A 42,686-nucleotide genomic window follows, 5' to 3' on the forward strand; every position below is an offset into this window, starting at 1 on the left:
GCCGACGAGTTCCGCGCCCACCAGCTCCCGATCCGGGCCGTCGACGAGGATTTCGAGGAGGCGCCCGCCTTCGACGAGGTCACCGAGGCGGAGGGCGACCTCAAGCGCCGGATCGACGAGGCCGGGACGATCAACGCGGTCACCGACCTGATGCTGGATGGCGCCACCCAGACGATCCTCGCCGCGATGCCGCCCGGCACCCGCGACGAGGTCCGCGATTACGCCAAGGCACGCCTCGTGGCGCTCGGCTGGCCGAAGCGCCCCGGCCGCCGCAGCGCCGCCTGATCCGTATCCCTTCACCCAAGGAGACCGCCATGCATCGCGCGACGCGCCGCCGCACCATGAAGGCCCGCGGACACAGCCACCAGAGCTGGAGCATTGAGACCCTGTCGTACAGCCCGTCCCGGATCGTTCGGCTGGGCGACGAGAAGGTCGCAATCCTGTTCCCGCCGGTGGAGCCCGGCGCCGCCTGGCAGCTCTACCCGCATCCCGACACGTTCCCCGGCCTGAACTTCGAGGGCCTGCCGGCGCCGCTCCGCCCGGAATTCCTGGCCTTCGCGGATCTTCCGGAAGTCGAGCGCTTCCTGGGGATCGGGGACGAGGAGCCCGCCGCCCTGGCGGCGTGACCGGTCGGGTCAGCAGCGCGGCGGCGCCCCGTGAAGTTCGGCGGCCTCCCGCGTGAAGGCGCCGTCCGGTCCGTGCAGAATTAAGGGTGGCTGCAAACGCAGCGGGGCGCGGCTTCCCTTGACGGCGCTGATCAGGATCCGGATCGCCGGCGCCTCGGCGCGGGGATGGACCGGACGGATCGCCAGATCGCCATACCGGCCGCGAAGGGTTTGCAGGCATTCGGCGAGAGCGTCGGCCCGATGGATCAGCCCAAGCCGCCCGCCGGGTCGCAGGATCGCCGTGCAGGTGCGGATCCAAACGTCCAGCGTCTCACTGGAGGCCTCACCGGCGAAACTATGCGCCGTAGCCCGGCCAGGATGCGGTGAAACCCGGTGATGGCCGACCGTGAAGAACGGGGGGTTCGTCAACACCACGTCGAAACTATCCGGCAGCAGACCGGCTGCGCGGCGTTCTGTCGCGGGGGCGAGCACGTTGGCTTCGATCACGCGGGCATCGATCCCGTTCAGCGCGGCGTTCGTCCGAGCCTGTGCAGCAAGATCGGGATCGCGCTCGACCAGGGTCGGTCGAAGGCCGGGCACCATCGCGGCGCAGCCGAGCCCGACGGCTCCGGTTGCGGCTCCGACATCGCACAGTCGATCCTCGGGGGCCGGGATAAGGAGGCGCGCCAGCAGCACCGCGTCGGTCCCCGCCCGGTGTGCCCCGCGCGCGGGCTGATGCAACCGCAGGCGCCCGCCCAGGAAGGCGTCCGGCGCTTCCGTCACGGCTGGCGCAGCTCGTGGGCGAGGCCGGCATCCTTGAGCAGGCGTCGCGCCTGGGCCTCGTGGTCGCGCGGCACCAGCAGCCGCTGCCCGAACATGCCGATCGACCCCTCCATCAGGCTCATCTGGCTGTCGGCCACGAGGACCGGGATCTCGGCCGCTTCGAGGATCGTGCGGGCGAACCCAATCAGGACGACATCGTTGGCCCGGATCAGCTCGACCATCAGAGTCCCCCAAGGGCCGGCGGTTTCGCCGCGTCGGCACTGCGCTCCCGGCGACCCATATCGCAGGGGAGCCGATGTTGCGGCGCCGCGAGGCCCGTGCGAAGGGATCGCCCTCCGCCCGGGGCGGAACCGGTCTGGAGGTCACGCATCTTGGGTATGGCCCTCTCCATCGAGAACCCGAAGCCTGAGATCGAGGCGGGGTTGAACGACCTCGTCGCGCTGGTGGCCGACGGCATGGCGCGGGTCAACACCACGATCCTGTCGCGGACGGGCTCCGAGGTGACGATGATCCCGGAGGTGGCGAACCACCTGATCGCCTCCGGCGGCAAGCGCCTGCGCCCGATCCTGACCCTCGCCTGCGCCAAGCTCTGCGGCTACGCGGGCAACACGGACGGCGACGTGAAGCTCGCCGCCAGCGTCGAGTTCATGCACACCGCCACGCTCCTGCACGACGACGTTGTGGACGAGAGCGACATGCGCCGTGGCCGGGTCGCCGCCCGGATCAAGTGGGGCAACGAGGCCTCGGTGCTGGTGGGCGACTTCCTGCTCGGCCAGGCCTTCCGGATGATGGTGGAGGTCGGCTCCCTGAAGGCGCTCGACATCCTCTCGGCCGCCGCCACGGTGATCGCCGAGGGCGAGGTGATGCAGCTCACCAACGCCAAGAATCTGGAAACCGATGAGGCCGCCTACCTCGCGGTGATCCGCGGCAAGACCGCCGAGTTGTTCGCGGCCGCCTGCGAAGTCGGGCCCGTCCTTGCAGCACGCCCCGAGGCCGAGCAGGCGGCGGCGCGCGCCTACGGCATGAGCCTCGGCATCGCCTTCCAGTTGATCGACGACGTGCTCGATTACGGCGGCACCTCGGCCGAACTCGGCAAGAACGTCGGCGACGATTTTCGCGAGGGCAAGATCACGCTGCCGATCGTGCTGGCCTATCGCCGGGGCAGCGAGGGCGAGCGCGGCTTCTGGCGGCGGACCCTTCAGCAGGGCGAGATTCGCGACGGCGATCTGGAGACGGCCCTCGACCTGCTGCAGCGCCACGGCGCCCTGGAGGAGACGGTGGCGCGTGCCCACCAGTACGGCGCCGAGGCCCGGGCGGCCCTCGATATCTTCCCGGACGGTCCGGTGAAGGCGGCGCTCAACGGGGCCATCGAGTTCTGCGTGGCGCGGGCGCGCTGAGGCGGCGCGTCATAGCGTTTCCGATCGATTGATCGGGTCTGCCGGCTTGGCGAAAGACAGTATGCGGCGCAATCGCTGCCCTGGCAGAACGACCAAAAAGGTCGGCCGGACGGACATGCCCTGCGTCAACGCGCCGCGGATGCGAGCGCCTCGGTCAGCGCGGGTGCCAATCCGCGCAGCTCCTCCAGATGCGCTGCCGTCAAGGTTCGCAGCAGCGCCTCGGCGCGGGGGGTGAGCGCAAGCTCACTCCGGCGCCGGTCCTCGGCAGCCCGTGTCTTGCTCAAGAGCCCGGCCTCGACCATGCGGGCGACCAGTTCGGCGGCGCTGTGGGGCGCGATGAGCAATTGCTCCGCCAGCAAGCCAACGGTGGCCGGGTTGCGCCCAACATGCCCGGCAAGGGTGAGCAGGGCCTGATGCTGCTGCGGCGGCAGCCCAGCCCGGCCCGCGGCCGCCTCGCTGAAGGCCAGGAAGCGCCGGAGGCGGAACCGGAAATCCGCCAGAGCCGCATATTGCTCCGATGACAATGTCTCGGCGCCCAATGCATCGGCGTCCATAGCAATACCCCAGCTTCCAGGGCCCCCGTATCCTAACGCACCCCTGCGCGTCCCATGCCGCACGACGCTCGTCCGTTCCGCCCACCCGTAGATCCGCGCCTAGATACATCGTATTACGATATATATGACGGGGTGACGGAAGAGGAGGCCTTGATGGAGGGCGGGCTGGAGATCGAGCGTGGCGGGCGCGGGCCGCATCGTCGGGCGCTGGGCGATTTCAGCGCCGATCGGCGCGTGGTGATCCTGGCCGGGATGGCGATCGTCACCGGCACGGCAGCGAGCGGCACCGCCTGGATCCTGCTCACGCTGATCGGCCTCGTCACCAATGTCGCGTGGTACGGCCGCTTCGACACGGCCCTGACCTCCCTCGCCGACGCCGCTCCGGGCCCGTGGATAGTGGCGATCCCGGTGATCGGCGCCCTGATCGTCGGCGCCATGGCGCGTTACGGCTCCGAGAAGATCCGCGGGCACGGCATCCCGGAGGCCATGGAGGCGATCCTGATCGGCGGCAGCCGGATGTCGCCCAAGGTCGCGGTGCTCAAGCCGCTCTCGTCCGCGGTTGCCATCGGCACCGGCGGACCGTTCGGCGCCGAGGGGCCGATCATCGTCACGGGGGGCGCAGTCGGCTCGCTGTTCGCCCAGTTCTTCCACCTCAGCGCCGCCGAGCGGAAGACGCTGCTGGTGGCAGGCGCCGCCGCCGGCATGACGGCGATCTTCGGGACGCCGGTGGCGGCCGTGCTGCTGGCGGTCGAGGTGCTGCTGTTCGAGTGGCGCCCGCGCAGCCTCGTCCCGGTCACGGTCGGGGCGGTGACGGCGGCCTGCTGGCGGCCGGCCTTGTTCGGGGCGGGCCCGCTGTTTCCCTTCGCCGACAACCCGGCGCTGCCCTGGTGGGGCCTGCCGGCCTGCGCAGTTCTGGGCCTCGCCTCCGGCTTGATCTCGGGCGTTCTGACCCGGGCGCTGTATGCTCTGGAGGACGGGTTCGGCAAGATCCCGCTGCACTGGATGTGGTGGCCGGCGCTCGGCGCCGTCGTGGTGGGTTTCGGTGGCCTCGTCGAGCCCCGGGCACTCGGCGTCGGCTACGATGTCATCCACGACCTGCTGTCCGGGCATATGCTGGCCGGCGCGGTCGTGACGATCCTGGTGGTCAAGGCAGTGATCTGGCTCGCCGCCCTGTCGTCGGGCACCTCCGGGGGCGTGCTCGCGCCCCTGCTGATCCTGGGCGGGGCGGTGGGATGGCTGATCGGCCTCCTGTTGCCGGGGGCGCACGGATTCTGGGCGCTGATCGGCATGGCCGCGATGCTCGGTGGCACGCTGCCGGCACCGCTGACCGGCGTGGTCTTCGCGGTCGAGGTGACGGGCGACGTCGCCGCCCTGGGGCCGCTGCTTGCCGCGACCGTGGCGGCCTACGCGGTGACCGTTTTGCTCCTCAAGCGGTCGATCCTCACGGAGAAGATCGCCCGGCGCGGCCAGCACATCACCCGGGAATACGGGATCGATCCCTACGATCTCACCCGGGTCGAGGCAGTGATGACCCGCTCCGTCGCGACCCTCGACGCCAATCTTTCAATACCGGAAGCGCTGGCCGCCATCGAGGCGGGCGTGCATCATGCCTACCCCGTCGTCGACGCGGTAGGCCGGCCGGTAGGTCTGGTGTCGCGCAGCGATGCGCTGCGCTGGACTCTGCAGGAGCAGGACACCGACCCTGTGGCGGAGACACTCGGCGAGCGCGTTTCCGATGCCGACCTCGCGATCGTCCATCCGGGCGACGTCATTTCGCACGCGCTCGACGTGATGCTCTCGGCCGGGCAGGGCCGCCTGCCGGTCACCGACCCACAAAGCGGACGCTTGGTCGGCTTACTGACCCGCAAGGACCTGCTGCAGGTGCGCGCGACCGTGGTGCGGGCCGAAGCCGAGCGCCGCGCGTTCTTCCGGAGACGCCGGGGTGAGCACCGCACGGGATCAGGAGCATGAGTTTGGAGATTCGGATCCCCGGGCGGACGATCGGCCTGGATCGACTCAAGCCAGGCGCCTGCTATCTCGCGACCGGTGCCGATGGGCCGGACCTCGCCCTCATCGTCATCCGGGCGGGACGGCGGGAGGCGCTGCTGCTCAACCGACGCAGCGGCAACGGCGATCTGCCCATCCTGTCCGGTCTCGCCACCGGCATCGATGTCCTCGAATTGCAGGGCGCCGTCCTGGCGCCCTGCGGCGCGATCGGCGACATCGCTTTCGGCCCGGCAGACAGCGTTCCCGCGGCACTCCATCTCGGAGACGGCAGCGCCTATCTGTGCGGCCGCGACGCGTCCGGGGGCTTGGCAACCTTTGATGTCGTCAGCGGTGTCGCGAGCGTGATCGATCCCGGGGACTTGCCGCATGCAAAGCGCTGGCGCGTGATCGTGCCGGATGCAGGCGGCGTCGTCACAGTCTACGCGGCGGAGCCGGCCTGAACCCGGCGGGGCTCAGCGCAGGAAGGTCGGCGCCACCCACCAATCCGGATGGGCAGCGCGCAGGCTCGCGGCCGCCCGCACCGCCCCGCGCCGATCGGCGAACAGCGCGAACACCGTCGCGCCGGAGCCCGACATCCGCGCGAGCCGACAGCCTTGGTTGCGCAGGGCCGCCAGAACGGTCCCGATCACCGGCGCCACCGTGAGGGCCGGCGGCTCCAGATCGTTGCGCGCCGGACCGATGGCCGCCACGAGGGCGTCGTCACCGAGCCCCTGGCCGATCACGGGATGCTCCGCCCCAGGCAGGCTCTGCCCGACGGCGAGGCCCAGCGCCTTGAACACCGGCGCCGTCGGCACCGGGACGCCGGGATTGATCAGCACCGCAGGCAGCAGTGCGAGATCGAGCGGCGCACCGATCTGCTCGCCGACGCCGCGCATCATCCGGGCCCGCGGATCCAGGCAGACCGGCACGTCGGCCCCCGTCTCCCGCGCCGCCGCGACGACGGCCGCGTCGTCGCGCGACAGTCCGTTGAGACGCGCAAGCAGGCGCAACGCCGCGGCGGCGTCGGACGAGCCCCCGCCAATTCCGGCCGCCACCGGGAGGCGCTTGGTCAGGTGGAAGGCGCCCGTGCGAAGACCCGGCACGCGTGCCGCAAGGTGGCGCGCCGCGCGCAGGACGAGGTTGTCGCCGGTGGGACCGGCCGGCCCGGCGGTCGGACCCGAAACGGTCAGCCCGAGGGGCGCGGTGGGATCGAGGGTCAGTCGGTCGGCGGTGCCCGCGAAGGCCACAAGGCTCTCCAACGCGTGGTAGCCGTCATCCGCCCGCCGCCCGAGGATGTGGAGCGTCAGGTTGACCTTGGCGGGGGCGCGGTCTGCAAGCAGGGGCACGGGATCTCGAATGGGTCGCTGCGGAATGGAGCGACGCTCTACAGCTTGGAAGCCGAGAACAACAGCTCAGCCGAGATCCCCATGCGGCCGGTACGGCAGTGCATCGCCTGGGCGAATCTCCGTCAGGTCCTCGGCGAGTTCGACCAGCCCGTCGCTCGCCGACAGGCCGGTGAGCGCCCCCCCCGGCACGAGAATGGCCTCGGGCATTCCGGCCTCGCCGGGGCGCAGGCACACCCGCAGGTACTCCCGCCGGCCGGCGCGTTTCTGCAGGGCGAAGCCGCTGCGCACGGTGAGCGCCGGCGTCGCATCCTCCGTCCCGGAAAGATGCAGGACCATGGGCTTGAGCACCGCAAGCGCGGTCACGTAGGCGGCGGCCGGGTTGCCCGGCAGCCCGATGAATGGCGTGCCCGCCACCGTTCCGAGCGCGACCGGACGGCCCGGCTTGATCGCGAGGCGCCAGAGCGTGAGCGATCCGGAGGCCTCAACGGCGGCACGGACGTGATCCTCCTCCCCGACAGAGACGCCCCCCGAGGTCAGGATCAGGTCGTGCTCGGCAGCGGCCGCCGCGAGGCGGTCGCGCACCTGCCCGGGCACATCACGCAGGATGCCGAGATCGTGGGGGTCGGCGCCGAGCCGCCGCAGCAGCGCGGCGAGCATCGGCCGGTTGGCATCGTGGATGCCGGCGGGTGGCAAGGGCTCGCCCGACGGCGTCAGCTCGTCGCCTGTGGAGAACAGCGCGACCCGCAGAGGTACACGCAGGCGCAGATCGGGGCGCCCGAGCGCGGCGGCGAGCGCCAGATGCCGCGGCCCGAGCCGGGTCCCGGCGGGGATCGCACGGGTGCCGCGTGCGATGTCCTCGCCGGCTCGACGCCGATTGGCGCCCGGCGCGAGCTCCGCGGGCAGGCGCACGATCTGGCCGTCGAGTTGAACGTCCTCCTGCATGGCCACGGTATCGGTGCCCGGGGGCATCGGTGCCCCGGTGAAGATCCGCACCGCGCGGCCCATTCCGGTTTCGGCCGGCGCATGGCCAGCCGGCACCCGACCGCCGAGGGGCAGGCTGTCCGCTCCAGGGGCAAGATCGGCGGCCCGGAAGGCGTAGCCGTCCACTGCGGCGTTGTCGAAGGGCGGCAGGTCGAGGGGCGCGATCAGATCCTCGGCGAGAATCCGACCGTCTGCGCCCGCCAGCGGCACGGTCTCGATGCCGGCGAGCACCGGAAGGCGCGCCCGGATCAGCGCCACCGCATCGGCGACCCGCAGGGGTGCGGGCGGCGTCTCGAAGCAATCGGAACTCAGGCGACCCATGATGGCACGGGATCAGGCTGGGGCAGGCGGGTCGGCACGGGGCGGCCTCGCGGGCGGTGGTAGGCCGGCTTGCGACATCGGGATCGCGCGATCAAGCCCCGAGCGACGGCGCGAATCATCGCTCGCACGGGTCCGATCCGCTACGACCCGGTTCGCCATGCCCGAGCCCGCTCTGCCAACCGCCCAGGAACTTCCCTGCCAGCGCCACCTGTTCGAGGTGCCGGAGGCGGTCAGCTACCTCGATGCGGCGGCGTGGTCGCCGCTGCCGCTTTGCGTGCGCGCCGCCGGCGAGACCGGCCTCCTGACCAAGAGCCGACCCTGGGACCATCCGCGTGAGGCAATTCCCGCTCAGGTCGAGCGAGCTCGGGCCGCGGCGGCCCGGCTGATCGGAGCCGAATCGGACGATGTCGCGATCGTCGGCGCAGTCAGCCAAGCCATGGCAATAGCCGCGCGCAACCTCGCGCCGATCCCCGGCGGCCGCCTGCTGCGGGTGGCCGACGAATTTCCGTCCCTGCGCTTCGCCTTCGACCGGCTGGCTGCCGCACAGGGGCTCACCGTGGAGGAGGTCGTGCGTCCCCCGGATGGCAACTGGACCGCCGCGCTGCTCGCCGCAATCGCGCGCCCGGGCGCACCGCCGCTCGCGCTCGCCACTCTGACCCCGCTGCACTGGACCGACGGAAGCCTGATCGACCTCGACCGCCTCGCGCCCGCAGTCCACGCGACCGGTGCGGCCCTGGTGATCGATGCGACGCAGGCGGTCGGTGCCATCCCGGTGGATGTGGCCCGCTGGCGGCCCGATTTCCTGGCGTTCCCGACCTACAAATGGGCGCTGGGACCCTACGGCCTCGCCTTCCTGTACGCGGCGCCGCACCGGCAGGACGGCACGGCGCTCGACGAGCATGTCGGCAACCGCCCGGCGGCTGTTGGCGCGCGGCGCTACGATCGAGGCGAGCTCAACGATCCCGTGGCGCTCCCGATGGCCTCAGCCGGGCTGGAGCTGATCGCCAGCTGGGGCGTGCCGGTCGTCGCCGCTCGCCTGCGCGGGCTGACGGACCGGCTTGCGGATGCGCTCGATGTGCTCGGTCTCGAGATTGCACCGCGAAACCTGCGGGCGCCCCACATTCTTGGATTGCGGCGGCCAGGTGGGCTGCCTGCCGGATTTATCGAAGGCCTGCGCCGCGACGGGGTCTTCGCGAGCGTACGCGCCGGGGCTCTGCGGCTGAGCCCCCATGTCTGGGTCAACGACGACGACCTCGCCCGGTGCGTCGCGGCGATCCGGAACGGCCTCGGCGGCGCAGCGTAGCGCGACGGTCAGGCCGCGATCTCCGCCGCGGGGGCCTGCCCGGCCGCGTCCGCTCGCTTGCCGAAGCGTCGGCGCCACGCGTGCTGCGCCCGGTCCACGAGCTGCGCCGCCGTGCCCTGCGGCGTGCGCGCGCCCGTCATCGAGGCCAGGGTCAGGACCTCGGTGCCGAACCGGCTCTTGAAGCCCTCGTCACCGCAGAGGAAATCCACCGTGTGCAGCCCGCGATCAATCGACCACATGATGTAGTCCATCATCAGCACCATGCCGGGCGAGGCGCGCTCGACCTCCGGATCGTAGGTGGTGACGAAGGCCATCATCGCGCCGGCCTGGACGAAGTTGATCGACACGGCCACAACGGCGCCGCCGCATTCCAGCACGAAGGCGTGCAGCAAGCCTGCCTCGGCGAGTACCTGGACCATGGCGGGCAACGCTTCGGACCCCGCGTCGTAGAAGGCAGTGGAGGCGAGGCCGTGGCGCTCGAGCCAAGCCCGCTTGAAGGTGGTCAGCCGGTCGAGCACCGGCCCGAGGGGCTCGTCCGGTCCGAGCAGGCGGAAAACGAGGGGGCCGCGTTCGCGCAAGGCTTTCTGGCCGCGCCGGTAGTTCTGCCGGGTCTTTTTCGACTGCGCGTCGAACCACGCCTGTCCGGTGGTCCACGAGCCGCGCACCCGCCAATTCGCCTCGTCGCGGTGGTTCAGGTGCAGCCGAACCCCGCCACCCTCCGGCTGGAGCAGCGTCCGAGCCACCGCGTCCGGCAGGAGCCGGTTGAGATAGGCGAGATCGAAACCGCCGGCCCGCCCGGCGTAAAGCCACATCCGCCGGACGAGGTCACGGTCGGTCCGGTCGGCGAGCAGTGCATCGCCGAAATCCGAGCAGTCCTTGGCGGCCCATTCGAGCACGCGGAACCCCATCCGGCGCACGGTAGCGAGCGGCAGCACGCCGACGAGATCGTCGCCCCGCCACGCCAACACGACGGCGAGCGCCCGGCGCTCCCGGTCGGGTGCGCTCGCCCACCACGCGGAAACCCAGGCGTGGCTCTGGAAGACCAGCGCGCCGCTCGCCTTCCACAGCGCCGTCCAGGCGGGCCCGACCTCCGCCAGCCGCCCGGCGGTGCGGATGGTCTCGAAACGCTCGGTCGCCATGCTCAGGCCCCCGACCGCGGCTGGGCCGGCACGCCGCGCAGGCGTCGCACCTGTCGCGCGATCCGCCGGCCCATCTTCTTCAACGGCAGCACGTAGAGCCCCGACAGGGACTGGTAATCGGCGACGTCCCGGTCGACGAGGCCGAACTTGAAATCCTCATTGGGCTTCGGGATGCAGAGGGTACCGAACACCCGGTCCCAGAACGAGAACAGCAGGCCGAAATTCTTGTCGTAATGCTCCGGCGCCGTGGAGTGGTGGAGCTGGTGCCAGTGCGGGCACAGGATGATCGTGTTGAGCCGCCCGAACGAAATCTTGAAATGGGTGTGACGCACGAAGTCCATCATCAGGATGTTGCGCATGATGTAGACGTTGATGCCGAACACAGTCAGCTCGACCGGGTTCAGCGCCAGCAGGCTCCAGATCCCGAAACAGATCCCGGGGATCACGCCGTCCCAGGCGCGGTTCATCAGCTCGTCCAGGGGATGGACGCGGTCCTTGGTGATCCCGACCATCACCTCGGCCGAGTGGTGGACCTTATGGAGCTCCCACAGGAACGGGTAGCGGTGCTGGGCCGTGTGGTAGAGGTAGTAGGACAGATCGTAGGCCAGCAGCATCGTGGCGGTGAATACCACCACGGTAACCGGACCGGGCTCGCCGAGGATCGGCTGATCGATCCCGAACAGCGCGCCCAGCACCCGGTTGGTGGCGTAGCCGACCGCGACCACGAAGGTCACGCCTGCCGGGATCAGCAGGAACGGCATGATTGCCTTGCGGGTGACGTAGAACAGCAGGTCCGCCCGAGCGGAGGGATGGGTCATCACCTCCCGCGGTAGCGCAAATTCGAAGAACTCGGCGAACGAGTACTTTTCGGCCGTGCGCAGATAGGCGATCAGGGCGCAGATCAGCGCCGTCGCGAACAGCAGGCCAGCGGCGAGTAGGTTCTCACCCGAGAGCTTCGCGGCGATCCGCTGAATGAAATCGGCGACATCCATGTCTACGCGTTTCCTTCGGCCGATCGAGCCCGATCCATCAGCGCACCGTTCGGAGACTGTCGGTTCGAGGTCAGTGTCGGTGGCTCGCTCCACACAGAGTGCGTAGCCTTTGGACTATTTTGCCTGACAGACCGTCTGTCGGACATTGGTTTTAAATGCGGATCGGTACCTTGAACGCCATGCGACGCGATCTCCGATCCTGTTCCGCCCCTGATGCCTTCACGCATCCCGGCTTAGCCGCCCGGGACAACCGGACGTCCTCGCCTCCCCGCTCGCCGCAGGGTCGCCTGCACCGCGGCGTCGATGCCCTCGGCCGCGGACGCTTCCGAGAACAGCGCCTCGTAGCGCGCCCGTGCCGCTTGTCCGAAGCCGCGCCAAGCCGCCGGATCGCCGATCATGCCGGCGAGTGCCTGCGTGATCGGTTCGGGGCCGCCGGGCGGAACGATCCACCCCGTCCGCCCGTCTTCGACGACCTCCGGGAGCCCGCCGACCGCCGTCACCAGCGGCGGAACGCCGTACGCCATGGCCTCGATCGCCACCCGGCCGAGGGATTCCGGGCGCTGCGACGGCATGGTCACCACGTCGGCCCAACGGTAGAGGGCGTCCGGATCGGCCACGAACGGTTCGCGGGTGACCTGCTTCGACAGGCCGGCTGCCGCGATCCGCTCCACCACGCCGCGTTCGCGCGCCGCGTCCTCGAAGGCGCTTCCGACGATGCGCAGTTCGATCCGCCGCCGCAGCGCCTCGGGCAGCGCGGCCACGGCTTCGATCAGAACGTCCTGTCCCTTGATCGGGCTGATGCGCCCCAGCATCAGTACCCGCAGCGGGCGGCTGCCGTCATACCCGCCCCGGCTCATCGCGGCCGGTGCGGCGATGCCGTTGTAGACCACCTGGGCGCCGACCCCCGCCGACAGCGGGTAGGCCCGGGCGGTAGCGTGCGAGTTGAACACCACGTCGGCCCCGCTCCAGCGGATCAGCCCGCGCAGGACCTTCAACACGGCGCCTTCCGGGATCTCGTGGATGTGGACGATGCTCCGCCCGGGAAGAAGCCGCGCGGCGAGCAGGTAATCAGCCACCACGGTCGTGTTGATATAGACGAGGTCGCTGCCGCGAATCCGCCAGAGCGCGCGAAGAACTGCGATCGGCAGGGTAAACGGGGCGACGATGCAGCGCCGCGCCAAATTCTTGCGCCGCAGGATCCACAGCGGCTCGATCACGACGCGGCTGGCGAAGGGTTCCAAGGCCGGCACGAGCGGCCCATGGCGCGGCAGGATCACGTCGATCCGAGCGGACGGATGGGCGGCACGGAGGGTGCGGACCGTCTCGATGAAGCAGCGGTCCGATCCGTAGAGCTCGAAACCCTGATGCACGCAGGTAATCGTCAGCGCGGGCGCGCCTCGCGCTCCGGCGGCTACCGGAACACCTTGCTCGTCTGCCAGTACGGCGGCGACGGTATGCAATATCGAATCCTCTACCGTTGGATTAACTGTCAATGGACTGGAAAACCGAAGGTTGATATTTCATTGGGTCGCTTGGCGGGCATGTCCTCTTATAATATAAACGCCGTCCTTGGAAGGAAGGACAATGCCGAACCGCGTACCCGCAGTGCTTATTTTAGGAACGCGTGGGATCCCGGCTGCACATGGCGGGTTCGAAACTTTTGCTGAGCGGCTCGCCCGTTACCTCGCAGTTCGTGGCTGGTGCGTCGGCGTCTATTGCCAGCGGGAGGTCGAGCGGGTCGGCACGCGGATCTCGTCGCGGGTCTGGAACGGGATCGAGCTGATCACCGTGGAGGTCGGCCTGAAGGGCCCGGCCGCGACCCTGGCCTTCGACGCGTTCTGCGCCTGGGATGCGGCCCGGCGCGGCGGCGTCTGCCTCGTGCTCGGCTACAACGGCGCGGCCTTCCTGCCCTATCTGCGCGCCTGCGGCGGGCGGATCCTGACCAACATGGACGGGATCGAATGGCGCCGCCCGAAATGGTCGCGGCCCATCCGGGCGTACTTCTACGTCAGCGAGTGGATCGCCGCGTGGTCCTCGCACCAGCTCGTCGCCGACCATCCGGCCATCGCCGACCACTTGGCCACGCGGCGCCCGCGCCGGGCCATCACGACGATCCCCTACGGGGGCGACCCGCCGCCCGACGAGATCACGCCACCGCCGCTCGGGCTGGAGGCCGGGCGCTATCTCGTGTCGATCGCCCGCATCGAACCCGACAACAACATCCTGACGATCGTCGAAGCGTTCTCGCGCCGACCCCGGGGTGTCCGCCTCGTGGTGCTCGGGACCATGAGCGTGCACAACCGCTATCATCGCGCCGTCGAGGAGGCCGCCTCCCCGGAGGTGCTGTTTCCCGGCGCCATCTACGAGCCCGATCAGGTCCAGGCCCTGCGGGTCCATGCGTTGGCCTACCTTCACGGTCACACGGTTGGCGGCACCAACCCATCGCTGGTCGAGGCCCTGTGGGCGGGCAACGCGGTGATCGCCCACGCCAACCCGTTCAATCGAGGAACCGCCGGCGAGGCGCAGTTCTACTTCGAAGGCGTCGACTCCTGTGCCGTCGCGATCGAGCGGGTTCTCGCTGAACCGGAGGCGGTCGCGCGTGCCCGCGCGGCGGCCCGGCGGCGTGCCGAGGATTTCCGATGGGGCGACGTGCTGGCCGCCTATGAGGACGAGGTGCGGCGGGTCGGAGGTTATCCCCCGGCGGAGCGCGTCAAGGTGCCGTTCGCCGAGCCGATCGGTGCCACGGCCGGCGCGAGCGGATGAGGGCCAGTCGCCGGAGGCTGCTCGCGGGCGGCCTCGCCGCATTGGGTGCGCAGGCGGTGCCGGCCCGAAGCGCCGTCACGCCGATCCCGCTGCGCCGGGGCATCGCGCTCTGGCCCTGGTTCTCGCTTACCACGGAATATCCGGCCCCGCGCAGCGACTACGCTTGGCCGCCGTTCCAGGCGGATCGCCCTGTCCCGACCCAGGCCGACCTGATGCGGCTAGCCGCCCTCGGCTTCGATTTCGCGCGGCTGCCGCTCGATCCCGGCCCGTTCGTGGCCTTCACGGGAACCCGCCGGGCCGAACTCCTCGGCAGCCTGTCGGCGGCGATGGATGCGGTGTTGGCGGCCGGCCTGCGCGTCGTTCTGAACGTTCAGGCGAATGCAGCGACCCATCACTACACGCCGGAGGCCTTCTACGGCACAGATCGGGCGCCGCTGTTTCCGGCCTACCGGGATCTCGTCGCCGAACTGGCCCGCCTGTGTGACCGCAAGGGGGTCGACCGGGTGGCGCTGGAGCCGGTCAACGAGCCGCCGCAGGCCTGCGGTGCCGTCGCGTGGAATCGCATTCAGGAGAGACTTCTGACCACGGCGCGGGCGGCGGCGCCAGCGCTCACCCTGGTGGCGACGGGCTCATGCGGCAGCCTCGTCGCCGGCCTGACGGCCCTCGACCCGGCGCCGCTCGCGCGATTTGCACCCCTGCTCTACACCTTCCACTTCTACGAGCCGTATCTGTTCTCGCATCAGGGGGCGACCTGGCTCACCGAGGAGCCGTTCTATCGCTGGCTCAACGCCGTGCCATGGCCGGGAACACGCGCGCGCATGCCAGAGACGCTGAAGGCGGTATCGGCCCGCATGGAGGCCGACCGGTCGGTTGCGCAGCCCGAGAAGGTTCGCGACCTTGCGGTGATCGAAGCGAAGCTGCGCGAGTACGGCGATGCCGAGCCTGGCCCCGCCTTCCTCGCCGCCGCCATGGAGCCAGTTGCGACCTGGGCCGACCTCTACGGGATCCCGCGCCGGAACGTGCTGATGGGCGAGTTCGGAGCCCTGCGCACCGACGCCCGCTACACCGCCGCGCGGCCCCTCGACCGGGCCGCCTATCTCCGCGACGTGCGGCTGACGGCGGAGCGGGCGGGATTTGGGTGGTCGTTCTGGAACCTGTTCGACGGGCTCGGTCTGATGGATGATGCGCACGCGGTCGATCCCGCCCTGGTGCCTGCTTTGGACCTCAAGGCCGTCCCGTAGGACGTTCTCCCATGAGCGCCGACAGCCCTCCGCCATGACGGGCGAAGCTGAGCGATGCAGAGCGGCGCTCGACCGGGAGGCGTGAATTCGCCCAGGATGCCTACGCTCACGGTAAACGACGGAATTCCAGAAAGCCTTGGACCGGCACTCCAACCCTCCACCTCAGCCTGAGGTGACGGAGCGCAGCGCAGGCCTCGAAGGATCCCTCCAGAAGTCGCTGTGATCCCTGGAGCCCTCCTTCGAGGCCCGCTGACGCGGTCACCTCAGGATGAGGTAGAGGGGGAGGCAATCGAGCGCTGTCGTATCCCGCGGCCTAGGTCACCGCCCAAAGCAGCGTTTCATCGCCACGGAACACCACCACCGCCGTGTCCTCCACCGCGACCGCCTCGGCGATGCGGTTTTCCCGCCGTTCCAGCGTCACCGTTGCCGCGTTCGGCTCCAGCCCGTGGAAGCGGGCGCCGTTGAGCGACGCGAAGGCCTCGAACCGATCGAGCGCCCCTTCCTCGTCGAACACCTGCACGTAGGTCTGGAGCGCGGAAGGCCCGCAGAACACCCCCGCGCAGCCGCAGGACGCCTCTTTGGCACCGCGGACATGCGGGGCCGTGTCGGTGCCGAGATAGAAGCAGGCCTCGCCCGAGGTCGCGGCTTTGCGCAGCGCGAGTCGGTGTCGCTCGCGCTTGGCCACCGGCAAGCAGTACAGGTGGGGGCGCAGCCCCCCCTGGAAGATGTGCGTCCGGTTGATCACGAGATGGTGCGGCGTGATCGTGGCTGCGCACCGGCTCCGGTGCTCCCGGACCACGTCGAGGATCTCGGCCGTGGTGGCGTGCTCCACCGTCACCTTGAGGCCCTGTTGGCGGGCGAGGAGCGGGATCAGGCTGCCCTCCATGAAGGCGGCCTCGCGATCGAAGATGTCGATTTCCGGGTCGGTCGCCTCGCCGTGGATCAACAGCGGCATGCCGATCCGCTCCATGCGCTCCAGCACGGGCGCGATCCCGAGAAGGTCGGTGACGCCCGCGTGAGAGTTGGTGGTCGCGCCCGCCGGGTAGAGCTTGGCGGCGACCCAGACCTTGTCCTTGAAGCCGCGCTCGATCTCGTCCGGATCGGTGTAGTCCCGCAGGTAGCAGGTCATCAACGGCGTGAAGTCCATGCCGGCCGGCAGGGCCGCCAGGATGCGCTCGCGGTAGCCTCGCGCGGCTGCGACCGTGGTCACCGGCGGCACGAGGTTCGGCATGATGATGCCCCGGGCGAACTGCGCCGCCGTGTAGGGCAGCACCGCCTTCAGCATCGCGCCGTCGCGCAGGTGAATGTGCCAGTCATCCGGGCGGCGGATCGTGATCCGCTCGACGGTCTTCGCGTCCTGGCGCTCGGCGGGGAACAGGTCGGCGACACTCATCGCGGGCCTTTCAGGACTGACCGAAGGCGGAGATACCGCCATGGGCGGCGGACCACGCGGCCGGCGCGTTGAGGAAGCTCTCGACCTCGTCCAGCGTCTTCGGGTCGAAGGTGCCCATCTCCTTGGCGACGGCCAGCACGTCCCGCCACGTGGTGAGATAGTGGAGCTTGATGCCGATCTCCTGCATCAGCGCTGCGCTGTCGGGGAAGATGTCGTAGTAGAACAGCACGAAGCAGTGATCGACCTGGGCGCCCGAATCGCGCAGGGCCTTGCAGAAATTGACCTTGCTGCGCCCGTCGGTGGCGAGGTCCTCGACCAGCAGGGTGCGGGCGCCCTCGACGATCTCGCCCTCGATCTGCGCGTTGCGGCCAAAACCCTTGGGCTTCTTTCGGATGTACTGCATCGGCAGCATCATCCGGTCGGCGATCCAGGCCGCGAACGGGATGCCGGCGGTCTCGCCGCCCGCGATATGGGTGAGCTTCTCGTAGCCGATCTCGCGCACGATCGTGGCGGTGGCGAAGTCCATCAGCGTCGAGCGCAGGCGCGGGAACGAGATGATCTTCCGGCTGTCGGTGTAGACCGGGCTCGCCCAGCCGGAGGTGAACTTGAACGGCTCGTCCTTATAGAAGAGGACCGCGCCGATCTCGAGGAACATCTTGGCCGCCTCGCGGGCGATGACGTCCCGGTCGAGGGGCAGGAAGGGGCTGGTCATGCGGCGTGCGCGCTCCGCTTGGGTGCTCTCCGGGGCTTGAAGACCAGTCCGGTCGGAGAGAACGCGTTGAATTGGGCCTGACCGCCCTCCTCCGCCCTGTCTCGGCCAGCGTCAACCCTGCGCCGCGCGCTATCCGCGCTTCACGCAGTCCTGCCAGTGCGCAGATGCGCGATGTGCCGGATGGCGAGCGCGTAGCCGTGCGTCCCGAACCCCGCCAGCACCGCCGTGGCGGCGAGCGAGATGTAGGAATGATGGCGAAAAGCCTCGCGCCGGTGGACGTTCGAGATGTGGCACTCGATCACCGGCACTTCACAGGCGTTGAGTGCGTCGAGGATCGCCACGGAGGTGTGGGTGTAGGCCCCGGCGTTGATCACGATGCCGGCCGAGCCAACCCGGAATTCATGGATCGCGTCGATCAGCGCGTGCTCGGCATTGCTCTGGCGGCACTCGACCGTGAGCCCGAAGCCGGCAGCCGTCTCGCGGCACAGGGCTTCGACATCGGCCAGTGTTTCGTGACCGTAGATCTCCGGCTGGCGCTTGCCGAGCAGGTTCAGGTTGGGCCCGTTCAGGACCAGGATCGTGTCGTTCATCGTCTGCCTCGCCGCCTGAGAGGTGCGGCAAGCGCCGGCAAGACACAAGGCCAGGCTGTCATCCGACGCGAGATGTCCCGCATACGGACCCGGTGCGCGCGTCGGTCGGTTCAGATCCTTGCCCTGCGGCGCTATCCCGGACGGCGCGAGGGGACGGGACAGGGAGGACAGACGGATGGCAGCATCCCGGAGCGACGCGCCCGTGGTGATCGCAGTGGCGATCACAGGCTCGGTGCCGCGCAAGAAAGACAACCCGGCCGTTCCGGTCACCGTACCCGAGCAGATCGAATCGACCCACCAGGCCTTCGAGGCCGGCGCCACCCTGTGCCACATCCATGTGCGCAACGACGACGAATCCCCCTCTTCCGATCCGGAAAAATTCGCCGCCGTGCAGGAAGGGCTGCGCAAGCACTGCCCGGGGATGATCGTGCAGTTCTCCACGGGCGGGCGCGGCCGCGATCCGGCCGCGCGTGGCCTGTCGCTCAAGCACCGGCCCGACATGGCCTCCCTGTCCACCGGCTCGGTCAATTTCCCGACGATCGTCTACGAGAATTCCGCGAGCCTCGTGACCGATCTCGCCGGCCAGATGAAGCAGTACGGCGTGAGGCCCGAGATCGAGATCTTCGACCTCTCGCACCTGCATGGCGCCAAGCGGCTGGTGGAGGCGGGCCTGATCGACGCGCGCCCGCACGTGCAGTTCGTGATGGGCGTCCAGAACGCGATGCCGGCCGAGGAGCACCTGCTCGATATCCTCCTCGCCGAGACGCGTCGGATCCTCTCGGGGGCGACCTGGACGGCTGCCGGCATCGGCCGCAACCAGGCGGTGGTGATGGACTGGGCGCTCGCCCGCGGCGCCGACGCAGTGCGGACCGGCCTGGAGGACAACATTCGTGTCACGAAGGACCAGCTGGCAGCCAGCAATGCCGAGCTCGTCGGCCTTGCCGCCGAAGCGGTGGCACGCCACGGCCGCCGCGTCGCTACATCCGCAGAGGCCCGCGCCGCGTTGGGCCTGGGTTAATCGGGCGCGGTTCACGCCTGCGGCTGCCCCATGGAAGACGGCGTCGGATCCATGCGCCTCTCGACATGCACGCCGTCCCGACGGCGACCCCTGATCGTCTGCTGCGCCGCCGCGGTCTGCGCGTTGCTGGCCGTATCCTCGGAGGCATTGGGTCAGGCCGGGCCGCCCGGTCCGGCATCGGCCGAGGCGCTCGTGAACGGGATTCAGACGATCCGCCGCGGCGACACCGTCACGAAGGTCGACCGGACCGGCAAAGGTGCGGTGCTGTGCATGCGCGGCATCCTGCAGGCGATCCGCGCCGTTGGACAGGCCTGCCACGAGGACGCCGACCCGGAATTCCAGCGGGAACTGAAAACATCCCTCGACCCCATCGATCAGTTCATCGCCGAGAACGCCCGGAACGGGACCGTCCCATCACGCAGCGGGCCGGCGGAGTGCCAACCGCGATCGGTCTGCGGCCGCGATGCGGAGATGATGTACGGGGCCTTCCGGACCGGCGCCGCCGCGGGCCTGCGCGCAGGTCGACGACCTGCTCTCGATCCCGCGCGAGCCGGTCTTGAATCCGTGCCTGTGAGCCGCCCGTCGCCGCCGGGACTTCGGGGCAGTGGCCGATGCAACGTCGGCTCCTTGCACCTTCTCACCGCCATCTCGGCGTGCTAACGGTCCGCCCGCGCGGGTGTAGCTCAATGGTAGAGCAGCAGCCTTCCAAGCTGAATACCCGGGTTCGATTCCCGGTACCCGCTCCACGCCTGTCTCTGCCGTTAAGCACGCGCCGCGCATCCGCAGCGAGCCCGTCGGTCCGAGCCGCCGCGCAACCTCTTGAGAGCGTAGACCGGCGCTTGTACCTGTCGTTCAGGTAGCGATGCCGAACTTTTTCGCTCTAAGCAGCAATGCTACGGCCCGCTCTCGGCGGCCGTCCGGATGTAGATTGGCGGGTCCCCCTGGTCCGGGCCGTCGCATCATCATGCGTTCCAACTACATCCCCGACGGCGACGACACGCACGCCGGCTGGCAGGTCTGCTTGGTTCAACCGCCGCGGAGTGTCGGCAGGACCGATCCAACTGACTTGGCGGATCGGCTCGCTGCCCTGGAAGCCGACAACGCCTGCCTGCCTCGGCTGCTGGATGGAGCGGGTACGCGCGACGGCCTGCGTCACGGATTGCGCAACACAACGGCGATGATGCGCACGATCATGCACCGATCCGCCGAGAGCGCCGGCGATGTCGAGGGCTACGTGGCGCATCTCGATGGACGGTTCAGAGCCGTGATGCAGGTGCAGGCCGCCACGGATGTGCAGGGCGAGGCGGACCTGCACAGTCTCGTATCGGACGAACTGCTGTTCCACCTCGTGCGGGAAGGCGAGCAGGCTACGATCAGTGGTCCGCGGTTGCGGCTCAGGCCGAAGGCGGCGCTGGTCCTGGCCCTGGCGCTGCACGAGTTGACCAGCAACGCGGTCGAGCACGGCTCCCTGGCCCTGCCGCAGGGGCATGTCGATGTCCGATGGCGGATCCAGCCGCCGGACGGTCCCGGGTCGGGCGAACCGATGCTTCACCTGGACTGGAAGGAGTGGGGCGGCGTCGCGGTGGCCGAGCCGGCGCGGCTTCGGCACGGAGGTCCTGTACGAAATGCTGGTCTACGAGTTCGAAGCACAGGCCGCACTCGATTTCGAGTTGGACGGCCTGCGCTTCAGCCTGCGTCTGCCGCTCGTGCCGACGGTCGGACGCGTGATCGCGGGCGGCGATGCCGAGGCATCGCGCGATTCCTGAATCACCACCTGTCCGGAGATGTCCCCGACCTCACAGTTGTTCGATGCGCCGGCTCCGACGGGGGTCAGGTCGCCCAGTGGGATCGTGACCCGCGACAGGTCGAGCGGCGTCGTCGGGCCGGCCGGGAAGGTCGCCTCCCAGCCCGCGCCCAGGGCCTTCGACAGCGCCACGAAGTCGGTCGACGTCGCCGCTCTCGCTGAGGCGCCGCAGCGCAGCGGAGGCCTGGAAGGATTCCCTCAGATTGCGCGGCGATCCCTGGAGCCCTCCTTCGAGGCCTGCTAGCGCGGGCATCTCAGGATGAGGGGATCGGATGGGATGGTCCCGGCATGGCAGGCGGTCGTGTACTGCGTGCAACACCATCCGGCACGACTCGCACAGCATATCGCGAGCTCAGGACGCCCTCCGCAGGGTGATCCGCGTCAGCTCGGACGGGCGCCCGAGGCGGAGGGCGAAGCCGGGCCAGAGCGCGGTTCCGTTGCTGACATAGAGCAGCATGGTCGCAACCCGGTACGCGCCCGAGACGAACCCGGCATTGCCCCGTGCCACCAGCCGGTCCAGGCCGCGGATCATGCCGCCATGGGTATGGCCGGAGAGCTGCAACGCCACGCCGCGCGCCGCGCTTTTCGCGGCGTTCGCCGGCTGGTGGTCCAGCAGCACGATCGGTGCGCCCCTAGGTGCACCCGCGAGGGCGGCGTCGAGGTCCGGACCCGGGTGACCGGTTGCGCGCGCCGAGCGATCGGTGACTCCGGCCAACACCAGCGCGCCGCCCTCGCGCCGCAGGACCGTGTGGGCATTGGAGAGGATGCGGATGCCCAGCCCTGCCAGATGGCGCATCCAGCCATCGAAATCGAAAAAGTACTCGTGGTTGCCGGGCACGGCCCAGACGCCGTCTCGCGCTCGCAGGGCGCGCAACGGCTCCACGTCGTTCCGCCGGGCTTCCAGCGAACCGTCGATGAAGTCGCCAGTCACGACGATCAGGTCGACCTTGAGGTCGTTGGCGCGCGTGACCACGGCCCGCGCCCAGGCGGCCGGGAACAGGCGGCTGATATGCAGATCCGTCAGGTGCAGGATCGTGTAGCCGTCGAAGCCGGGCGGCAGGCCTGGGATCGCCACGGGGACTTCCTTCAATGGCGGCACGCGCACGGCCTGCCGCACGGCGACCGCCGCGAGGAGCACGGCCGTGAAGCCGACTGCGAGGCGCCACGCGGTCGGGATCGCCCAATCGCCGCCGGGCAGGGCCATCGACGTCAGCGCGACGAGATCGAGGGCGAGCTGCAGGGGCGCGGCCAGCGCGATCGCGCCGAACACGCCGTTGAATAGGATCACCACCGGGCGCGGGAATTCCGGCGCGAAGACCGATCCGGAGGAGAGCCGGCTCCACAGGTGGTACTGCGAGGCGGCCAGGAGGATCGCGGCGAGGCCGAGCCGGAGCGCGAGCGGCCACGGCAGGGGCCACACCATCCGCGCGATAACGTAAATGGCGGGCAGGCTGGGGATCAGGCGGATCATGGCCGGCTACATGGACCGGGCGGCGACCGGAAGGCAAAGCTTGCGGCCGGGTTGGCCATGGTGCCCCCTGTCTGACGCCGCCAAAGCCGACGCGCCGCACGCCCCGTGTCGGATCACGCGCGGGCCAGGGCCGTCGCAAACTCCGCCTCCGGCAGATGCGCACCGCCCGTGGTCCAGACCACGTGGGTGGCGGAAACCACATCCGCCGGCGGAGTCTCAGCGAGGAACCGGTTAAGCGCGGCGAAGCCTGAGGCCGCCGAGGGTTCGAGGCGCATCCCCGCGCCCGACCACAGCACCTTCAGCCAGCGGAACAGATCCGCGTCGGGGACCGTCACCACCGCGTCGATCAGCCTGCCGACGGTGCGGGCGACCAGCAGGGAGGCGCTCGCCACCGCCAGCCCATCGGCCGCCGTCCGGTTGTCGAGCCCAGCCTCGTAGACGCTGACGGACCGGTCGAGACCAGAGGCGAGCTGCACGAGCATGCAGGGTGCGGCCACCGGTTCCACGAAGACCGGCCGCACGGCATCGCCGAACAGCAGCGTCAGCCCGAAGGTCACGCCCCCCGGCGCGCCGCCGACGCCGCAGGGAAGGTAGACGTAGAGCGGATGCGCCGCATCGACGGCGATCCCGGCCTCGGCGAGCTGGCGCTGAAGATCGAGCGCCGCCGCCGCATAGCCAAGGAACAGGTCGACCGAATCCTCGTCGTCGACAAAATGAGCGTCGGAGCGGTCCTGGAAGGCCTCCCGCGCGGCGGCGACCGCGAGGCCGTAATCCCCCGGATGCTCGACGACGCGCGCCCCGAGCTCGCGCAGGCGCTGCTTCTTCCAGGCCTTGGCGTCGTGTGACATGTGCACCTCGACCGCGAAGCCAAGGGCGCGGCCCATCACGCCAACGCTGAAGCCGAGATTGCCGGTGCTGCCGACCGCGACCGTGTGGCGGGCGAACAGGTCGCGGAAGACGTCGGATGCGAACGCCGCGTAGGACAGGCCGGGCCGCAGGAGACCGGCCGCCTTAGCCAGCGTCTCCGCATAGGCCAGGACCTCGTAGACGCCGCCCCGGGCCTTGATGCAGCCGGTGACCGGCAGGTCGTGATCGGCCTTGACCCAGACGGAGCCCGGGGCGTCGCCCAGCAGGGTCCGGCTGAGGTCGGGCGCGACGGGCAGCAACGGCGAGTCGATCCTCCCATCTTCGGTGCCGTCGAACAGTTGCGCCAGGAGCGGGTCGAAGCGGCGCCAGCGCGCCTCCGCCTGGCGCATGTCGGCCTCGCAGAATGCCGACGCGGCCAACACCGAGGCGGCGTCCTGCCGGTGCGGATTGCGCCAGACGGTCGGCTCGGCCCGTCGCACGGGCGCCGGTATAGGTGGCTCACCGGAGGTCCCGCGCAGCGTAGCGTTGACGGTCATGGCATCGTCCTCTCGCGTGTCGGGCCCGGGGCTCAGCGGCCGCCCCGATGTACGACGAGGGGGCCGAAGGCTTGGCAGACCGGCATGAGCTCGATGACGTTGATGTTCACCCGGGCCGGCCGGGTGGCGGCCCAGAACACCGTGTCGGCAACGTCGTCGGGCGTCAGCGCGTCGGCACCGTCGTAGACGCTTGCCGCACGGGTGTCGTCGCCGCGGAAGCGTACGTTGGAGAACTCGGTGCCGCCGACGAGGCCCGGGTCGATCTCGGTGACCCGCACCCGCTTGCCGACGAGATCGGCGCGCAGGTTGAGCGAGAACTGCCGGACGAACGCTTTGGTGGCCCCGTAGACGTTCCCGCCGGGATAGGGGTAGCTCGCCGCCGTCGATCCGATGTTGACGACGTGCCCGGTGTCGCGGGCGACCATCCCGGGCAGCACCGCACGGGTCACGTACATCAGGCCCTTGACGTTGGTGTCGACCATCGCCTCCCAGCCGTCGAGGTCCGCCGCCTGTGCGGGTTCGAGCCCGACCGCGAGGCCGGCATTGTTCACGAGCACGTCGATGTCGGCGAAAGCCGCGGGGAGGCCGGCGACCGCGTCCTCGACCGCCCGCCTGTCCCGGACGTCGAGTTCGAGGGCATGGACCACGTGGTCGCCGAGTTCGTCGACCAAGGCCTGAAGCCGATCGCGACGGCGCCCGGCCGCGACGATCGTCTGTCCGGCCTGCGCGAAGCGCCGCGCGATCGCGAGGCCGAAGCCCGATGTCGCGCCGGTGACGAGAATGCTCATGTCGATCTCCTGCCCATGCCGGGGGTATTAGGCTGCGTCGTCCTTGACGTAGGACGCAAGCCCGTTGCCGAAGGACCACTCGTCGCGCGCGTTCGGCGAGAGGACGATCAGCACGTCCTCCGGGCGCAGGCCGGGATCCGCCACGAGGTTGTCGGTAATCGCCCGATAGAGCGCCTTCTTCTGCGCCGTGTCCCGCCAATTCCCGGCGATGATGTTGACAATGACGAGGTCGTCGGTGCGGTGGAGGCCGAGATAGCTGGAATCGTAGATCAGCTCGTCCCGCTCGTGCTGGCGGATGAGCTGGAAGCGGTCGTCGGCCGGCGCACCGAAGGCCTCCATCAGCTCGCGATGCACGCCTTCGGAGACGGCACGAAGGTGCTCCGGCGACTTGCCCTTGATCAGTGAAGTACGAACCAGGGGCATGAACGATCAACCGCTCAGGCAGAGCCAAGTCCAGAGGCTTCAGGCGGGCATCACCGGCCTGACGGCCGAGACTCTGCATGAGGTCGGCCCCCTGGTCGGCGTGCTGGTCGAGCAGGTTCCGCTGTCGGGATGGAGCGTGGGCGGCGAACCGGTGACCTGCGCCACGCAGGTGGATGCCATCATCAGCGCGGAGACGAACACATCCGAGGAGAAAGCACGGTTCATTGCCGAGACGAGCCGTCTTCTAAAGAATGTTGTCGGTTCTGGCCTCGCCGAAGTTTCTTATGTAGTGTTCCACGAAGTGCCGAAGGACTCGTGGGGCTATGACGGCCTGACCCAGGCTCACCGGGCGCAGCACCACTGAGCGCGCACCGGGAGACGTCGGCCACCACCGCGCATGCAACCGCTGCACCCGTCGCTCGTTGGCGAAGTCAGGGGCGGACCATTCCGATCGAGGCAGGTCGGTGTCGAAATTGAAGAAACACACGGCGCACCTGATCGCCGTCCATCAGAAGCGCGAGGCCGTCCGGGTCTACGCGGTCCTGGCCCAGTCGGCGACGGCGGCCTTGGCGCAGGTCACCGAAATGGCGACGGACGACATGCAGGTGGAACTGACGGGCTCCCTCGGGCGCGACCTCGCCCGGCGCCTTGGTCTCAAACCTGGCGAGATGCGTCTGGTCTGAAAGGCGCACGCCCTCACCTCATGGCAGCACGAGGCCGGAGGCGGCATAGATCAATGCCGCCACCAGACCGGCGGCCGGCATCGTGACCACCCAGGCGACGACGATCCCCTGTGCCACGTTCCAGCGGACGGCGGAAACGCGGCGGGCCGCGCCGACACCGATGATCGCCCCCGTGATCGTGTGTGTCGTGGAGACCGGGATTCCGAACGCCGTTGCGGCAAACAGGGTCAGCGCCCCGCCCGTCTCGGCGCAGAAGCCCTGCGCGGGCGTCAGGCGCGTGATCTTCGATCCCATCGTGTGCACGATGCGCCAGCCGCCGAACAGGGTGCCGAGCGCCATCGCGGTCTGGCACGACAGGACCACCCAGAGCGGCACGTGGAACTCGCCGCTGCCCGCCCCGTGGGCGTAGAGGAGCACGGCGATGATGCCCATCGTCTTCTGCGCGTCGTTGCCGCCGTGGCCGAGCGAGTAGAGCGAGGCCGAAACGAATTGCATGCTGCGGAACACGCGATCGACGGCGACCGGCGTGGAACGGACGAAGATCCACGAGACCGCCAGCACGAGGATCAGGGCGAGTACGAAGCCCAGCGCCGGCGAGAGCACGATGGCGGCGCTCGTGGCGACGACGCCCGGCCAGACGATCGCGCCGAGACCGGCCTTCGCGATGCCGGCGCCCAGAAGGCCCCCGATGAGCGCGTGCGAGCTGGAGGACGGAATGCCGGCGTACCACGTGACCAGATTCCAGACGATCGCGCCGCCGAGCGCACCGAGGATCACCCGATCGTTCACGACGGTGACGTCGATGATCCCGGAGCCGACCGTGCCGGCGACGTGCAGGCCGAACACGAGGAAGGCCACGAAGTTGAAGAAGGCGGCCCAGAACACGGCGTAGCGTGGCGCCAGCACCCGGGTCGAGACGATGGTGGCAATCGAGTTCGCAGCATCGTGCAGGCCGTTCAGGAAGTCGAACACCAGCGCGATGGCGATGAGGGCGATCAGGAGGGTCACGCGGGCGATCCCTCGGCTCAGACGTGCTCGACCACGATACTGCTGACTTGGTTCGCCACGTCCTCGAACCGATCCATGACCTTCTCCAAGTGATCGTAGAGCCCGGAGCCGACCAGGAACGCCATCGGATCCTGGCGGGAGGCCCTGAACAGCATCTTCACCCCTTCGTTGTGCAGATCGTCGGCTTGGCCCTCGAGCTGGATGACCCGCTCGGTCAGCGCATTCAGGGCGGCGGCGTTCTCGCCGAGGGACCGCAGCTTCGGAAGCGCCTCGGCGACCACGGCGGCGGCCTCCTGAATCACCGCCCCCATCTGGCGCATCGACGGCTCGAAGGTCGTCACCTCGAACAGTTGGACCGCCTTGGCGGTCTTGAGCATCTGGTCGATGGCGTCATCGAGCGAGCCGACCAGCGCCTGGATGTCGCCGCGGTCGAACGGGGTGATGAAGGTCCGGCGAACCGCCAGCAGGGCGTCGCGGGTGATCGCGTCGGCCTTGTCCTCGTGCTCGGCGATGGCGCGGCATGCGACCGGGATATCCTGCGTCCCGTCGAGCAGCGCCCGGAGGGATGCCGCCCCGTCCACGAGGGTGGCGGCGTGCTGTTCGAACAGGTCGAAGAACCGGTCCTCCTTCGGCATCAGCGCACGGAACCAAGACAGCATGGTGCGTCCCTGTATGGGGGGCGGAGGGTACTAAGCGCATAACCGGTCTCGGCAACGCGCCGTGAGGCTCAAGGGTATTGTGACATCCCGCCATCAACCTAAGACTGGATCTTCAGCCGGCTAGGGTTGGTCATCGGCGACGTAGGCGGATCCGCCGGTATTCGGCCCACACAGCACTTCGCCGGTATTGGGAAGCCAAATTGTGTCATACCTCTGGCCTAGCTTTGTCTGATACCTGACTTAGCCTCGATCCTGCGCAGGCTTGCCGGCTTCGGCGCATCGCGAAGGCAGCAGGCCACGGGCATGATCCTGACACCGACAATGTTGACCGCCATGCTCAGGCGGGACGACGTCGATCTCTGCTACATCCAGCAGGCGCTCGCGACCGTATGCGCGCAGAAAGGGGACGAGGCGGACACCTTCCTCGACAAGATCCTGACGACGGTGCCGATGAAGCGCGCCGCGATCGTACGCACGCTGGCCGCCCAGGTCCGCGGCGAACGGCTCCCGAACCCACAGGCCACTGACGGACGCAGGACGTAGAACGGGCAGGTCCGCGGCAGGGGGCACGCGCCCGGCACCCATTGGCGGGTGTCAGTCCCTGGGGACTTGAGGAGAGTTTCGGCCCGCTCCCTTCGTTCCTACGAAATCAGGCACCTGCGCCGCCGCGCTCTCTTTCCTTGCGGTGAGGAGCTGAAGGTGGGGGAGGTGCAGGAGGCACCGGAGCGCTCGATCCTGCACCACCCCCACTCCTGACCCCTCCCCACAAGGAGGAGGGGAAATGCGGTCGTTATTAGAATCCTTCGTGTCCGGCGGAGACTTAGAAACTCACTGGCCCGCCGCGCCGAGGTCCGATCGTCTCAAACAGAAGTGCACCGTGCCAAGCGTTTGACGTCGGTTTGACAATACTCACGCTCTTCCACCAGCCCATCGAAAAGCTGTTGGCAACTTGATCGGCCGCGGAACAAAACGACCGATCGTTTCTTGAGGGGCAGCTCGCAGGCTTCGCGCCGCATTGTTGGCGCAGACCGGCTTCCCCCATGAAAGCATCGACCACCGCCCTGGACGTCATCGAGCGGTTGCCCGCACGTTCGCGGACCGTCAATCGAATGGTCGTGAGTTGCGCGGTGATCCTGGCGCTGCTCGGCATTGCGGTCGGCGCCTTCACCTATCAGCAGCGCGGCAGCGAGGCAGTCCGGCACGCCATGGTGGTGGATGGCCAGCTCGGCCGCGTGTTGTTGGCAATCCAGGACGCCGAGACCGGGCAGCGCGGCTACCTGTTGACGGGGGATGAGACGTTCCTGCGCCCATTCCGGGACGGACGCGCGCAGGTCAGCCGCGAGATCGCCCGGCTGCACGACCACCTCCGGAACGACGACAGCCAGCGCGCTGAACTCGATGCCCTAATCCCGCTCCTCCGGGACAAACTGAACGAACTCGGCACGTCGATCGAACTGCGCCGAAGCGGCGAGATCGAGGCGAGTCAGGAGCAGGTGCGGCAGGGGGACGGACGGCAGGTGATGGACGAGATCCGGGCGATCATCGGCCGGATGGAGGACCATGAAGCCGCGCTGATGGAGCAGCGTCAGGCCGCGAATTCCCGGGCCGCTCTGCTGATCTGGGGCTTGCTCGCCGCCGTCGTGATCGCGCTCGTCCTGTTCGCCATGTCGGCCACGCGCGAAGCGGCGCGCCGTCGGAGCCTGTCGCGCTTCCTGCCGCAGGAGCTGGTCTCGCGACTCGCTGACGACGATGGCAGCCTCAAAGCCGGCCGGCGCCAGCAGGCGGTGATCGCCTTCATCGACATGCGCGGCTCCACCACCATCGCCGAACATCTCGACCCGCAGGAACTCTCGGCCTTCCTGTCCGCCTTCCGCCGACGGGTGATGCGCATCTCCCGCCTGTACGGCGGTGTCGTTGACAAGTTCATCGGCGACGGCGCCCTCGTGGTGTTCGGCCTGCCCGAGCCGACGGCCGACGACGCGGCGCGCGCCGTGGCCTTCGCCAGCGATCTCGTCGAGGTCATCGCCCGCTGGAACGACAAGGGCGACCACGATGCCACGGTGCGCATCGGCATCGGCCTGCACTGCGGCGAGGTGTTCAGCGGGATCATCGGCGAGGATGCCCGCTACGAATTCACGGTGCTCGGCGACACGGTCAACGTGGCGGCGCGGCTGGAGCAGGCGACAAAGACCCACGGAGTTTCGGTTCTGGCCTCGGAGGCCGTCCGACGCGCAGCAGGAACGACCACGGCGGCGTGGCGGGAGATCAGCCGGGAACCGCTCCGGGGCCGCCGGGAGCCGATGGCCTACTACACCTTCGCGCCAACGGCGTCGGCCACCCTGCCGTCGGACCGCGAGGCTTTAGGTGATCCGGCCGCATCCTGACGCCGCAGCGCTCGTCGTCGGCCAGGCCGACGCCTATCTGGGACAGCCGGCACGGATCGTCTCGGCGTCGTCCGTCAGACGGAAACGGGTTCGGGACGACAGCATCGGAGGACGTCATGGTCGATACGGACAGGATCACGGGTGCCGCGCGGGAGCTCGGCGGCAAGGTCCAGAGCGCGGTCGGCGACCTCGCCGGCTCGGACCGCGATTCAATCGAAGGCCGTCTCCACGAGGCGCGGGGCGCGGCCGAGAACTTATACGGCCAGACCAAGGATGCGGTCCGGCATGCAGCCGACGCGGTGTCGCAACAGGCCGAGGAGGTCTATGATCACGGTCGCGAATATGCCTGGGAGGGCCACCAGAAGTCGGTCGAATGGCCCCATGCCTCGCTTGTCGTGGCCGGGCTGGTCGGTTTGGGCCTCGGCCTGCTGATCAGCAAGCTCTGATCCGCGCCGCCGGGCGCCGAATGCCTTCCTCTGCGGGCGGCGCGACTTAGGCCGCCCGACAGAACCAGCCCGAGGGGAGCCGCCATGAAAGTCTCAGCCGACCTGTGCATCGTGCCGATGGGCGTCGGCCCGTCCGTTTCGCCCTACGTCCGCGAGGTCAAGGCGATCGTCGAGGCGAGCGGGCTGACCGCCACGATGCATCCCAACGGCACCAACATCGAGGGCGAGCTGTCTGAGATCTGTGCGCTGGCCGAGCGATGCGAGGCGAAGCTTGCCGAGATGGGCGTTCAGCGGACCTTCTTCACGCTGATCTTCTCGACACGGCGGGACAAGGACCAGTCCATGGCCGACAAGCTCGCGGCCGTGACCTGACCGCGACGGAAGCGGAGGCAGCCGCAGTGACGCGCCTGTGATCCGACGCGGCCCTCGCGCGTTCCCTTGGTCCGGTCGCTGACGTGCCGGGTGGGAGGACGGCATGGCCGAGCAGGAGAACGGTGAGATCCGGATCGAGCCCTATGACGGCCCGGCGGGCGGTTGGGGCTCGGCCCGGTCGCTGGTCGAGATCCTGACCCGGGAGGGCGTACCGATCACCGGCTCGGCCCTGCTGCGGAAGCAGAACAAGCCGGACGGCTACATGTGCACGTCGTGCGCCTGGGCGAAGCCCGCGAAGCCTTTGGCCTTCGAGTATTGTGAGAATGGCGCCAAGGCGACCGCCTGGGAGCAGACGCGCCGACGCGCGACCTCCGATTTCTTCGCCGCCCATTCCGTGACCGAGCTGCTCAGCTGGAGCGACTACGCCCTGGAGGAGCAGGGCCGCCTCACCCATCCTCTGCGCTACGATCCCGAGACCGATCGCTACCGCCCGGTCTCCTGGGAGGACGCCATGGCCGAGATCGGCCGGGAGCTGAAGGCCCTGCGCGAGGCGGATCCGCGCTCGGTGGTGTTCTATGCCTCCGGCCGGGCCTCGCTGGAAACCAGCTACATGTGGGCGCTGCTCGCCCGGCTCTACGGCAACAACAACCTGCCGGATTCCTCCAACATGTGCCACGAGCCGACCTCGGTGGCGCTGCCGCAATCAATCGGTGCGCCGGTGGGCACGGTCCTGCTGGAGGATTTCGAGACCACCGACCTGATCTTTTTCTTCGGTCAGAATGTCGGCTCGAATTCACCCCGAATGCTGCACCCGCTGCAGGAGGCGCGGCGCCGGGGCGCGCAGATCATCACCTTCAACCCGCTGCGAGAGCGGGGCCTGGAGCGCTTCACCGATCCGCAATCGCCGGTCGAGATGCTGACGCGCTCCTCCACACGGATCTCGACCCAGTACCATCAGGTAAAAGCCGGCGGCGACCTCGCGGCGCTCACCGGCCTGTGCAAGGCGCTGCTCGCCCTGGACCGGGAAGCCGAGGCGGCGGGCAAGCCCCGGGTGCTCGACCACGCCTTCATCGCCGAGCACACCCACGGCTTCGAAGACTTCGTGCGCTTCTGCGATGGCCAGGACTGGGCCGCGCTGGAGCGGCGCTCCGGACTGAAACGGCAGGGGCTTGAGGCCGCCGCCGCGGTCTACGCACGCGCCAAGGCGGTGATCGGCATCTACGGGATGGGCCTGACCCAGCACCGCAAGGGCACCGAGACCGTGCGGATGCTGGTCAACCTTCTGCTCATGCGCGGCAATATCGGCAAGCCGGGCGCCGGGATCTGCCCGGTGCGGGGCCATTCGAACGTGCAGGGCCAGCGCACGGTCGGCATCACCGAAAAACCGGAACTGGCGCCCCTCGACAAGCTCAAGGAACTCTATGGTTTCGAGCCGCCGCGCGAGAAGGGCCTCAACACGGTCGAGGCCTGCGAAGGCATCCTCGATGGCAGCGTGAAGGCCTTCATCGGACTCGGCGGCAACTTCCTGCGGGCGATCCCCGATACCGGCCGGATGGAGCCAGCCTGGAGAACCCAGCGCCTGACCGTGCAGGTTTCGACCAAGCTCAACCGCTCACACCTCGTGACCGGGGCGGTCGCCTATATCCTGCCCTGCCTTGGGCGCATCGAGATCGATCAGCAGGCGAGCGGTCCGCAAGCGGTCTCGATGGAGAGCTCCACCGCGCAGTTCCACGGGTCCCGGGGGGCGTCCGAACCGGTCGGGCCGCATGTGCGCTCCGAACCCTGGATTGTCGCCGAGATCGCCAAGGCGACCCTGCCGGCCAATCCGCGGATCGACTGGGATTCGTGGGTCGGTGATTACGGCCGGGTGCGCGATGCCATCGAGGCCACCTATCCGAAGGTGTTTCACGACCTGAACGGGCGGATGTTCCAGCCCGGAGGGCTGATCAAGCCGCTCGGCGCCCGTGACCGGAAATGGGAGACCGAGACCGGCCGGGCGAATTTCGCGGTGCCGGAAGGCCTCGAGGCCGATCCGGACCTGCCGGCCCGCGGGCACGACATCCTCGACCTGATCACGCTGCGGTCGAACGACCAGTTCAACACCACGGTCTACGGCTACGACGACCGTTTCCGCGGCGTGAAGGGCACCCGTTCCGTGCTGTTCATGAACCGCCAGGACATCGCCCGGCTCGGGCTCAAGGACGGCGGGGGCGTCGACGTGGAAACGGAGGCGGATGATCAGGTGGAGCGGCGCGTGACCGGCCTCCGCGTGGTCGCCTACGACATCCCCGAGGGGAATTGCGGCGGCTACTATCCGGAGCTGAACGTCCTGCTGCCGCTCTGGCACCATGACGAGCAGGCCAAGACGCCGGCCGCCAAGGCGATCACGGTGCGTGTGACCGCGTCGACGCATCCGGTCTGAACCGGCCGGGGCGTCTGGCGCGCGGTCGGACTCTCCGGCATGGAACGGCCATGGATCAGGCGACACCACCGGATGCGCAGCCGGACATTCAGGCGGATGCCCGGCTGCACACGCTCATCGAGCGGATCGCCGCCGGAATGGTTGTGCGGGAGCCGGGCTCGGACCTCTCGCACCTGATCGCATCCCCAGGCGCACTCGCCGCAGCGGGTTTCGACGGGCCGGGTTGTGCGGATCCCGAATCCGGCGGCCTGCCCCTCGCGGAGGCCGATCTGTCCCGGGCCCGCATGGAGGAGTCCGATTTCTCCGCGGCCAACCTGCGCCGGGCCACGCTTACCGGTGCGGTCGGGCGGTCCACGCGTTTCACCGGCGCGATCCTGGAGGCCGCCGACCTGTCCGACGCCGACCTGTCGGGGGCGGACTTTTCTGACATCGTCGCGGGTCAGGTCCGATTCGCCGGCGCCATGCTGGAGGATGCACGCTTCGGGCAGGCCGCGATGCGCTTCGCCGACCTGTCCGGCGCGCTGCTCGACGGCACGGACTTCGCAAGCGCCGATCTTTGGGGCGCGGATTTCACCGGAGCGGACGCGGACGACACGGTGTTCCGCAACGCCCGGCTCGACGAGGCCAAGCTCGTCGATGCCAACCTGACGCATGCGGATTTCGCCGGCGCGAGCCTCGCCAAGGCGACGCTGGCGGGTTCGCGCCTCCAAGGGGCGAACTTTTCGGGGGCGAAGCTCGACGGGGCCGACCTCTCCGGGGCCGATCTGTCGGATACCGATCTCGTACGGCTGAACCTCGCCACCTGCCGGCTACGGCATGCCCGCTTCTCGGGGGCATGGCTCAACGGGACGCGGATGAGCGTCGAGCAGCTCGGCGGCGCGGTCGGCGAGGAGGTGGCGGGCGATTTCGAGGGCGCGCAGGCGAGCTACCTCGCCCTGGAGCAGAACTGGAAGAGCATCGGCAGCCACGATGCGGCGAGCTGGGCTTACAAGCGCGGCCGACGGATGGGCCGCTTCCACGCCGGCCGGCAGGCGCGCGCCGCCTGGAATGGGCGGGACGGGGCCGGATTGCTGCGGCACGGTTACCGCTGGACCGCCGACCGTTTCGTCGAGTGGTTGTGCGATTACGGCGAGAGCCTGTCGCGCATCGCCCGTGCATTCGCACTGCTGATCGTGGTGTTCGCGGGTCTCTACGGCCTGACGGGCGGCCTGATCATCCTGGAGGGGCCCGAGGCGGGGCCGACCTACAACCCCCTCGATCTTATGAGCTACAGCGCCCTCAACATGATGACCGCGAACCCACCAGAGATCGGCCTCAAGCCCACCGGCCGCGTCACCAATCTGCTGGTCGGCCTCGAAGGCGCGGTCGGCATCATCCTGATGGGGCTCTACGGCTTCGTCCTGGGCAACCGCCTGCGACGGTGAGGGCTGAGCGTCGTCCGGGGCTCCCTCATTCGGTCACGCTGAGCCGCTCGATCACCAGGCTCAGATCCTTGCGCAGGGCCCGGATCTCCGGCTCGCTGAGTTCGAGCTGGCACATCACGGCCTCGCGAACTGCAACGGCCTCGGCGCGGAGCGCCGTGCCCTCCGGCGTCAGCGCGATCTCGACCTCGCGCTCGTCCGACTGGCGGCGGGTGCGCAGCAGGAAACCCGCGCTCTCCAGACGCTTCAGCACCGGCGTCAGCGTGCCGGAGTCGAGCCGCAGCCGCCGGCCGATCTCCGAGACCGTGACGCCGTCCTGCTCCCACAGCACGAGGAGCACGAGGTACTGCGGATAGGTCAGCCCGAGGCGTTCAAGGAGCGGCCGGTAGGATTTCGTCATCCGGTGTGCGGCCGCGTAGAGCGCGTAGCAAAGCTGATTGTCGAGGAGGAGCGCGTCCGTCTCGCGCTCAACCTCCACCATGTCGGCACTCTGCACCATATCGTTCGCCTATCGCGGTCCGGGCACCGCACCTCTCGACCGCGACCGCGGATCCGTCACGATACCACAACGCGCGAAGCCGGCACACGAGCTTCAGCCGGCGAACTTTGTCTCTCAACAAACCCATTCGGCTCAGGATGCTGGCCGCGCAACTGACTTCAGACTGGCGAGGAGGCCAGCCTCGTCTTCCAGCGTGCGCAAGTCCAACAGGATCACATCGCCGCTGATCCGGCCGATCACCGGCACCGGCAGCGCCCGCAGGCGTTCGGCGAGGCGCTTGCACCGCCCTCCCGCGCCGCGGCGTGGCGATCCCGCCTCCGCGTCGGGGGTGAGCACCAGGGCGGCGCTGGGCAGTGTCTCCACCGGCAGGGCGCCGGACCCGATCTGGCTGATGCACGCCGCGACCGAGACGGTGGCCGAGCCGGCGAAGCACTCCGCCACCGCGGGAGCGAGGCGCTCCGCCTGCGCGGCGATCGACGCCCGGTCCCGGGTGAGCAGCCGCAGGGTCGGCAGTTCCTCGGCCAGCCTCTCGGGATGGAGGTAGAGCCGCAGTACCGCTGCGAGCGCCGCATAGGTCATCTTGTCGACCCGCAGCGCCCGCTTCAGCGGGTTCTTGCGCACGCGGGCGATGAGATCCTTCCGGCCCGCCACGATCCCGCACTGGACCGCGCCCAGCAACTTATCGCCGCTGAAGGTGACGAGATCGGCCCGCTCGAGGGCAGCGCGGACGGTCGGCTCCGGGGGCAGGCCGTAAGCGGCGAGATCGACGAGATTGCCGCTGCCAAGGTCGTCGGCCAGCGGCACGCCACGCTCCCGGCAGAGGGCGTGAAGCGCCTCGGGGTCGGCGGCGGCCGTGAAGCCCGCGATGGCGTAGTTGCTCGGATGCACCTTCATGACGAGGCCGGTGCGCGGGCCGATCGCCTCCGCGTAGTCGTGCAGGTGGGTGCGGTTTGTGGTGCCGACCTCGTGCAGCCGGCACCCGGCCCGCACCATCACGTCCGGTACCCGGAACGAGCCACCGATCTCCACGAGCTCGCCGCGGGAGACCACGACCTCCTTGCGCATGGCCAGGGCATTCAGCACCAGCAGCACGGCAGCGGCGTTGTTGTTGACAACCACCGCGGCCTCGGCACCGGTCAGGCGGCAGATCAGGGCCTCGACATGGTCGTCCCGCTCGCCGCGGGCGCCGGTCTCGATGTCGAATTCGAGATTGCTCGCCTGCACCATCACGGCGGCCACCGCCTCGGCGGCGGAGCGGGGCAACAGGGCTCGGCCCAGATTGGTGTGCAGAACCGTGCCGGTCAGGTTGAAGACCGGCCGCAGGGAGGGGCGTCGCTCGGCGGCGAGCCGCCGGCCCGCCTCCAGCCGGATCGCCGCCTCGTCGGGCACGGGGCCACCCTCTGCCCGGATGCCGGCCAGCACGGCCCGAACGGCCCCCGTGAAGGCCGTGCGCCCGTAAGCGGCGAGGTCTTCCGGCGCGGCGCCGCCGACCAGGCGCTCGACCGACGGGATTCGCCGCGGGCTCTGCGCCGCATCGTCGGGTGTCGGGCGAATCTTGGCGGGTGAATTCATGGCAGGACCAGAGATAACGATCCGGCTGTCCTGAGCCAGCCTCATCCATTGCGGATTATCCGCGCAGGTTGTTCCATCCTCGCTGCGCCGTTAAGGGCAAACCCTGAAAACCGTGGGCGCCGGCACTCCGCATCCTTGCGGCTGCGCCTGGACCGCGCGATCACGCCACGATCGCCACCCGTCGATGGAGACGCCGCATGTCCCGATCTGCTGCCCCGATCCATCCGATGATCCTCTGTGGTGGGACGGGGACGCGCCTGTGGCCGGCCTCGCGCGAGAGCATGCCCAAGCAATTCGCCAAGCTGGTGGACGCGAAGGTCTCGACCTTCCAGGCCAGCCTGGAACGGGTCGCCGACACGGGCGTGTTCGCGACGCCGACCGTCATCGCCTCGGCCGAGGCGCGTTTCATCGTCGCCGAGCAGCGCGACCAGCTGGGTCTCGCCGCCGACATCCTGCTCGAGCCGCAGGGCCGCGACTCCGCCGCCGCCGTGGCGGTCGCCGCGATCCACGCCGCCGAGAGCGATCCGCAAGCCGTCGTGCTGGTCATGGCCGCCGACCACGTCGTGCCCGACATCGCCGCCTTCGTGGACGCCGTGCGGCGTGCGGCCGAAGGCGCGCGGGCCGGCTACACCATGACGCTCGGCATCGAGCCCGACCGGCCGGCCACCGATTATGGCTATATCCGCCGCGGCGAGCCGATCCACGAGGCGCCGGGCGCGGCCCGCGTCGCCCGCTTCGTCGAGAAGCCCGACCGAGCCGGCGCCGAGGCGCTGATCACGGAGGGCGCCCTGTGGAACTCCGGCTACTTCCTGTTCCGCGCCGACCTGATGCTGGCCGAGCTCGAAGCCTTCGTGCCCGACGTGCTGGCGGCGGCGCGGGCGGCCTACGCGGCGGCTGTGACCGACCTCGACTTCGTGCGCCTCGATGCCGAGGCCTTCGCCAAGGCGCCCAAGATCTCGATCGACTACGCCGTGATGGAGCGCACCGCCACGGCCGGGGTGCTGCCGGTGTCGTTCGCATGGTCGGATGTCGGCACCTGGGACGCGGTCTGGCAGGTGCTCGATCACGATGAGGCCGGCAACGCGGTGCGCGGCCGGGTGTCGCTGATCGGGACGAAGAACAGCCTCGTGCACAGCCAGGGCGGTGGCCTGACCGCGGTGGTCGGGCTTGAGGACGTGGTGGTGGTCTCGACCCCCGACGCGGTGCTGGTCGCCTCCAAGGCGCATTCCGGTCAGGTGAAGGAACTGGTCAACGCCCTGCGGGCGAAGGGCGAGCCGGAGGCGGACGCGCATCTGCGGATGTACCGGCCCTGGGGCTGGTACCAGCGGATCGACATCGGCGAACGCTTCCAGGTGAAGCGGATCCAGGTGGTGCCGGGCGGACGGCTGTCGCTGCAGAAGCACTACCACCGGGCTGAGCACTGGGTCGTGGTGCGCGGCACCGCCGAGGTGACGGTGGACGATCGGGTGACGCTGGTCCACGAGAACGAGGCGATCTACCTGCCGATCGGCTCGATGCACCGGCTGTCGAACCCCGGTAAGATCCCGTTGGAGCTGATCGAGGTGCAGGTCGGCTCCTATACCGGCGAGGACGACATCATCCGTGTCGAGGATATCTACGGGCGCTGAGGCCTGAACCCGGCACGCTCTGGCGTGGTGAGCGCGAAGGCCGTCGCCTGTAGGCGTTTGTGCTCACCCGGCGAAACTTTCCTTCCAATAGGCACGTAAGGGCCCGCGCTGCCCCACTCATAGGGGCTCGGAAGGAAACACGATGCTGATCAAGAATACCGGCCGCACGGCCAAGGTGCTCGCCCTGACGATCGCGCTCGGCCTCGGCGCGAGCGGTGCGGCCTACGCCAAGAACCCGATGGTCGGCGGCGCGCCGATGTACGCCCAGAAGACCATCGTCGAGAACGCGGTCAATTCGAAGGATCACACCACCCTCGTCGCCGCCGTGAAGGCTGCCGGCTTGGTCGACACGCTGAACGGCCCGGGCCCGTTCACGGTGTTCGCACCGACCAACGCCGCCTTCGCCAAGCTGCCGCCGGGCACGGTTGAGAACCTCGTGCAGCCGCAGAACAAGGCGACGCTGACGAAGATCCTGACCTACCACGTGGTCCCGGGCGTCTACACCGCCAAAGACCTGATGGCGCTGGCCAAGAAGGGCGGCGGCCAGGGCGTGCTGACCACCGTCGAGGGCGAGCCGCTCGCCGTCGAGGTGCAGGGCAAGAAGGTCCTGGTCACCGACCAGAAGGGCAACACCGCCACGGTGACCATCCCGAACGTGATGCAGTCGAACGGTGTCATCCACGTCGTCAACGCCGTGCTGATGCCGTAAGGCGTCGCGCCCGCGGCCCGAAAGGGCCGCGGGCTCCAACAGGCGGATCCGCCGCGTCCGGTTATTCGGCGATCAGCTTGCCGGTGTAGATCACCGGGCCCGTGGGCTGGCCGCTGGGCGAACCCCCAGGCGGCTCGACGGACACAGCGATCACACCGTCCGGTGCGGTGGCCTGCGGCAGCCTCACCTGACTGGGCGCCGCTCCGACGAGGCCGAGCGGCTTGGCGCCCTCCGCGCCGACATACCATAATTCCAGGCTCCGGCCCGCAGGGGCATCGGCGCCGACAGGCCGGATCTGTGCGAGGCCGGTCTGCGTATCGACCCGCACGATCAGCGCGGGCGGTGCCCCGCCGCCTTGCACGACCGCCAGGTAGCGCCCGCCCGCCGGGCTCCGTGACGGGGCGACCGCCACGAACAGCGCGAGGCCCGCGGCGAGCAGGCCCGATCCCGCCGCGGCGACCTGCCAGCGCCTCACCCGACGCCGCAGCTGATGAAGCTCACCCCGCGCCCCGCCGGCCATGTCGGGCAGCGCGCGCAGCAGCGATTCGCGGACCCGCGGTGGTGGCGCTGCGGGTGGCACGGCACCCATCAGCGGCGCCAGCCGCCGCTCCCATTCGCCGATGCAGTTGGCCGTGGCAGGATCCTGGCTCGCCTCGCGCTCCAGCGCGGCCCGATCCTGCGCGTCGAGCGTCCCGAGGGCATACTCGGCCGCGCGCATGTCGCGCTCGGACGTCGGCTCCGTGCCGGGCTGGCCGCCGCCGCTCACGAGACAGACTCCAGGCAAGTCTTGAGGCCGGCGAGGGAGCGGTGCAGCCAAGTCTTGATTGTATTGACCGGCCGGTCGAAGTGCTGGGCGAGTTCCTCCCGGGACTGTCCCTCGCAATAGGCCAGCACCACGCAGTCCCGATGCATGGGATCGAGGCGGCCGAGGCAGGCCAGAAGGGCGTTCCGGTCTAGGAAGTCCGCCGCCCCGTCGTGCGGATCGATCAGCCGCGCCACCCAATCCTCGCCGTGATCCAGTTCCGGGCCCTGATGCTCGACCTTCCGTCTCACGCTGTCGATGGCCCGATTGCGTGCGATGGTGCAGAGCCATGGCAGCGGCGGCCCGGCCTCGGGCCTGTAGGCGCCCGCGGCCTGCCAGATCCGCAGGTAGACGTCTTGAAGCACGTCCTCGGCCAAGCCTCGGTCTCGCTGGATACGCAGGATCAGGCCGTAAAGTTTCGGACTCGTCAGATCATAGAGTTCGGCCAGCTGGTCCGCCCCGCCCCGGGCGATCTCAGCGAGCAGTCGGCGCAGCGTGCCGTCGTCGGCCAAGAGGGCTCCCCACAAACTCCGAGGCGCCTTCTATCGAACGCCCACCCGGAAGCTGCTTTAAATCAAACTCCCTAACCGTAACGATACCTTGCACGCGCCAGCCCCGCCGAAAGGATCCGAAAACCGGCGGGCGGAAATCCGTCCCTGCGACGCAGAGACCTGTTTTCGGTCCAGGAACAAAGCGGTCCGACCGGTGGATAGCCAGACGTGGGACGGAAGCGGCCGCGATCGGCCGCGCCGACGCACGTTCGGAGTCCGGGGATTCACCGCATGAAGCGCAAGCCGCTCCGCGAGCAGGTCGTCGTGATCACCGGCGCCTCGTCGGGCATCGGCCTCGCCACCGCCCGCATGGCGGCCGAGCGCGGTGCCCGGGTCGTGCTGGCAGCGCGTAGCGGCGATGCCCTGGCGCGCATCCAGGCTGAGATCGAGGGCGTCGGTGGCAAGGCGCTCCACGTCGTGGCCGATGTCGGCAACCGGGCGGCTGTGCAAGCCATCGCGGATCGTGCGGTGGCAACCTTCGGCGGTTTCGACACCTGGGTGAACGTGGCCGGTGGCTCGATCTACGGAAAGCTGCGCGAGATCAGCGATGCCGACCACGAGCGCCTGATCCAGACAAATTTCTGGGGCACGGTCTTCGGCTCGCTCGTCGCGACGGAGCACCTGCGGCAGGGCGGGGGCGCCCTGATCAACGTCGGCAGCATCGCCTCGGACCTCGCCTTCCCGTACCAGGGCATGTACGCGGCCTCGAAGCACGCGGTGAAGGGCTTCACCGATGCCCTGCGCATGGAACTGCTGCACGAGAATGCGCCGGTCTCGGTCACGCTGATTAAGCCCGCCTCGATCGACACGCCCCTCCCCCAGCGGGCGCGCAACTACATGGACCGCGAGCCGAGCCTGCCGCCGCCGATCTACCCGCCCGAGGAAGTCGCAAACGCCATCCTGCACGCGGCCGTGCATCCGCAGCGCGACATCTTCGTGGGCGGTGCCGGCAAGGCCTTCACGGCCGGCAAGGAATTCGCATCCGGCGCCTACGATCATCTGGCCTCCGCGATCATCGCCCTTCAAAAACGCGCGAGTGCGCCGCGCAATCCGGACGGCGCCCTGCATGCGCCCGTACCGGCCGGCGAAACGCGTGGTGATCCGCCCCTGCCCGTGATGCGCACCAGCGTCTACACGCGGGCGACGCTGCACCCGATGGCGGCCGCCGCCGGTCTTCTCGGGATCGCCGCCGCCACCGCGCTGGCCGTCATGGGCCCGTCCAGCCGCAGGCGGCGCCTGTAATTGACCGCCACCATGACATCTCTGCCCGGGCCCGCTCGGCCACGTCCGGATGAAGCACACGATCCCCGCATCGTGCCGCGCCGGATCGTCGAGCTGACGGATGATCGGACGATCGCATATGCGGAGACCGGATCCGGCCCCGATCTGGTGGCGATCCACGGGACGCTGATGTGCCTGGAGGATCTCTGGCTAGGGCCGGTGCCAGGCCTCGCAAAGCATTTCCGCGTGATCGCGGTGGATCGTCCCGGCCACGGCTTCAGCGTGCGGCCGCGGGGCCGTGCCGCCGACGTCTGGGATCAGGCCGCGCGCATCCGGGAGGCGGTGCGACGCCTCGGCCTGCACAAACCCGTCATCCTGGGGCACTCTTTCGGCGGAGCGGTCGCGCTGGCCTACGGCATGCTCCATCCGGAGGAGATCGCCGGCATCGTCGCGGTCGCGCCGATCTGCTTCCCTGAGCTGCGACTGGAACAGGTGCTGTTCGGCCCCCGAGCCCTGCCCTTCGGCGGCGATCAGCTGTCCCACCTCCTCGGCGCGACCACCGACAAAGCGCTCCTGCCGCTACTCTGGAACGCGATGTTCTTTCCGCGAACGATGCCGGAGAAAGTCGCGCGGCACTTTCCGTTCGATCTGGCGGCGCGCCCGACGCAGATCACCGCCGAGGGCGAGGATGCCGGATGGCTCTGGGCCGGACTGACCCGCAGCGTGCTGGGCTACCCGACCATGCGCGTTCCAGTGCGCATTCTGGCGGGGAGCCCCGATCTCGTGGTGAGTACAGCCCTCAACGCCCAGCGCGCTGCCCGCATGATCCCCGATGCGCGCCTCGAACTGCTGCCCGGTGCCGGCCACATGCTGCATCATTTTCATGGAGAGGCGGTCGTGCGGGCAGCATTGTCACTTCGACCAGCCTAGCAGCCGCGGCTTGCAGGCGTTCGGCTCACAAAGAATACGCAATCGGCTTCTGGAGAGCTTGGGTGATTGCCGCCCGACGCATGGCGGCTGGTGGCATTATCACGATTCCGATCGTGCGAACCGGGATGCAGCCGCGTGAAGCAGCGACGGCCTGCGGCTCAGGTTTCGCCGCGCATGGGCCGCATGAGGGCGCCGAGGAGGAAGCCGAGCTGCCCGCAGATCATCAGGGCGAGGCCGCGCCGCATGCTCCCGCCGGTGCTGAGGTGGTGGACGTACACCCCGTAGGCCAGCTCGCCCGCCACAACCGGCAGGAACGCCAGCAGCCACCAAACCGAGCCGAACCGGCCCAGACCCAGCCCGAGCAGC

General features: G+C 69.2%; 45 protein-coding genes, 1 tRNA gene and 1 pseudogene (1 of these 47 only partly in view). 25 read left to right on the top strand and 22 right to left on the bottom strand.

Going from position 1 to position 42,686, the window contains the following annotated elements; translation table 11 throughout:
• On the top strand, positions 1-285 hold the final stretch of the coding sequence (locus MKK84_RS01090; RefSeq protein WP_243916186.1) for a trna delta -isopentenylpyrophosphate transferase. The gene continues 390 nt to the left of window position 1, outside the view; only the last 285 of its 675 coding nucleotides appear in the window; the start codon falls outside the window, past its left edge; its stop codon occupies positions 283-285.
• Positions 286-314: 29 nt separating this feature from the next.
• On the top strand, positions 315-626 hold the full coding sequence (locus MKK84_RS01095; RefSeq protein ID WP_243916187.1) for a hypothetical protein: 312 nt from the start codon (positions 315-317) through the stop codon (positions 624-626).
• 9 nt (positions 627-635) lie between these two features.
• On the opposite strand, the gene MKK84_RS01100 is transcribed toward MKK84_RS01095, so the two are convergent.
• Together MKK84_RS01100 and MKK84_RS01105 are read right to left on the bottom strand one after the other, a co-directional pair.
• Entirely contained in the window at positions 636-1,388 is a 753-nt protein-coding gene (locus MKK84_RS01100) for a tRNA1(Val) (adenine(37)-N6)-methyltransferase (protein ID WP_243916188.1), read from the bottom strand.
• A complete protein-coding gene (locus tag MKK84_RS01105) occupies positions 1,385-1,609 on the bottom strand; it encodes a DUF2007 domain-containing protein (RefSeq protein ID WP_243916189.1) in 225 nt (74 codons plus the stop codon). The genes MKK84_RS01100 and MKK84_RS01105 overlap by 4 nt, the downstream gene beginning before the upstream one ends.
• A gap of 156 nt (positions 1,610-1,765) precedes the next feature.
• Between MKK84_RS01105 and MKK84_RS01110 the strand changes: the two genes are divergently transcribed.
• Positions 1,766-2,785 (top strand): polyprenyl synthetase family protein, encoded by a 1,020-nt coding sequence (locus tag MKK84_RS01110; protein ID WP_243916233.1) that lies wholly within the window; start codon positions 1,766-1,768, stop codon positions 2,783-2,785.
• 125 nt (positions 2,786-2,910) lie between these two features.
• Here the strand turns inward: MKK84_RS01110 and MKK84_RS01115 are convergent, their stop codons facing one another.
• On the bottom strand, positions 2,911-3,339 hold the full coding sequence (locus MKK84_RS01115; RefSeq protein ID WP_243916190.1) for a MarR family winged helix-turn-helix transcriptional regulator: 429 nt from the start codon (positions 3,337-3,339) through the stop codon (positions 2,911-2,913).
• Between the two features lie 153 nt (positions 3,340-3,492).
• Here MKK84_RS01115 and MKK84_RS01120 point away from each other — a divergent pair, with 153 nt between their 5' ends.
• Together MKK84_RS01120 and MKK84_RS01125 are read left to right on the top strand one after the other, a co-directional pair.
• Entirely contained in the window at positions 3,493-5,310 is a 1,818-nt protein-coding gene (locus MKK84_RS01120) for a chloride channel protein (RefSeq protein ID WP_243916234.1), read from the top strand.
• On the top strand, positions 5,307-5,786 hold the full coding sequence (locus tag MKK84_RS01125) for a hypothetical protein (protein ID WP_243916191.1): 480 nt from the start codon (positions 5,307-5,309) through the stop codon (positions 5,784-5,786). The genes MKK84_RS01120 and MKK84_RS01125 overlap by 4 nt, the downstream gene beginning before the upstream one ends.
• Positions 5,787-5,798: 12 nt before the next feature.
• On the opposite strand, the gene MKK84_RS01130 is transcribed toward MKK84_RS01125, so the two are convergent.
• Positions 5,799-6,671 (bottom strand): 4-(cytidine 5'-diphospho)-2-C-methyl-D-erythritol kinase, encoded by an 873-nt coding sequence (locus MKK84_RS01130; protein ID WP_243916192.1) that lies wholly within the window; start codon positions 6,669-6,671, stop codon positions 5,799-5,801.
• Between the two features lie 66 nt (positions 6,672-6,737).
• The gene (glp, locus tag MKK84_RS01135) at positions 6,738-7,973 is read right to left on the bottom strand and encodes a gephyrin-like molybdotransferase Glp (protein ID WP_243916193.1); all 1,236 of its coding nucleotides are present in this window, start codon (positions 7,971-7,973) and stop codon (positions 6,738-6,740) included.
• A 157-nt stretch (positions 7,974-8,130) separates the two neighbouring features.
• Between glp and MKK84_RS01140 the strand changes: the two genes are divergently transcribed.
• Entirely contained in the window at positions 8,131-9,276 is a 1,146-nt protein-coding gene (locus MKK84_RS01140; protein ID WP_243916194.1) for an aminotransferase class V-fold PLP-dependent enzyme, read from the top strand.
• An 8-nt stretch (positions 9,277-9,284) separates the two neighbouring features.
• Here MKK84_RS01140 and MKK84_RS01145 read toward each other — a convergent pair whose 3' ends face one another.
• From MKK84_RS01145 to MKK84_RS01155, 3 genes are all read right to left on the bottom strand, one after another.
• A complete protein-coding gene (locus tag MKK84_RS01145) occupies positions 9,285-10,415 on the bottom strand; it encodes a GNAT family N-acetyltransferase (protein ID WP_243916195.1) in 1,131 nt (376 codons plus the stop codon).
• A 2-nt stretch (positions 10,416-10,417) separates the two neighbouring features.
• On the bottom strand, positions 10,418-11,407 hold the full coding sequence (locus MKK84_RS01150; RefSeq protein WP_243916196.1) for a sterol desaturase family protein: 990 nt from the start codon (positions 11,405-11,407) through the stop codon (positions 10,418-10,420).
• Between the two features lie 233 nt (positions 11,408-11,640).
• Positions 11,641-12,777, bottom strand: a complete 1,137-nt coding sequence (locus MKK84_RS01155) for a glycosyltransferase family 4 protein (RefSeq protein ID WP_243916197.1) — start codon at positions 12,775-12,777, stop codon at positions 11,641-11,643.
• Positions 12,778-12,991: 214 nt separating this feature from the next.
• On the opposite strand from MKK84_RS01155, the gene MKK84_RS01160 reads away from it, so the two are divergent.
• Complete coding sequence (locus MKK84_RS01160; protein WP_243916198.1) at positions 12,992-14,170, top strand: DUF1972 domain-containing protein; 1,179 nt, start codon at positions 12,992-12,994, stop codon at positions 14,168-14,170.
• Positions 14,167-15,411: a glycoside hydrolase family 5 protein gene (locus MKK84_RS01165; RefSeq protein ID WP_243916199.1), complete on the top strand. Its 1,245-nt coding sequence runs from the start codon at positions 14,167-14,169 to the stop codon at positions 15,409-15,411. Before MKK84_RS01160 ends, MKK84_RS01165 begins: the two co-directional genes overlap by 4 nt.
• Before the next feature lie 313 nt (positions 15,412-15,724).
• Here MKK84_RS01165 and pyrC read toward each other — a convergent pair whose 3' ends face one another.
• The 3 genes from pyrC to aroQ form a co-directional block, all read right to left on the bottom strand.
• On the bottom strand, positions 15,725-16,804 hold the full coding sequence (gene pyrC / locus MKK84_RS01170; RefSeq protein WP_243916200.1) for a dihydroorotase: 1,080 nt from the start codon (positions 16,802-16,804) through the stop codon (positions 15,725-15,727).
• Between the two features lie 10 nt (positions 16,805-16,814).
• Positions 16,815-17,516: an orotate phosphoribosyltransferase gene (locus MKK84_RS01175; protein WP_243916201.1), complete on the bottom strand. Its 702-nt coding sequence runs from the start codon at positions 17,514-17,516 to the stop codon at positions 16,815-16,817.
• A 140-nt stretch (positions 17,517-17,656) separates the two neighbouring features.
• Positions 17,657-18,106, bottom strand: a complete 450-nt coding sequence (aroQ, locus tag MKK84_RS01180; RefSeq protein ID WP_243916202.1) for a type II 3-dehydroquinate dehydratase — start codon at positions 18,104-18,106, stop codon at positions 17,657-17,659.
• 175 nt (positions 18,107-18,281) lie between these two features.
• Here aroQ and MKK84_RS01185 point away from each other — a divergent pair, with 175 nt between their 5' ends.
• From MKK84_RS01185 to MKK84_RS35815, 5 genes and pseudogenes are all read left to right on the top strand, one after another.
• Positions 18,282-19,124, top strand: coding sequence for a 3-keto-5-aminohexanoate cleavage protein (locus tag MKK84_RS01185; protein ID WP_243916203.1), 843 nt, complete (start codon positions 18,282-18,284; stop codon positions 19,122-19,124).
• A gap of 51 nt (positions 19,125-19,175) precedes the next feature.
• The gene (locus MKK84_RS01190) at positions 19,176-19,784 is read left to right on the top strand and encodes a hypothetical protein (RefSeq protein WP_243916204.1); all 609 of its coding nucleotides are present in this window, start codon (positions 19,176-19,178) and stop codon (positions 19,782-19,784) included.
• Positions 19,785-19,796: 12 nt separating this feature from the next.
• Positions 19,797-19,870, top strand: a tRNA-Gly gene (locus MKK84_RS01195).
• Positions 19,871-20,316: 446 nt separating this feature from the next.
• Positions 20,317-20,448, top strand: a pseudogene (locus MKK84_RS35810) (sensor histidine kinase); the annotation flags it as partial.
• 301 nt (positions 20,449-20,749) lie between these two features.
• On the top strand, positions 20,750-20,890 hold the full coding sequence (locus MKK84_RS35815; RefSeq protein ID WP_409566423.1) for a hypothetical protein: 141 nt from the start codon (positions 20,750-20,752) through the stop codon (positions 20,888-20,890).
• Between the two features lie 390 nt (positions 20,891-21,280).
• Here the strand turns inward: MKK84_RS35815 and MKK84_RS01205 are convergent, their stop codons facing one another.
• The 4 genes from MKK84_RS01205 to MKK84_RS01220 all read right to left on the bottom strand — a co-directional run bounded on the left by MKK84_RS01205 (position 21,281) and on the right by MKK84_RS01220 (position 25,013).
• On the bottom strand, positions 21,281-22,399 hold the full coding sequence (locus tag MKK84_RS01205) for a metallophosphoesterase (RefSeq protein WP_243916205.1): 1,119 nt from the start codon (positions 22,397-22,399) through the stop codon (positions 21,281-21,283).
• A gap of 113 nt (positions 22,400-22,512) precedes the next feature.
• On the bottom strand, positions 22,513-23,802 hold the full coding sequence (locus MKK84_RS01210; RefSeq protein ID WP_243916206.1) for a D-serine ammonia-lyase: 1,290 nt from the start codon (positions 23,800-23,802) through the stop codon (positions 22,513-22,515).
• A gap of 32 nt (positions 23,803-23,834) precedes the next feature.
• Positions 23,835-24,590 carry an SDR family NAD(P)-dependent oxidoreductase gene (locus MKK84_RS01215; protein ID WP_243916207.1) on the bottom strand — a complete coding sequence of 252 codons (756 nt, stop codon included), beginning with the start codon at positions 24,588-24,590 and terminating at the stop codon, positions 23,835-23,837.
• 27 nt (positions 24,591-24,617) lie between these two features.
• Complete coding sequence (locus MKK84_RS01220; RefSeq protein ID WP_243916208.1) at positions 24,618-25,013, bottom strand: tautomerase family protein; 396 nt, start codon at positions 25,011-25,013, stop codon at positions 24,618-24,620.
• Here MKK84_RS01220 and MKK84_RS01225 point away from each other — a divergent pair.
• Both MKK84_RS01225 and MKK84_RS01230 read left to right on the top strand, forming a co-directional pair.
• Positions 25,012-25,377, top strand: a complete 366-nt coding sequence (locus MKK84_RS01225) for a tautomerase family protein (RefSeq protein ID WP_243916209.1) — start codon at positions 25,012-25,014, stop codon at positions 25,375-25,377. The two genes, MKK84_RS01220 and MKK84_RS01225, sit on opposite strands and share 2 nt — an antisense overlap.
• 109 nt (positions 25,378-25,486) lie before the next feature.
• Positions 25,487-25,696 carry a hypothetical protein gene (locus tag MKK84_RS01230; RefSeq protein WP_243916210.1) on the top strand — a complete coding sequence of 70 codons (210 nt, stop codon included), beginning with the start codon at positions 25,487-25,489 and terminating at the stop codon, positions 25,694-25,696.
• A gap of 18 nt (positions 25,697-25,714) precedes the next feature.
• On the opposite strand, the gene MKK84_RS01235 is transcribed toward MKK84_RS01230, so the two are convergent.
• The gene (locus tag MKK84_RS01235) at positions 25,715-26,704 is read right to left on the bottom strand and encodes an inorganic phosphate transporter (protein ID WP_243916211.1); all 990 of its coding nucleotides are present in this window, start codon (positions 26,702-26,704) and stop codon (positions 25,715-25,717) included.
• Positions 26,705-26,721: 17 nt separating this feature from the next.
• A complete protein-coding gene (locus MKK84_RS01240) occupies positions 26,722-27,363 on the bottom strand; it encodes a DUF47 domain-containing protein (protein WP_243916212.1) in 642 nt (213 codons plus the stop codon).
• A gap of 303 nt (positions 27,364-27,666) precedes the next feature.
• Between MKK84_RS01240 and MKK84_RS01245 the strand changes: the two genes are divergently transcribed.
• The 6 genes from MKK84_RS01245 (at position 27,667) to MKK84_RS01270 (ending at position 34,411) form a co-directional block, all read left to right on the top strand.
• On the top strand, positions 27,667-27,906 hold the full coding sequence (locus MKK84_RS01245) for a hypothetical protein (protein ID WP_243916213.1): 240 nt from the start codon (positions 27,667-27,669) through the stop codon (positions 27,904-27,906).
• A gap of 497 nt (positions 27,907-28,403) precedes the next feature.
• The gene (locus MKK84_RS01250) at positions 28,404-29,747 is read left to right on the top strand and encodes a CHASE3 domain-containing protein (RefSeq protein WP_243916214.1); all 1,344 of its coding nucleotides are present in this window, start codon (positions 28,404-28,406) and stop codon (positions 29,745-29,747) included.
• A 116-nt stretch (positions 29,748-29,863) separates the two neighbouring features.
• Positions 29,864-30,193, top strand: a complete 330-nt coding sequence (locus MKK84_RS01255) for a CsbD family protein (protein ID WP_243916215.1) — start codon at positions 29,864-29,866, stop codon at positions 30,191-30,193.
• Positions 30,194-30,277: 84 nt separating this feature from the next.
• Positions 30,278-30,565, top strand: coding sequence for an MTH1187 family thiamine-binding protein (locus MKK84_RS01260; protein WP_243916216.1), 288 nt, complete (start codon positions 30,278-30,280; stop codon positions 30,563-30,565).
• A 103-nt stretch (positions 30,566-30,668) separates the two neighbouring features.
• Complete coding sequence (locus MKK84_RS01265) at positions 30,669-32,987, top strand: FdhF/YdeP family oxidoreductase (protein ID WP_243916217.1); 2,319 nt, start codon at positions 30,669-30,671, stop codon at positions 32,985-32,987.
• Between the two features lie 50 nt (positions 32,988-33,037).
• The gene (locus MKK84_RS01270) at positions 33,038-34,411 is read left to right on the top strand and encodes a pentapeptide repeat-containing protein (RefSeq protein WP_243916218.1); all 1,374 of its coding nucleotides are present in this window, start codon (positions 33,038-33,040) and stop codon (positions 34,409-34,411) included.
• Positions 34,412-34,436: 25 nt separating this feature from the next.
• On the opposite strand, the gene MKK84_RS01275 is transcribed toward MKK84_RS01270, so the two are convergent.
• Both MKK84_RS01275 and selA read right to left on the bottom strand, forming a co-directional pair.
• A complete protein-coding gene (locus tag MKK84_RS01275) occupies positions 34,437-34,907 on the bottom strand; it encodes a MarR family winged helix-turn-helix transcriptional regulator (protein ID WP_243916219.1) in 471 nt (156 codons plus the stop codon).
• 132 nt (positions 34,908-35,039) lie between these two features.
• Positions 35,040-36,479, bottom strand: coding sequence for an L-seryl-tRNA(Sec) selenium transferase (selA, locus tag MKK84_RS01280; protein ID WP_243916220.1), 1,440 nt, complete (start codon positions 36,477-36,479; stop codon positions 35,040-35,042).
• A gap of 197 nt (positions 36,480-36,676) precedes the next feature.
• Between selA and MKK84_RS01285 the strand changes: the two genes are divergently transcribed.
• A complete protein-coding gene (locus tag MKK84_RS01285; RefSeq protein WP_243916221.1) occupies positions 36,677-38,107 on the top strand; it encodes a mannose-1-phosphate guanylyltransferase/mannose-6-phosphate isomerase in 1,431 nt (476 codons plus the stop codon).
• Between the two features lie 142 nt (positions 38,108-38,249).
• Positions 38,250-38,816 (top strand): fasciclin domain-containing protein, encoded by a 567-nt coding sequence (locus MKK84_RS01290; RefSeq protein ID WP_243916222.1) that lies wholly within the window; start codon positions 38,250-38,252, stop codon positions 38,814-38,816.
• 61 nt (positions 38,817-38,877) lie between these two features.
• Here MKK84_RS01290 and MKK84_RS01295 read toward each other — a convergent pair whose 3' ends face one another.
• Together MKK84_RS01295 and MKK84_RS01300 are read right to left on the bottom strand one after the other, a co-directional pair.
• Positions 38,878-39,582, bottom strand: coding sequence for an anti-sigma factor domain-containing protein (locus MKK84_RS01295; protein WP_243916223.1), 705 nt, complete (start codon positions 39,580-39,582; stop codon positions 38,878-38,880).
• On the bottom strand, positions 39,579-40,130 hold the full coding sequence (locus MKK84_RS01300; RefSeq protein WP_243916224.1) for an RNA polymerase sigma factor: 552 nt from the start codon (positions 40,128-40,130) through the stop codon (positions 39,579-39,581). The genes MKK84_RS01295 and MKK84_RS01300 overlap by 4 nt, the downstream gene beginning before the upstream one ends.
• A gap of 270 nt (positions 40,131-40,400) precedes the next feature.
• Here MKK84_RS01300 and MKK84_RS01305 point away from each other — a divergent pair, with 270 nt between their 5' ends.
• Together MKK84_RS01305 and MKK84_RS01310 are read left to right on the top strand one after the other, a co-directional pair.
• Complete coding sequence (locus MKK84_RS01305) at positions 40,401-41,411, top strand: SDR family oxidoreductase (protein WP_243916225.1); 1,011 nt, start codon at positions 40,401-40,403, stop codon at positions 41,409-41,411.
• Positions 41,412-41,483: 72 nt separating this feature from the next.
• A complete protein-coding gene (locus MKK84_RS01310) occupies positions 41,484-42,320 on the top strand; it encodes an alpha/beta fold hydrolase (protein WP_243916226.1) in 837 nt (278 codons plus the stop codon).
• Positions 42,321-42,478: 158 nt separating this feature from the next.
• Here MKK84_RS01310 and MKK84_RS01315 read toward each other — a convergent pair whose 3' ends face one another.
• Entirely contained in the window at positions 42,479-42,685 is a 207-nt protein-coding gene (locus MKK84_RS01315; RefSeq protein ID WP_243916227.1) for a hypothetical protein, read from the bottom strand.
• Between the last annotated feature and the right edge of the window lies 1 nt (position 42,686).

This window comes from Methylobacterium sp. E-065, assembly GCF_022829605.1.
Taxonomy (GTDB): domain Bacteria; phylum Pseudomonadota; class Alphaproteobacteria; order Rhizobiales; family Beijerinckiaceae; genus Methylobacterium.

Bases quoted from the DNA above. Each gene is read 5' to 3' on its own strand.
- MKK84_RS01095 (WP_243916187.1), top strand. From the start codon at position 315: ATGCATCGCGCGACGCGCCGCCGCACCATGAAGGCCCGCGGACACAGC.
- MKK84_RS01105 (WP_243916189.1), bottom strand. From the start codon at position 1,609: ATGGTCGAGCTGATCCGGGCCAACGATGTCGTCCTGATTGGGTTCGCC.
- MKK84_RS01110 (WP_243916233.1), top strand. From the start codon at position 1,766: ATGGCCCTCTCCATCGAGAACCCGAAGCCTGAGATCGAGGCGGGGTTG.
- MKK84_RS01115 (WP_243916190.1), bottom strand. From the start codon at position 3,339: ATGGACGCCGATGCATTGGGCGCCGAGACATTGTCATCGGAGCAATAT.
- MKK84_RS01120 (WP_243916234.1), top strand. From the start codon at position 3,493: ATGGAGGGCGGGCTGGAGATCGAGCGTGGCGGGCGCGGGCCGCATCGT.
- MKK84_RS01125 (WP_243916191.1), top strand. From the start codon at position 5,307: ATGAGTTTGGAGATTCGGATCCCCGGGCGGACGATCGGCCTGGATCGA.
- glp (WP_243916193.1), bottom strand. From the start codon at position 7,973: ATGGGTCGCCTGAGTTCCGATTGCTTCGAGACGCCGCCCGCACCCCTG.
- MKK84_RS01140 (WP_243916194.1), top strand. From the start codon at position 8,131: ATGCCCGAGCCCGCTCTGCCAACCGCCCAGGAACTTCCCTGCCAGCGC.
- MKK84_RS01145 (WP_243916195.1), bottom strand. From the start codon at position 10,415: ATGGCGACCGAGCGTTTCGAGACCATCCGCACCGCCGGGCGGCTGGCG.
- MKK84_RS01150 (WP_243916196.1), bottom strand. From the start codon at position 11,407: ATGGATGTCGCCGATTTCATTCAGCGGATCGCCGCGAAGCTCTCGGGT.
- MKK84_RS01160 (WP_243916198.1), top strand. From the start codon at position 12,992: ATGCCGAACCGCGTACCCGCAGTGCTTATTTTAGGAACGCGTGGGATC.
- MKK84_RS01165 (WP_243916199.1), top strand. From the start codon at position 14,167: ATGAGGGCCAGTCGCCGGAGGCTGCTCGCGGGCGGCCTCGCCGCATTG.
- pyrC (WP_243916200.1), bottom strand. From the start codon at position 16,804: ATGAGTGTCGCCGACCTGTTCCCCGCCGAGCGCCAGGACGCGAAGACC.
- MKK84_RS01175 (WP_243916201.1), bottom strand. From the start codon at position 17,516: ATGACCAGCCCCTTCCTGCCCCTCGACCGGGACGTCATCGCCCGCGAG.
- aroQ (WP_243916202.1), bottom strand. From the start codon at position 18,106: ATGAACGACACGATCCTGGTCCTGAACGGGCCCAACCTGAACCTGCTC.
- MKK84_RS01185 (WP_243916203.1), top strand. From the start codon at position 18,282: ATGGCAGCATCCCGGAGCGACGCGCCCGTGGTGATCGCAGTGGCGATC.
- MKK84_RS01190 (WP_243916204.1), top strand. From the start codon at position 19,176: ATGCGCCTCTCGACATGCACGCCGTCCCGACGGCGACCCCTGATCGTC.
- MKK84_RS35815 (WP_409566423.1), top strand. From the start codon at position 20,750: ATGCTGGTCTACGAGTTCGAAGCACAGGCCGCACTCGATTTCGAGTTG.
- MKK84_RS01205 (WP_243916205.1), bottom strand. From the start codon at position 22,399: ATGATCCGCCTGATCCCCAGCCTGCCCGCCATTTACGTTATCGCGCGG.
- MKK84_RS01210 (WP_243916206.1), bottom strand. From the start codon at position 23,802: ATGACCGTCAACGCTACGCTGCGCGGGACCTCCGGTGAGCCACCTATA.
- MKK84_RS01215 (WP_243916207.1), bottom strand. From the start codon at position 24,590: ATGAGCATTCTCGTCACCGGCGCGACATCGGGCTTCGGCCTCGCGATC.
- MKK84_RS01225 (WP_243916209.1), top strand. From the start codon at position 25,012: ATGAACGATCAACCGCTCAGGCAGAGCCAAGTCCAGAGGCTTCAGGCG.
- MKK84_RS01220 (WP_243916208.1), bottom strand. From the start codon at position 25,013: ATGCCCCTGGTTCGTACTTCACTGATCAAGGGCAAGTCGCCGGAGCAC.
- MKK84_RS01240 (WP_243916212.1), bottom strand. From the start codon at position 27,363: ATGCTGTCTTGGTTCCGTGCGCTGATGCCGAAGGAGGACCGGTTCTTC.
- MKK84_RS01245 (WP_243916213.1), top strand. From the start codon at position 27,667: ATGATCCTGACACCGACAATGTTGACCGCCATGCTCAGGCGGGACGAC.
- MKK84_RS01250 (WP_243916214.1), top strand. From the start codon at position 28,404: ATGAAAGCATCGACCACCGCCCTGGACGTCATCGAGCGGTTGCCCGCA.
- MKK84_RS01255 (WP_243916215.1), top strand. From the start codon at position 29,864: ATGGTCGATACGGACAGGATCACGGGTGCCGCGCGGGAGCTCGGCGGC.
- MKK84_RS01260 (WP_243916216.1), top strand. From the start codon at position 30,278: ATGAAAGTCTCAGCCGACCTGTGCATCGTGCCGATGGGCGTCGGCCCG.
- MKK84_RS01265 (WP_243916217.1), top strand. From the start codon at position 30,669: ATGGCCGAGCAGGAGAACGGTGAGATCCGGATCGAGCCCTATGACGGC.
- MKK84_RS01270 (WP_243916218.1), top strand. From the start codon at position 33,038: ATGGATCAGGCGACACCACCGGATGCGCAGCCGGACATTCAGGCGGAT.
- MKK84_RS01275 (WP_243916219.1), bottom strand. From the start codon at position 34,907: ATGGTGCAGAGTGCCGACATGGTGGAGGTTGAGCGCGAGACGGACGCG.
- selA (WP_243916220.1), bottom strand. From the start codon at position 36,479: ATGAATTCACCCGCCAAGATTCGCCCGACACCCGACGATGCGGCGCAG.
- MKK84_RS01285 (WP_243916221.1), top strand. From the start codon at position 36,677: ATGTCCCGATCTGCTGCCCCGATCCATCCGATGATCCTCTGTGGTGGG.
- MKK84_RS01290 (WP_243916222.1), top strand. From the start codon at position 38,250: ATGCTGATCAAGAATACCGGCCGCACGGCCAAGGTGCTCGCCCTGACG.
- MKK84_RS01305 (WP_243916225.1), top strand. From the start codon at position 40,401: ATGAAGCGCAAGCCGCTCCGCGAGCAGGTCGTCGTGATCACCGGCGCC.